At 66.7% G+C, this 55,445-nt stretch carries 56 protein-coding genes and 2 pseudogenes (2 of these 58 only partly in view); 22 read left to right on the forward strand and 36 right to left on the reverse strand.

Annotation, left to right across the window (positions count from 1 at the left end):
- From C7R54_RS11550 to petA, 3 genes are all read right to left on the reverse strand, one after another.
- On the reverse strand, positions 1 to 820 hold the 5' portion of the coding sequence (locus C7R54_RS11550; RefSeq protein ID WP_240039491.1) for a cytochrome c1. 35 nt of this gene lie to the left of the window's left edge; the window shows 820 of its 855 coding nt (coding positions 1-820); its start codon is at positions 818 to 820; the stop codon falls past the left edge of the window.
- Positions 821 to 840: 20 nt separating this feature from the next.
- Complete coding sequence (locus C7R54_RS11555; protein ID WP_129150596.1) at positions 841 to 2,229, reverse strand: cytochrome b; 1,389 nt, start codon at positions 2,227 to 2,229, stop codon at positions 841 to 843.
- 78 nt (positions 2,230 to 2,307) lie between these two features.
- Positions 2,308 to 2,952, reverse strand: coding sequence for a ubiquinol-cytochrome c reductase iron-sulfur subunit (gene petA, locus C7R54_RS11560; protein ID WP_129150597.1), 645 nt, complete (start codon positions 2,950 to 2,952; stop codon positions 2,308 to 2,310).
- A gap of 157 nt (positions 2,953 to 3,109) precedes the next feature.
- Between petA and mscL the strand changes: the two genes are divergently transcribed.
- On the forward strand, positions 3,110 to 3,595 hold the full coding sequence (gene mscL, locus C7R54_RS11565) for a large conductance mechanosensitive channel protein MscL (protein ID WP_129150598.1): 486 nt from the start codon (positions 3,110 to 3,112) through the stop codon (positions 3,593 to 3,595).
- A gap of 86 nt (positions 3,596 to 3,681) precedes the next feature.
- Here mscL and C7R54_RS11570 read toward each other — a convergent pair whose 3' ends face one another.
- On the reverse strand, positions 3,682 to 4,458 hold the full coding sequence (locus C7R54_RS11570) for a Nif3-like dinuclear metal center hexameric protein (RefSeq protein ID WP_129150599.1): 777 nt from the start codon (positions 4,456 to 4,458) through the stop codon (positions 3,682 to 3,684).
- Between the two features lie 19 nt (positions 4,459 to 4,477).
- Between C7R54_RS11570 and C7R54_RS11575 the strand changes: the two genes are divergently transcribed.
- The gene (locus C7R54_RS11575; protein WP_129150600.1) at positions 4,478 to 5,641 is read left to right on the forward strand and encodes a S1C family serine protease; all 1,164 of its coding nucleotides are present in this window, start codon (positions 4,478 to 4,480) and stop codon (positions 5,639 to 5,641) included.
- Here C7R54_RS11575 and C7R54_RS11580 read toward each other — a convergent pair.
- The 27 genes from C7R54_RS11580 to C7R54_RS11710 all read right to left on the reverse strand — a co-directional run bounded on the left by C7R54_RS11580 (position 5,607) and on the right by C7R54_RS11710 (position 30,167).
- Entirely contained in the window at positions 5,607 to 6,104 is a 498-nt protein-coding gene (locus tag C7R54_RS11580; RefSeq protein ID WP_129150601.1) for a helix-turn-helix domain-containing protein, read from the reverse strand. The genes C7R54_RS11575 and C7R54_RS11580 overlap by 35 nt on opposite strands.
- A 133-nt stretch (positions 6,105 to 6,237) precedes the next feature.
- Positions 6,238 to 6,981 (reverse strand): twin-arginine translocase subunit TatC, encoded by a 744-nt coding sequence (gene tatC / locus C7R54_RS11585; protein ID WP_377814717.1) that lies wholly within the window; start codon positions 6,979 to 6,981, stop codon positions 6,238 to 6,240.
- Between the two features lie 44 nt (positions 6,982 to 7,025).
- Complete coding sequence (tatB, locus tag C7R54_RS29485; RefSeq protein ID WP_129150603.1) at positions 7,026 to 7,751, reverse strand: Sec-independent protein translocase protein TatB; 726 nt, start codon at positions 7,749 to 7,751, stop codon at positions 7,026 to 7,028.
- Positions 7,752 to 7,826: 75 nt separating this feature from the next.
- Positions 7,827 to 8,057 carry a Sec-independent protein translocase subunit TatA gene (gene tatA, locus C7R54_RS11595; protein ID WP_129150604.1) on the reverse strand — a complete coding sequence of 77 codons (231 nt, stop codon included), beginning with the start codon at positions 8,055 to 8,057 and terminating at the stop codon, positions 7,827 to 7,829.
- A 16-nt stretch (positions 8,058 to 8,073) separates the two neighbouring features.
- Positions 8,074 to 8,442, reverse strand: a complete 369-nt coding sequence (locus C7R54_RS11600) for a histidine triad nucleotide-binding protein (RefSeq protein ID WP_129150605.1) — start codon at positions 8,440 to 8,442, stop codon at positions 8,074 to 8,076.
- A 37-nt stretch (positions 8,443 to 8,479) separates the two neighbouring features.
- Positions 8,480 to 8,824, reverse strand: coding sequence for a phosphoribosyl-ATP diphosphatase (locus C7R54_RS11605; protein WP_129150606.1), 345 nt, complete (start codon positions 8,822 to 8,824; stop codon positions 8,480 to 8,482).
- A complete protein-coding gene (gene hisI / locus C7R54_RS11610) occupies positions 8,821 to 9,225 on the reverse strand; it encodes a phosphoribosyl-AMP cyclohydrolase (protein WP_129151030.1) in 405 nt (134 codons plus the stop codon). The genes C7R54_RS11605 and hisI overlap by 4 nt, the downstream gene beginning before the upstream one ends.
- Entirely contained in the window at positions 9,225 to 10,043 is an 819-nt protein-coding gene (gene hisF / locus C7R54_RS11615; RefSeq protein WP_129150607.1) for an imidazole glycerol phosphate synthase subunit HisF, read from the reverse strand. The genes hisI and hisF overlap by 1 nt, the downstream gene beginning before the upstream one ends.
- Entirely contained in the window at positions 10,040 to 10,783 is a 744-nt protein-coding gene (gene hisA, locus C7R54_RS11620; RefSeq protein WP_129150608.1) for a 1-(5-phosphoribosyl)-5-[(5-phosphoribosylamino)methylideneamino]imidazole-4-carboxamide isomerase, read from the reverse strand. The genes hisF and hisA overlap by 4 nt, the downstream gene beginning before the upstream one ends.
- 90 nt (positions 10,784 to 10,873) lie before the next feature.
- A complete protein-coding gene (hisH, locus tag C7R54_RS11625) occupies positions 10,874 to 11,545 on the reverse strand; it encodes an imidazole glycerol phosphate synthase subunit HisH (RefSeq protein WP_129150609.1) in 672 nt (223 codons plus the stop codon).
- Positions 11,546 to 11,567: 22 nt separating this feature from the next.
- Positions 11,568 to 12,155 carry an imidazoleglycerol-phosphate dehydratase HisB gene (gene hisB / locus C7R54_RS11630; RefSeq protein ID WP_129150610.1) on the reverse strand — a complete coding sequence of 196 codons (588 nt, stop codon included), beginning with the start codon at positions 12,153 to 12,155 and terminating at the stop codon, positions 11,568 to 11,570.
- A 45-nt stretch (positions 12,156 to 12,200) separates the two neighbouring features.
- On the reverse strand, positions 12,201 to 13,328 hold the full coding sequence (gene hisC, locus C7R54_RS11635) for a histidinol-phosphate transaminase (RefSeq protein WP_129150611.1): 1,128 nt from the start codon (positions 13,326 to 13,328) through the stop codon (positions 12,201 to 12,203).
- On the reverse strand, positions 13,325 to 14,629 hold the full coding sequence (gene hisD, locus C7R54_RS11640; RefSeq protein ID WP_129150612.1) for a histidinol dehydrogenase: 1,305 nt from the start codon (positions 14,627 to 14,629) through the stop codon (positions 13,325 to 13,327). The genes hisC and hisD overlap by 4 nt, the downstream gene beginning before the upstream one ends.
- A gap of 57 nt (positions 14,630 to 14,686) precedes the next feature.
- Positions 14,687 to 15,379 carry an ATP phosphoribosyltransferase gene (gene hisG, locus C7R54_RS11645; RefSeq protein WP_129150613.1) on the reverse strand — a complete coding sequence of 231 codons (693 nt, stop codon included), beginning with the start codon at positions 15,377 to 15,379 and terminating at the stop codon, positions 14,687 to 14,689.
- Positions 15,380 to 15,448: 69 nt separating this feature from the next.
- Complete coding sequence (locus C7R54_RS11650; protein WP_094851005.1) at positions 15,449 to 15,691, reverse strand: BolA family protein; 243 nt, start codon at positions 15,689 to 15,691, stop codon at positions 15,449 to 15,451.
- Between the two features lie 5 nt (positions 15,692 to 15,696).
- Positions 15,697 to 16,509 (reverse strand): ABC transporter permease, encoded by an 813-nt coding sequence (locus C7R54_RS11655; RefSeq protein WP_129150614.1) that lies wholly within the window; start codon positions 16,507 to 16,509, stop codon positions 15,697 to 15,699.
- On the reverse strand, positions 16,506 to 17,330 hold the full coding sequence (locus tag C7R54_RS11660; RefSeq protein WP_192903643.1) for an ABC transporter ATP-binding protein: 825 nt from the start codon (positions 17,328 to 17,330) through the stop codon (positions 16,506 to 16,508). The genes C7R54_RS11655 and C7R54_RS11660 overlap by 4 nt, the downstream gene beginning before the upstream one ends.
- 136 nt (positions 17,331 to 17,466) lie before the next feature.
- A complete protein-coding gene (locus tag C7R54_RS11665; protein WP_129150616.1) occupies positions 17,467 to 18,096 on the reverse strand; it encodes an MlaC/ttg2D family ABC transporter substrate-binding protein in 630 nt (209 codons plus the stop codon).
- Positions 18,097 to 18,158: 62 nt separating this feature from the next.
- A complete protein-coding gene (locus tag C7R54_RS11670) occupies positions 18,159 to 19,001 on the reverse strand; it encodes an MlaA family lipoprotein (RefSeq protein WP_129150617.1) in 843 nt (280 codons plus the stop codon).
- A gap of 69 nt (positions 19,002 to 19,070) precedes the next feature.
- Positions 19,071 to 19,565, reverse strand: coding sequence for an outer membrane lipid asymmetry maintenance protein MlaD (gene mlaD / locus C7R54_RS11675; protein WP_129150618.1), 495 nt, complete (start codon positions 19,563 to 19,565; stop codon positions 19,071 to 19,073).
- Between the two features lie 70 nt (positions 19,566 to 19,635).
- Positions 19,636 to 20,439: a lipid asymmetry maintenance ABC transporter permease subunit MlaE gene (gene mlaE, locus C7R54_RS11680; protein WP_129150619.1), complete on the reverse strand. Its 804-nt coding sequence runs from the start codon at positions 20,437 to 20,439 to the stop codon at positions 19,636 to 19,638.
- Positions 20,436 to 21,272, reverse strand: a complete 837-nt coding sequence (locus tag C7R54_RS11685) for an ABC transporter ATP-binding protein (RefSeq protein WP_129150620.1) — start codon at positions 21,270 to 21,272, stop codon at positions 20,436 to 20,438. Before C7R54_RS11685 ends, mlaE begins: the two co-directional genes overlap by 4 nt.
- 350 nt (positions 21,273 to 21,622) lie before the next feature.
- The gene (locus C7R54_RS11690) at positions 21,623 to 22,147 is read right to left on the reverse strand and encodes a chromate transporter (RefSeq protein ID WP_129151031.1); all 525 of its coding nucleotides are present in this window, start codon (positions 22,145 to 22,147) and stop codon (positions 21,623 to 21,625) included.
- Complete coding sequence (locus C7R54_RS11695) at positions 22,147 to 22,752, reverse strand: chromate transporter (protein ID WP_129150621.1); 606 nt, start codon at positions 22,750 to 22,752, stop codon at positions 22,147 to 22,149. Before C7R54_RS11695 ends, C7R54_RS11690 begins: the two co-directional genes overlap by 1 nt.
- A 176-nt stretch (positions 22,753 to 22,928) precedes the next feature.
- Positions 22,929 to 24,392: a glutamate synthase subunit beta gene (locus tag C7R54_RS11700; protein WP_129150622.1), complete on the reverse strand. Its 1,464-nt coding sequence runs from the start codon at positions 24,390 to 24,392 to the stop codon at positions 22,929 to 22,931.
- 58 nt (positions 24,393 to 24,450) lie between these two features.
- Positions 24,451 to 29,187: a glutamate synthase-related protein gene (locus C7R54_RS11705; protein WP_129150623.1), complete on the reverse strand. Its 4,737-nt coding sequence runs from the start codon at positions 29,185 to 29,187 to the stop codon at positions 24,451 to 24,453.
- A gap of 257 nt (positions 29,188 to 29,444) precedes the next feature.
- Entirely contained in the window at positions 29,445 to 30,167 is a 723-nt protein-coding gene (locus C7R54_RS11710) for a hypothetical protein (RefSeq protein ID WP_129150624.1), read from the reverse strand.
- A gap of 382 nt (positions 30,168 to 30,549) precedes the next feature.
- Between C7R54_RS11710 and fghA the strand changes: the two genes are divergently transcribed.
- The 3 genes from fghA to rpoH all read left to right on the forward strand — a co-directional run bounded on the left by fghA (position 30,550) and on the right by rpoH (position 33,463).
- Complete coding sequence (gene fghA, locus C7R54_RS11715) at positions 30,550 to 31,401, forward strand: S-formylglutathione hydrolase (protein WP_129150625.1); 852 nt, start codon at positions 30,550 to 30,552, stop codon at positions 31,399 to 31,401.
- Positions 31,402 to 31,685: 284 nt separating this feature from the next.
- On the forward strand, positions 31,686 to 32,372 hold the full coding sequence (locus C7R54_RS11720) for a hypothetical protein (RefSeq protein WP_377814649.1): 687 nt from the start codon (positions 31,686 to 31,688) through the stop codon (positions 32,370 to 32,372).
- A gap of 206 nt (positions 32,373 to 32,578) precedes the next feature.
- A complete protein-coding gene (rpoH, locus tag C7R54_RS11725; protein ID WP_129150626.1) occupies positions 32,579 to 33,463 on the forward strand; it encodes an RNA polymerase sigma factor RpoH in 885 nt (294 codons plus the stop codon).
- Positions 33,464 to 33,748: 285 nt separating this feature from the next.
- Here the strand turns inward: rpoH and C7R54_RS11730 are convergent, their stop codons facing one another.
- Entirely contained in the window at positions 33,749 to 34,615 is an 867-nt protein-coding gene (locus tag C7R54_RS11730) for a phosphodiesterase (RefSeq protein WP_240039492.1), read from the reverse strand.
- A 216-nt stretch (positions 34,616 to 34,831) separates the two neighbouring features.
- Between C7R54_RS11730 and C7R54_RS11735 the strand changes: the two genes are divergently transcribed.
- Positions 34,832 to 37,360 carry a cation:proton antiporter gene (locus C7R54_RS11735; protein WP_129150627.1) on the forward strand — a complete coding sequence of 843 codons (2,529 nt, stop codon included), beginning with the start codon at positions 34,832 to 34,834 and terminating at the stop codon, positions 37,358 to 37,360.
- A 10-nt stretch (positions 37,361 to 37,370) separates the two neighbouring features.
- Here the strand turns inward: C7R54_RS11735 and C7R54_RS11740 are convergent, their stop codons facing one another.
- Entirely contained in the window at positions 37,371 to 38,225 is an 855-nt protein-coding gene (locus C7R54_RS11740; protein WP_129151034.1) for an NUDIX hydrolase, read from the reverse strand.
- A gap of 290 nt (positions 38,226 to 38,515) precedes the next feature.
- Between C7R54_RS11740 and coxB the strand changes: the two genes are divergently transcribed.
- From coxB to C7R54_RS11760, 5 genes are all read left to right on the forward strand, one after another.
- Entirely contained in the window at positions 38,516 to 39,676 is a 1,161-nt protein-coding gene (gene coxB / locus C7R54_RS11745) for a cytochrome c oxidase subunit II (RefSeq protein WP_129150628.1), read from the forward strand.
- Positions 39,677 to 39,775: 99 nt separating this feature from the next.
- Positions 39,776 to 41,377 (forward strand): cytochrome c oxidase subunit I, encoded by a 1,602-nt coding sequence (ctaD, locus tag C7R54_RS11750; protein WP_129150629.1) that lies wholly within the window; start codon positions 39,776 to 39,778, stop codon positions 41,375 to 41,377.
- A gap of 3 nt (positions 41,378 to 41,380) precedes the next feature.
- On the forward strand, positions 41,381 to 41,512 hold the full coding sequence (locus tag C7R54_RS29220; protein WP_240039493.1) for a cytochrome oxidase small assembly protein: 132 nt from the start codon (positions 41,381 to 41,383) through the stop codon (positions 41,510 to 41,512).
- Between the two features lie 24 nt (positions 41,513 to 41,536).
- Positions 41,537 to 41,770 (forward strand): DUF2970 domain-containing protein, encoded by a 234-nt coding sequence (locus tag C7R54_RS11755; protein WP_129150630.1) that lies wholly within the window; start codon positions 41,537 to 41,539, stop codon positions 41,768 to 41,770.
- A gap of 35 nt (positions 41,771 to 41,805) precedes the next feature.
- Positions 41,806 to 42,681, forward strand: a complete 876-nt coding sequence (locus C7R54_RS11760) for a cytochrome c oxidase subunit 3 (RefSeq protein WP_129150631.1) — start codon at positions 41,806 to 41,808, stop codon at positions 42,679 to 42,681.
- A 158-nt stretch (positions 42,682 to 42,839) separates the two neighbouring features.
- On the opposite strand, the gene C7R54_RS11765 is transcribed toward C7R54_RS11760, so the two are convergent.
- Positions 42,840 to 43,040: a twin transmembrane helix small protein gene (locus C7R54_RS11765; protein ID WP_129150632.1), complete on the reverse strand. Its 201-nt coding sequence runs from the start codon at positions 43,038 to 43,040 to the stop codon at positions 42,840 to 42,842.
- A 53-nt stretch (positions 43,041 to 43,093) separates the two neighbouring features.
- Here C7R54_RS11765 and C7R54_RS11770 point away from each other — a divergent pair, with 53 nt between their 5' ends.
- From C7R54_RS11770 to C7R54_RS11790, 5 genes are all read left to right on the forward strand, one after another.
- Complete coding sequence (locus C7R54_RS11770) at positions 43,094 to 43,885, forward strand: SURF1 family protein (protein ID WP_129150633.1); 792 nt, start codon at positions 43,094 to 43,096, stop codon at positions 43,883 to 43,885.
- A gap of 69 nt (positions 43,886 to 43,954) precedes the next feature.
- The gene (locus C7R54_RS11775; protein WP_129150634.1) at positions 43,955 to 44,596 is read left to right on the forward strand and encodes an SCO family protein; all 642 of its coding nucleotides are present in this window, start codon (positions 43,955 to 43,957) and stop codon (positions 44,594 to 44,596) included.
- Between the two features lie 52 nt (positions 44,597 to 44,648).
- Positions 44,649 to 45,662, forward strand: a complete 1,014-nt coding sequence (locus C7R54_RS11780; RefSeq protein ID WP_129151035.1) for a COX15/CtaA family protein — start codon at positions 44,649 to 44,651, stop codon at positions 45,660 to 45,662.
- 116 nt (positions 45,663 to 45,778) lie between these two features.
- Positions 45,779 to 46,675 (forward strand): heme o synthase, encoded by an 897-nt coding sequence (cyoE, locus tag C7R54_RS11785; RefSeq protein WP_129150635.1) that lies wholly within the window; start codon positions 45,779 to 45,781, stop codon positions 46,673 to 46,675.
- A 78-nt stretch (positions 46,676 to 46,753) separates the two neighbouring features.
- Positions 46,754 to 47,353, forward strand: a complete 600-nt coding sequence (locus C7R54_RS11790; protein WP_129150636.1) for an SCO family protein — start codon at positions 46,754 to 46,756, stop codon at positions 47,351 to 47,353.
- A gap of 76 nt (positions 47,354 to 47,429) precedes the next feature.
- On the opposite strand, the pseudogene C7R54_RS11795 reads toward C7R54_RS11790, so the two are convergent.
- Positions 47,430 to 47,648: pseudogene (locus C7R54_RS11795) on the reverse strand (DUF3717 domain-containing protein); the annotation flags it as partial.
- Positions 47,649 to 47,825: 177 nt separating this feature from the next.
- Between C7R54_RS11795 and C7R54_RS11800 the strand changes: the two are divergent.
- The 6 genes and pseudogenes from C7R54_RS11800 (at position 47,826) to C7R54_RS11825 (ending at position 55,323) form a co-directional block, all read left to right on the forward strand.
- Positions 47,826 to 48,572, forward strand: coding sequence for a glycine zipper 2TM domain-containing protein (locus C7R54_RS11800; protein WP_129150638.1), 747 nt, complete (start codon positions 47,826 to 47,828; stop codon positions 48,570 to 48,572).
- Between the two features lie 68 nt (positions 48,573 to 48,640).
- Positions 48,641 to 49,279: pseudogene (locus C7R54_RS11805) on the forward strand (PhaM family polyhydroxyalkanoate granule multifunctional regulatory protein); the annotation flags it as partial.
- A 636-nt stretch (positions 49,280 to 49,915) separates the two neighbouring features.
- Entirely contained in the window at positions 49,916 to 51,289 is a 1,374-nt protein-coding gene (gene glmU / locus C7R54_RS11810; protein WP_129150639.1) for a bifunctional UDP-N-acetylglucosamine diphosphorylase/glucosamine-1-phosphate N-acetyltransferase GlmU, read from the forward strand.
- On the forward strand, positions 51,286 to 52,710 hold the full coding sequence (locus C7R54_RS11815) for an MFS transporter (protein ID WP_129150640.1): 1,425 nt from the start codon (positions 51,286 to 51,288) through the stop codon (positions 52,708 to 52,710). Before glmU ends, C7R54_RS11815 begins: the two co-directional genes overlap by 4 nt.
- A gap of 208 nt (positions 52,711 to 52,918) precedes the next feature.
- A complete protein-coding gene (locus tag C7R54_RS11820) occupies positions 52,919 to 54,241 on the forward strand; it encodes a UDP-glucose dehydrogenase family protein (protein ID WP_129150641.1) in 1,323 nt (440 codons plus the stop codon).
- Positions 54,238 to 55,323, forward strand: coding sequence for a glycosyltransferase (locus tag C7R54_RS11825; RefSeq protein WP_129150642.1), 1,086 nt, complete (start codon positions 54,238 to 54,240; stop codon positions 55,321 to 55,323). The genes C7R54_RS11820 and C7R54_RS11825 overlap by 4 nt, the downstream gene beginning before the upstream one ends.
- Before the next feature lie 72 nt (positions 55,324 to 55,395).
- Here the strand turns inward: C7R54_RS11825 and C7R54_RS11830 are convergent, their stop codons facing one another.
- Positions 55,396 to 55,445: the 3' portion of an Lrp/AsnC family transcriptional regulator gene (locus C7R54_RS11830; RefSeq protein WP_129150643.1), read on the reverse strand. It continues 445 nt past the right edge of the window; 50 of the gene's 495 nt are visible here — the last part of the coding sequence; the start codon falls outside the window, past its right edge; the stop codon is at positions 55,396 to 55,398.

A 55,445-nucleotide genomic window follows, 5' to 3' on the forward strand; every position in this document is an offset into this window, starting at 1 on the left:
GCATGGCCACGACCAGGAAAAGACCCAGGAAGAGCAATACCCAAACGCCCAGTTCCTTGCGGAATTGGGCGACGGGCTCCGCCATCCAGGTCAGGAATGCACTGAGGTCGGCAACGTCATTGTCGAACTGGGCCGTAAGGGCCGGGTTCAAGGTCTTGAACGTCGCGTTGAAGCTTTCACTGCCATGGAAATGCTCAACCGCCTCTTTCTTGACGGTGGCATAACCCTGCGCATCATAAACGGTGGTCGTGCGCTCCCAGCTGGGTTCGCCCTCCTTGCCTTCGACTTCGTGCATGGCCACCGTCGTCAACTCACGCGGCCCCTGGCGTTCCCAGAGCACGTGCGGCATGCTCACGTTAGGGTACACCAGGTTATTCCAACCGGTCGGCCGGTTGGTATCGCGGTAGAAAGAACGCAGATAGGTGTAAATATAATCGGTTCCGGGCGCGCCTGCAGTCTGGGACTTGGCCCGGGCGATCACCGACAGGTCCGGCGGGACCGTGCCGAACCACTTTTTGGCGTCCTTGGACGGCATGGCGACGGTCATCATGTCGCCCACTTTCTCGCCCGTGAACATCAGGTTTTTCGTGATTTGCTCGTCGGACAGCCCGATATCGCGCAACTTGTTGTAGCGCATCGAGCTGGCGGCGTGGCAGTTCAGGCAATAGTTGACGAAGAGTTTGGCCCCATTTTGCAGGGCGGCCATGTCATTCGCACGTTCCGGCGCCCGGTCCAGGGGATATCCACCTTCTGCCGCCAGCGCGGCGGTACACGCGAGCATCAGCGCCGCGGCACCCATCAGCTTCTTGATCATGATCATTCCGTTTCAGGTCCTGGGGCTTAGTGGGCATGAAAGACGACGCGGTCGGGCACGGGCTTGAAAGTGCCCAGGCGGCTCCAGACCGGCATCAACAGGAAAAATGCCAGGTAATAGAGCGTCCCGATCTGCGATGTCAGGTTCAGCGCCGGCGAAGGCGGCTGGGTGCCGACGTAGCCGAGGACCACGAAATTGATCATGAAAATCGCGTAGAGCACCTTGTGCCAGCCCGGCCGGTAGCGGATCGACTTGACCGGCGAATGGTCCAGCCAGGGCAGGAAGAACAGGATGACCACGGTGCCGCCCATCGCCACCACGCCCCAGAACTTGGCGTCCAGGGCGCGCAGCAGCACGGCGATGACCAGCAGGATGATCGGCACCACCAGGCGCCACAGCCCCTTGAGATTGCCCTTGATGAACAGGGCCAGGGCGCCGAGCACCGCGGCGCCGGACAAGACCCAGGTGAAGTCGTCGGTGGTGGCGCGCAACATCGAATAGAAGGGCGTGAAATACCACACCGGGGCGATGTGCGGCGGCGTTTTCAGCGAGTCCGCGGGGATGAAGTTGTTGTACTCGAGGAAGTAGCCGCCCATCTCCGGGCCGAAGAACACGATGGCGGCGAAGACGATCAGGAAGCCCGCCACGCCGACGATGTCATGCACCGTGTAGTACGGATGGAAAGGCACGCCGTCCAGCGGTCGTCCGTAGCGGTCCTTCGGGCCTTGCTTGATTTCCACCCCATCCGGGTTGTTGGACCCGACTTCGTGCAGCGCTACCAGGTGCGCCGCGACCAGGCCCACCAGCACCAGCGGAATGGCGATGACGTGGAATGCGAAGAAGCGGTTGAGCGTGGCGTCGGACACGACATAGTCGCCGCGGATGAAGATGGCCAGGTCCGGTCCGATGAAGGGAATGGCGGAAAACAGGTTCACGATCACCTGTGCGCCCCAGTAGGACATCTGGCCCCACGGCAGCAGGTAGCCGAAGAAGGCCTCGCCCATCAGGCACAGGAAAATCGCCACGCCGAAGATCCAGACCAGTTCGCGCGGCTTGCGGTACGAGCCGTAGAACAGGCCGCGCAGCATGTGCAGGTAGACCACCACGAAGAACATCGACGCGCCGGTCGAGTGCATGTAGCGGATCAGCCAGCCGCCGGGGACTTCCCGCATGATGTATTCGACGGACTGGAACGCGCGCTCCGCGTCCGGCTTGTAGTGCATCACCAGGAAGATGCCGGTGGTGATCTGGATCACCAGCACCAGCAGCGCCAGGGAGCCGAAGAAATACCAGAAATTGAAATTCTTCGGTGCGTAGTACTCGGAAAGATGTGCCTTCCAGGTCGAGGTCGCCGGAAAGCGCCTGTCCACCCAACCCAGCAAACCTGTAGTCTCGACGTGTTTCTCGCCAGCCATGAAGCAGCTCCTTTGCTATACGTGGCGTATCTGATTCTTTTGCGCGCAGGTCCGCCCCCGCGGCGTGGGGCGGGGATCCTAGGCCTTGTTGTCTTCGTCGACGCCGATGATGATGCGGGCGTCGCTCAAATACTGATACGGAGGAACTTCGAGGTTGTCCGGCGCGGGCTTGTTCTTGAAGACGCGGCCGGCGAGGTCGAAGGTGGAGCCGTGGCAGGGGCAGAGGAATCCGCCCTCCCAGTTGGCGGGCATGCCGCTGGAACCACCCTTTTCGAAGTGGGCGGTCGGCGAACAGCCCAGATGCGTGCAGATGCCGACGCAGACGAACAGCTCGGGCTTGCGCGAGCGGTACTCGTTCTCGGCATACTTGGGCGTGAAGCCCGGACGCTTGGACTCCGGATCGGCGACCAGGGGGTCGTTGGCCTTGAGGCCGTCGAGCTGCTCTTTCGAGCGATGAATGATCCAGACTGGCTTCCCGCGCCATTCGACCGTGATCATCTGGCCGACGGGAATGTCGCCTACGTTGACTTCAACGGGCGCGCCGGCCGCGCGGGCCTTGGCGGAGGGGGCAAATGTACTTACAAAGGGCACGGCGGTTGCGACGCCCGCAACGCCACCCAGAGCACAGGCTGTTGTTACCCAAAAACGTCTTGATGGGTCCGGCGGCAAGTTGGTGGGTACTGCGCCTTCGTCATCTCCATGCACCATCGTGTTCTGACTCATCTTCCATCCTTGTTATGCGACCGCGGCCCGTTGGGCAACGGTGTGTAGCATCCCCCCTTAGAAGGGGTGTGGATATTTGGCTGGCCATTTGTAACAATGTAGCAACCGCGTATTATAGCCTCAGCCCAATCAAGGGCGTACCCGCACAGGAGCAGATATGAGCAAAGCGACTGGATTTCTCAAGGACTTCCGCAACTTCGCCGTCAAGGGCAATGCCGTCGACCTGGCCGTCGGTGTCATCATAGGCGCCGCTTTCGGCAAGATCGTTGACTCCCTGGTGAAAGACATCGTGATGCCGGTGGTCAATTTCATCCTGGGCGGATCGGTGGACTTCTCCAACAAGTTCATCGTCCTGCACATGCCCGAAGGCTACAACGGTCCGATGACGTATGCCGAAATCCTGAAGGCCGGCGGCAATGTCTTCGCATGGGGCAACTTCGTCACCATCCTGATCAACTTCATCCTGCTGGCTTTCATCATCTTCCTGATGGTCAAGGCCATTGCCCGCGCGCGTTCCACCCTGGATGCCGCGCCGGCCGGTGCGACGCTGGACCAGAAGCTGCTGACGGAAATCCGCGACCTGCTCCAGTCGCAGCAAGCACAGCAAACGCAGCAGCAGCCGCCGCGCGCGCCGGGCGCGTGACGGGACGGTATCGGAACGTGCGCGGCATGGCGGCGCCATGCCGCGCACAGCCCTTGCGGGATGGGCCGGACCTGCTCCGGGCGCGCCTACACGGGATTGTCGATATCGACGAAGTCCACGCGGATGCCGAATTCGCGGGCCACGGCCTCGCCCACCGCCTGCACGCCATAGCGCTCGGTGGCATGGTGGCCGGCGCTGATGAAGGTGGTGCCCGTCTCCCGCGCCGTGTGCACGCAGGATTCCGAGATCTCCCCGGTGATGTAGACCTGCGCGCCGGCATCCAGGGCTTCCGTGTACATGCCCTGCGCGCCGCCGGTGCACCAGGCGACGCGACCCACCGGCTGCTCCGGATCGCCGATCACTTGCGGCGCGCGCTGCAAGCGGTCCGCGATGCGGGCCGACAGTTCTCCGACCGTAGCGATACCCGGTGCGCCGCCCAGCCAGACCAGGTTGTCGCGTCCGCAGGTGCGCGGCACGCCATTGGCGTCCACCTCCGGCGCCAGGCCCAGCACACGCGCCAACTGCGCGTTGTTGCCCAGCCGCGGATGCGCGTCCAGCGGCAGGTGGTAGGCGAAAAGGTTCAGGTCGTGCGCCAGCGTCAACGCCAGCCGTGTGCGGCGCGGGCCGCGCACGCGCGCATCCTCGTTGCGCCAGAACCAGCCGTGGTGTACCAGCAACGCATCGGCGCCGCGTTCGATCGCGACGCGCAGCAAGGCTTCGGTCGCTGTGACTCCAGCGATAATATGGCCCACCGATGCCTTGCCTTCCACTTGCAACCCGTTGGGGGCGTAGTCCTTGAAACGCGCCGGTTGCAGCGTCTGGTCCAGCCAAGCCGCCAGTTCGTGGGTGTCAATTCTCTTCATAGCCTTGCCTTGTAGGATCATGCGTCGACTCTGGCTGATATTCGCCCAGGCCGTCACGGTCAGTCTTGCCATTCTATTCGTGGTCTCGGTCTTGCGACCCGACTGGGTGAGCCTGGGCGGCCGTGGCGCGCCCGCGACGCTGGCGACGGAGCCACCGGCCATGGCGCCCGCGCCGGCACGGCCCGTGACCCTGCCGTCCTTTGCCGGAGCCGTGGCGCGGGCGGCGCCCGCGGTGGTCAATGTGTATACGGCCAAGCATGTCGACGTGCCGCTGATTCCCCTGCCCAGCGATCCGGTCCTGCGCGATCTGCTGGGGCAATTGCCCGGCGCCGCGCGGCGGCATGAATCGACCAGCCTGGGGTCGGGCGTCATCGTGCGCGCCGGCTACGTGCTGACGAACTACCACGTGGTGGAAGCCGCCGATGCCATCGAGGTGGCGCTGGCCGATGGCCGCGAAACCGCCGCGCAGGTAGTGGGCGCGGATCCCGAAACCGACCTGGCGGTGCTCAAGCTGCCCGCGCAGTTCGGCGAAACGCCGGTGGCCACGCTGGGGTCGGACGGAGGGCTGAAGGTCGGCGATATCGTGCTGGCCATCGGCAATCCCTTTGGCGTGGGGCAGACGACCACGCAGGGCATCGTGTCGGCGCTGGGGCGCAACCGCCTGGGCTTGAATACCTACGAGAATTTCATCCAGACGGACGCCGCCATCAATCCCGGCAACTCCGGAGGCGCCCTGATCGATGCCGCGGGCAACGTGGTGGGCATCAATACCGCGATCTACTCGCAGTCGGGCGGTTCGCTGGGGATAGGCTTTGCCGTTCCCATCGATACGGCGCGCTCGGTCATGGACGAGATCATCCGCACCGGCCAGGTCAAGCGCGGCTGGCTGGGCGTGGAGCCGCAGGACCTGACGCCGGAGCTGGCGCGCGCCTTCCGGCTGGCCAGCAACAGCGGCGTGATCATCGCGGGCGTGATGCGCGACGGGCCGGCGGGACGCGGGGGCCTGCGGGTGGGCGATATCGTGCGCAGCATCGACGGTAATGAAGTGCAGAACACGACGTCCATGCTGGCCATGATCGCCTTGCTGCCGCCTGGCCAGGAAGTGATCGTGACCGTGTTGCGCAATGGCCGCATGGTGAACCTGAAGGTCAAGATAGGCGTGCGGCCCCAGCGGTCGAGGTAGACGGCAGGCGCCCTTGGGCGACCAGTCGCACCACCGCGATGATCTTGCGCCGTTCCGCGGCGGTCAAGGTGGCCATCAGGCGCTTCATTTCCGCGACGTCGTCCTCGCCATGCGATATCGGCCGCGGCGTCCACGGTTGCCGGCGTCCCTGGGGTTTCCCCAGCTGGTCTCCGCGTTGTTCCCCGTGTGGTTCCCCCTCCTGCCCCTGCGGCCCTTCCGATGCCTGGGCGCGGGCCAGCCCCCGCAGCCGCGCCGCCGGTCCATCGCCATGCAGCCATTCCGGATTCACGGACAGCGCGCGCGCCAGCCGGGCCACGGTAGCAATGGACGGCAGGTAGCCGGGCCGGTTGGCCAATATCCGATGGATGGAGGTTTGTGGCACACCGGACAAGCGCGCCAAATGCCGCTGGCTGCGTATGCCGCGCCAACGCATCAATGAGGAAAGGCGGTCAGCGATGTTCATGCGCCTACTGTACGGACGCGCACCGCAGCCTACAAGTGTGAAACGGTCTGGTTTTTGCGTCCGCGTTCGGACGCGGGGGTAGGAATCGTCCGAAGCTTCAGCCGGGTCTTCAGTCGGGCCTTCGGTTGGACCTTCAGTCCTTCTCCACCAGCGCGTTCTCGCGGTCCGTCATGGCATTCTTGTTGGGCTGCACCATGCGCGCGCAGATCAGGCCCAGCTCGAACAGCAGGCATAGCGGCACCGCCAGCAGGAACTGGCTGACGACGTCGGGCGGCGTCACCACGGCGGCGATGACGAACGCACCCACCACGACATAGCCGCGCGCGCTGCTCAGCTTCTTGACGTCGACGACGCCGAAACGCACCAGCAGCACCACGATCACCGGGACTTCGAAGGTGATGCCGAAGGCCAGGAACATGGTCATCACGAAGCCCAGGTAGGCTTCGATGTCCGGCGCCGTCGTGATCGAGTTCGGCGCGATGTGGGCGATGAAGTGGAAGATAGTGTGGAAGACGACGAAGTAGCAGAAAGCCATGCCGGCGAGGAACAGCACCGTGGTCGAGACGATCAGCGGCAGCGCCAGGCGCTTTTCGTGCTTGTACAGGCCGGGGGCGACGAAGGCCCAGGCCTGCCAGAGCACCACGGGCAGGGCGATGACGAAAGCCGCCATCATCGTGACCTTCAGCGGCACCATGAAGGGCGTGATCACGCCGATGGCGATCATGTGCGTGCCTTCCGGCAGCGATGCCAGCATCGGGCGCGCCAGCAGGTCGTAGATCTTCGCGGTGCCCGGGTACAGGAAGAGCGCGACGAAGACGACCAGCACCGCGAGCACCGCGCGTATCAGGCGCGCGCGCAGCTCGATCAGGTGGGACATGAAGCTGTCTTCCTGCCCTTCTTCTTCGTGGGGGACTTCCTGGCTCACGTGGGCGTACCGGTAGGCGGTTGAGTGGGCGTCGCCGGCTTCGCCGGCGCGGGGATGGAGGGCGCCGGGACGCCATGCAGCACCGCCTCGGCGTTGGCTTCGGGGTTGGCGCCGGGAGTGACCTCGGACCTGGCCGGCGGGGGCGTGCCAGCGGGCGTCGCCGCGTCCGTGGTGGCCGGGGCAGTGGCCGGCGCTGCCGCGGGTTCGGTGGTAGATGCGGCGGTAGATGCAGTGGTAGATGCGGCGGCGGGCGAGGCAGTCGATGCAGCGGCCGGGTTCGCAGGGGCCGCCGGGTCGACGCTACCGGTCGTATCGACACTACCGGGGGCCGTATCGGCGGGACCGGCCGCGTCCGCCTTATGGACCAGCAGCCCGTCTTCGTCCACCACGGGCGTCGACAGAGACAGCGCACCGCTGGCGGCCTTGGCGGCGTCGTCCAGCTCCTGGCGCAGCGCCTGGGCCGGCTCGCGCAGCGACTCCGTGGTGTCGCGCCCGGATGTCTGCACGGCCTGCGCCGCGTTCTCCATCTCGCTCTTGAACTTGCGCAGCTCGTCGAGTTCGATCTCGCGACGGATGTCGCTCTTGACGTCGTTGACGTAGCGCTGCGCGCGACCCAGCAGATGGCCGACCGTGCGGGCGACCTTGGGCAGGCGTTCGGGGCCGATGACGATCAGCGCGATGACGCCGATCACCACCAGCTCCCCCATACTCATATCAAACATGCGACGGCCGTAGAGGGAAAAGGCGCCCGCCGGCGGCCGCATGGCGGCCAGCCGCGCAGGGCGCGGGCTGCGGGATCAGGAGTGGGTTTTTTCCTTGGCCTGGACGTCGATGGTATCGCCGCCGACACGCTGCTGCACCGGAGGCTCGGCGTCGGCGCGGTCGCCGCTGGCGTCCTTCATGCCTTCCTTGAAGCCCTTGACGGCCCCGCCCAGGTCGCCGCCGATGTTGCGCAGCTTCTTAGTGCCAAAAATCATCGCCACGACGACGAGGACGATCAACCAATGCCAAATGCTGAGACTGCCCATGACGGTTCTCCGTAATTCAAGCGTTCGGGGCTGCGCGGCCCGCCCAGGGCCGCGAACCGCCAATTATGTGGAAATGCAGATGCGGGACTTCCTGCCCGCCCTCGGCGCCGGAATTGACGACGATGCGGAACCCGCCTTGTGGGCCAGGATTGCAGCCGTTCTCGGCCGCCAATCGGGGTGCCATTGCCATCATTCTACCCAACCAGCCGGCGTCCTCGGGCGTGACATCCTGCATGGACGCGATGTGGCGGCGTGGGATGAGCAGCAGATGCACCGGCGCGGCGGGATTGATGTCATGGAAGGCGACGAAGTCGTCGTCCTCGTAGACCTTCTTGGCCGGGATTTCGCCACGGCCGATCTTGCAGAAGATACAGTTTTCGCTCATGTGCCCTCGATACGGTATGGCGGCCCCGGAACGTCCGTCAGGACGCCGGCCGGCTGGCCTTTTCGACCAGGCCGGACAGGCCTTCGCGGCGGCCCAGTTCGGCCAGCACGTCTTCGGGCCGCAGATTGTAATGAGTCAACGCGACAAGGCAATGAAACCACAGGTCGGCGGTTTCGCTGACGATGCGTTCCGGCACCCCGTCCTTGGCCGCCATGACCAGTTCGGTGGCTTCCTCGCCGATTTTCTTGAGGAAGGCGTCCGGGCCCCGCGAGAGCAGCTTGGCCACGTAGGACGAGGCCGGGTCGCCGCCGTTCCGCGGGCGGCGGCTCTCCAGGGTGTCGGCGATGCGCGCCAGCACGTCGGCGCTTGCGGGGGCGTTCATTTGTAAATCAGCTCCGGGTCCTTCAGGACGGGATCCACGGTGGTCCAGGTGGCGTCCGCGCCCTGGCCGTCCAGGCGGCGGAAAAAGCAGCTGGCACGGCCGGTGTGGCAGGCGATGCCGCCCTGCTGCTCTACCTTGAGCAGCACGACGTCGCCGTCGCAGTCCAGGCGCAGTTCCCGGACCAGCTGGGCGTGGCCGGACTCCTCGCCCTTGCGCCACAGGCGCTTGCGCGAGCGCGACCAATAAACCGCGCGGCCGGTGGCGGCGGTTTCGGCCAGGGATTCGCGATTCATCCAGGCCACCATCAGGATCTGGCCGTTGGCGGCATCCTGGGCAATGGCGGGTATCAGGCCGTTATCGTCGAATTCGACGTCGGCCAGCCAGGCGGGAGAGTTATCCATCATGCGTCCAATCGTACCGCAATGCCTTGATCGGCCATGAAACGTTTGCATTCGCCCACGGTGTGCTCGCCGTAGTGGAAAATGCTGGCGGCCAGCACGGCGCTGGCGCGGCCGGTGGTGACGCCGTCGGCCAGGTGCTGCAACGTCCCCACGCCGCCCGAGGCGATCACCGGGACGGGCACGGCGTCGGACACGGCGCGGGTCAGCGCCAGGTCGAAGCCGGACTTGGTGCCGTCGCGGTCCATGCTGGTCAGCAGGATTTCCCCGGCGCCGTATTGCGCCATGCGGCGGGCCCACTGCACGGCATCGATGCCGGTGGCCTTGCGGCCGCCGTGGGTAAAGACTTCCCAGCGGTCTTCCTCGCCGGGTGCCGAGACGCGGCGCGCGTCGATGGCCACCACGATGCATTGCGACCCGTGGTAGTCCGACGCCGCGCGCACCAGTTCCGGATTGGCCACGGCCGCGCTGTTGATGCTGATCTTGTCGGCGCCGGCGTTGAGCAGGCGCTGGATGTCCGAGACCTGGCGCACGCCGCCGCCCACGGTCAGCGGGATGAAGACCTGCGAGGCCACCTGCTCGATGATGGGCAGGATGAGGTCGCGGCCGTCGCTGGTCGCGGTGATGTCCAGGAAGGTGAGCTCGTCGGCGCCCTGCTCGTCATAACGACGGGCGATTTCGACGGGATCGCCCGCGTCGATCAGGTTGACGAAGTTCACGCCCTTGACCACGCGCCCGGCGGTCACGTCCAGGCAGGGAATGATGCGTCGCGTCAAGGCGTTGTCGCCGGTGAGCGAGGCGCTGCTTGCGTTGGCTGTCATTGCTTGCCCAGTTCGTCGGCGCGCGTCTGGGCGGCCTGGAAGTCGAGCGCGCCTTCGTAGATGCTGCGGCCCAGGATGGCGCCTTCGACGCCCTCTTCTTCCACGGCGCACAGGGCTTCGATGTCCTGGATGCCGGCGATGCCGCCCGACGCGTAGATGGGGATGCGCACATGCTGCGCCAGGCGCACCGTGGCATCCACGTTCACGCCGGACAGCATGCCGTCGCGGCCGATGTCGGTGTAGATGATGGCTTCGCAGCCGTAGTCCTCGAACTTGCTGGCCAGGTCCAGGACGTCGTGGCGCGTCAGCTTGCTCCAGCCGTCGGTCGCGACCTTGCCGTCGCGCGCGTCCAGGCCGACGATGATGCTGCCCGGGAAGGCGCCGCATGCATCGTGCAGGAAGCCAGGGTTCTTGACCGCGGCGGTGCCGATGATGACGTAGGAAATCCCGTTGTCGAGATAGCGCTCGATGGTGTCGAGGTCGCGGATGCCGCCCCCGATCTGCACCGGGATTTCATCGCCGACCGCATCGACGATGGCCTTGATGACGGCCTCGTTGCGCGGTTTGCCGGCGACCGCGCCGTTCAGGTCGACCAGATGCAGGCGCCGCGCGCCCTGGTCCAGCCAATGCGTGGCCATGGCGGCGGGGTCTTCGGAGAACACCGTTGCATCGTCCAGGTCGCCCTGGCGCAGGCGGACGCAGCGCCCGTCTTTAAGGTCGATGGCGGGGATCAGCAGCATGATAGATAGCGCGTAAGAATTTTCGTTGGTCGGAACAGAATGGGCCTGGTCGGTCAGGCAATGGCGCCGCCGGTGAGGGCGTTCAGGCAATCAAGGGCGCCAGTCTACAAAATTGCGATACATCCGCAATCCATATTCGGCGCTCTTTTCGGGGTGGAACTGCACCGCGAAAATGTTAGCCGTGGCCACCGCGCAGGTAAAGGAACCGCCGTAATCGCTTTCCCCAACGATAATCGAGGGGTCGGCGGGGACGGCGTAATAACTATGCACGAAATAGAAGTGCGCATGGTCCGGAATCCCTGCCCAGATGGGATGAGATCGCGACTGCCGGACTTGGTTCCAGCCCATGTGGGGCACTTTCAGCAATTCCTGCTGCGGCAGCGCCGGATGTTCTTCGTAGGCGCCGACGGGCGCCGCGTACTGCGGGCCGCTGAAACGGTGGACCACGCCGGGGAAAATGCCCAGGCAGATGGTCGGGCCTTCCTCGCTGGTGTCGAACAGCATTTGCTCGCCCACGCAAACGGCCAGCAGCGGCTTGTTGCGCGCCGCGCGCATGACGGCTTCGCGCAGGCCCGATTCGTTGAGCGTGCGCATGCAGTCGGCCATGGCGCCCTGGCCAGGGAACACGACGCGATCGGCCGCGTCGATGTCGGCGGCCTGGTTGCAGATACGGATGTCGGCGTCCGGCGCGGCGTGCGCGAGGGCGCGCGCCACGGAGTGGAAGTTGCCCATGCCGTAGTCGACGATAGCGATGGAAGTCACGAAGGTATGCCCGATAGCCAGGTTACAGAACGCCCTTGGTGGACGGCACCACGCCCTGGCTGCGCGGGTCGCGCTCGATCGCCATGCGCAGCGCGCGGCCACAGGCCTTGAAAATCGTCTCGCACTGGTGATGCGCGTTCTTGCCGCGCAGGTTGTCCACATGCAGGCTGATCAACGCATGGTTGACCAGTCCCTGGAAGAACTCCCGCGTGAGGTCGACGTCGAACTTGCCGATGCGGGCCCGCGTGAACGGGACGTGGAATTCCAGGCCGGGACGGCCGGAGAAGTCCACCACCACGCGCGACAGGGCTTCATCCAGCGGCACGTAGGCATGGCCGTAGCGCATGATGCCCTTCTTGTCGCCGATGGCGGCCGCGATGGCCTGGCCCAGCGTAATGCCGACGTCTTCCACCGTATGGTGGTCGTCGATATGGAGGTCGCCTTCGGCCTTGATTTCCAGGTCGATCAGCCCATGGCGGGCGATCTGGTCCAGCATGTGATCGAGGAAAGGCACGCCCGTGTCGATACTCTGCTGGCCGGTGCCATCCAGGTTGAGCACCACGCGGATACGCGTTTCATTGGTGTTGCGGGTGATTTCAGCGGTACGCATGGAGTACTCGTAAAGAACGTTCGTCGTATTGGCGGGCGGGACGGGTCACGCGGCGGAGGCGCCTGGCGTGGCCTGACCCAGGATTTCCCGCAAGGCCGCCAGCAGCGCCGCGTTTTCCGCGGGGGCGCCGATGGAGATGCGCAGGCAATTCTTGAGCAGGGGATCGCCGTCACCGAATGCACGTACCCATATTTTGCGCGATTTCAGCGCCTGATGCACGGCATCCGCCCCTAACTCCCCCGAAAACCGTACCAACAGGAAGTTGGCGGAGGACGGATGGACCGTCGTGCCCGGCAGGTCGGCCAGGGCCCGGGCCAGCGGTTCGCGGTCGGCGCGCAGCCTCGCCGCCTGCTCATCCAGCACGTCCTTGTGGCGCAGCACCGCCAACATGACGGCCTGTGTCAGCACGTCCACGTTGTAGGGCGGGCGCACTTTGTCGAACTCGCCTATCCAGGCGGGCGGGCCGGCCAGGTAGCCGAAGCGCAGGCCGGCCAGGCCCAGCTTGGACACGGTGCGCATCACGACCGCATTGGGCAGCTCGGCCGCGCGCGGCATCCAGGTGTGGTCGGCGAACGGCTGGTAGGCCTCGTCGATGACCACCAGCCCGGGTGCCGCGTCGAGTATGGCCTGCACGTCCGCGGCCGGCCACAGGCCGCCCGTGGGATTGTTGGGCAGGGCCAGGAAAATGACCTTGGGTCGATGCGCAGCGATGGCCGCCAGCATGGCGGGCAGGTCCAGCTCCAGGTCGGCGGTCAGGGGAACGCCCACGGGGCGTGCATGGTTGTAGCGTGCCGCCATCTCGAAGATGACGAAGGACGGCGCCGGCGCCAGGACCACGTCGCCCGGCTCGCAGCAGGTTTGCACGATCAGGTGTATCAGCTCGTCGGACCCATTGCCGAACAGCAGCGCGGCGTCCGCCGGGATGCCGAAAGCCTGCCGCACCGCCTGGTGCAGCGCCGCGCCGTCGCCGGGGTAGCGGCTCAGCGCCGTGGCCCGCACGGCCGCGGCGATGTCATCGCGCACCGCGTCCGGCAGGTCGTAGGGGTTCTCCATGGCGTCGAGCTTGATGCCGCCTTCGGCATGGCCGACGGGATAGGCGGCCAGGGCCTGAATGTCGCGGCGCACGGTGGCCGCGGCCGAAGCCCGGGAGGGGCCGCGCGGGTCGTTGTTCATGGCTTGTCGAGCCGGTATTCGGCGCTGCCGGCGTGCGCTTGCAGCCCTTCGCCATACGCCAGTTCGGCGGCGATGCGGCCCAGCGTCTGGGCGCCCTGCCGCGAAACCTGGATCAGGCTGGAACGCTTCTGGAAGTCATAGACGCCCAACGGCGACGAAAAGCGCGCGGTGCGCGACGTCGGCAGTACGTGGTTGGGGCCGGCGCAATAGTCGCCCAGCGATTCCGAGCTGTAGCGGCCCATGAAGATGGCGCCGGCGTGGCGGATGCGGTCGGCCCATTTTTCCGGGTCCGCCGTGGAGATTTCCAGGTGCTCCGGCGCGATGTCGTTGGCGATGGCGCAGGCTTCGTCCAGGTCGCGCACCAGGATGAGGGCGCCCCGGTTGGCCAGGCTGGTGCGCAGGATGTCGGCGCGCGGCATGGTCGGCAGCAGGCGGTCGATGGCGGCGGCCACCTGGTCCAGGTAGACGGCGTCCGGGCATAGCAGGATGGCCTGGGCCAGCTCGTCGTGCTCGGCCTGCGAGAACAGGTCCATGGCGATCCAGTCCGCCGGCGTCTGGCCGTCGCAGATGATGAGGATTTCGCTGGGGCCGGCGATCATGTCGATGCCCACCGTGCCGTAGACGCGGCGCTTGGCGGCGGCCACGTAGGCGTTGCCGGGGCCGACGATCTTGTCGACCGCCGGAATGACCGCCGTGCCATAGGCCAGCGCGCCCACGGCCTGGGCACCGCCGATGGCGTAGGCGCGGTCGACGCCGGCGATGGCGGCCGCGGCGAGCACCATGGGGTTGCGCACGCCGTCCGGCGTCGGCGTGACCATGATCAGTTCGGGCACGCCGGCGACCTTGGCGGGAATCGCGTTCATCAGCACCGACGACGGATACGCCGCCTTGCCGCCCGGTACATAGAGGCCCACCCGGTCCAGCGGGGTGATCTTCTGGCCCAGCACGGTGCCGTCGGCTTCGGTATAGGTCCAGGTCTCGCCACGCTGGCGCTCATGGTAGGCACGCACGCGGCCCGCGGCGGCTTCCAGGGCCTGGCGCTGGGCGGCCGGCAGGGACGCCAGGGCGGCATGCCAGCTGTCCTTGGGAATCTCCAGGGCGGCCATGCTGTCAGCCTGCACACGGTCGAAGCGGCGGGTGTATTCCAGCACGGCATCGTCGCCGCGCGTCCGCACGGCATGGAGGATGTCGGCGGCGGCGCGGTCGATCGATTCGTCCTGCGTAGCCTCGAAGGCCAGCAGGTTGCGCAAGGCGGTGGCGAAGCCCGGGTCGCGGGCGTCAAGGCGGTTGATCAGTGCCATGGTTCTATCCCATGCCAGGACCGGCCGGCAGGCGCGCTCCTGGCTTAAAAGAAATCATCATGCCATACGCGGCGCGCTGGCCCGCTGGAAGGCATCGAGCAGCGGCTGCAGGCGGTCGCCGCGCGTCTTCAACGCGGCCTGGTTGACCACGAGGCGCGAGGAAATATGCATGATGTCCTCGACCGCGACCAGGTTGTTGGCGCGCAGGGTGCCGCCCGAGGACACCAGGTCGACAATGGCGTCGGCCAGGCCCACCAGGGGCGCCAGCTCCATGGATCCGTACAGCTTGATCAGGTCCACGTGCATGCCCTTGGCGGCGAAGTGCTCGCGCGCCGCCGTCACGTACTTGGTGGCCACCCGCAGGCGCGCGCCCTGGTGGACGGCCTTCTGGTAGTCGAAGCCGGTGGGCACGGCCACGCACAGGCGGCACTTGGCGATGTTCAGGTCGATGGGCTGGTACAGGCCGCCGGGGTGCTCGGCGGAATGCTCGATCAGCACGTCCTTGCCGGCGATGCCCAGGTCGGCGGCGCCGTATTGCACATAGGTCGGCACATCCGACGCGCGCACGATGATCAGGCGCAGGCCGGGATCGCTGGTCGGGATGATCAGCTTGCGGGAATTCTCGGGATTCTCCGTGACCTCGATGCCGGCCTCGGCCAGCAGCGGCAGGGTTTCCTCGAAAATGCGGCCCTTGGAAAGGGCGAGCGTCAGCGGCGCGTCCAGGCGGCCGTTCTGGGTGGTGGAGCTCATGCGGTTTCCTTGCCGTATCGGGTCTTTATCGGGGGCGTCGCGCAAGGCGCAAGGCGCACGGCGCGCGCATCAGCGCCCTGCCTCGTATTCCGCCGGGGTCAGGGTGCGCATGGAAAGGGCGTGGATTTCCGCCTTCATGCGATCGCCCAGGGCGGCGTACACCAACTGATGGCGGGCGATGGGGCGCTTGCCCTCGAAGGCCGCGCTGACGATGACGGCGTCGAAATGCGATCCGTCGCCTTGCACGTCGATATGCTCACAGGACAGGCCGTCGAGTATGTATTGTCGGACTTGTTCGGGAGTGGGAAGCATGATCTTCAATTCCGGAGTTTGTAGCCGCTGGCCAGCAGGCGTATCGCATAGCCGGCCAGCGCCAGGAACACGATGCCCACCACCGCCAGGCTGCGCCAGGGCGACACGTCGGAAACCGAGAAGAAGCCGTAGCGGAAACCGTCGATGGTGTAGAAGAGCGGGTTCCAGTGCGAAACGCCCTGCCAGAAGGCCGGTAGCGTATGGATGGAGTAGAACACGCCGGACAGGAAGGTTGCCGGCATGATGAGGAAGTTCTGGAAGGCCGCCAACTGGTCGAATTTCTCCGAATACAGGCCGGCCACCAGGCCCAGGCTGCCCATGATGCCGCATGCGAGGACGGCGAAGGCCAGCACCCAGAGCGGATGCTGCGGATGCAGCGGGATGAAGAACAGCGCCACCGCCCAGACACACAGGCCCACCGCGATGCCGCGCACGATGGCGGCGAGCACGTAGGCCAGGAACAGGTCCCGGTACGACAGCGGCGGCAGCAGGATGAAGACCAGGTTGCCGGTGATGCGGCTCTGGATCAGGGACGACGAGGGATTGGCGAAGGCATTCTGCAGCATGCTCATCATCATCAGGCCCGGGATCAGGAACGACGTGTACGGCACCGTGCCGTACACCTGCACCTTGTCCTGCAGGACCTGCGCGAAGACCACCAGGTACAGCAAGGCGGTGATGACGGGCGCGGCGATGGTCTGGAAGCTGACCTTCCAGAAGCGCATCAGCTCCTTGCGCAGCAGCGTGGGGAAGCCGGAGCCGGCGTTCAGGTCGGGGGCCACCAGGGGCAGCGCGCGCGGTTCGATGGGCGGGGTCACGACACCACCTCCGTCAGGCGGCTGTCTTCATCCCGCTTGTCCGCGTATTGCCCGTCCTCGCCGTGCATGATGCGCACGAAGGCATCTTCCAGGTCGACGCCGCCGACACGGGCCAGCAAGGCCTGCGTGGTGTCCAGGGCGACGATGCGGCCGCCCTTGAGCATGGCGATGCGGTTGCACAGCGTTTCCGCTTCTTCCAGGTAATGCGTCGTCAACATGATGGTGTGGCCGGCCTTGTTCAGGCGCACGATGAACTCCCACAGCGTGCGACGCAAGTCGACGTCCACGCCGGCGGTGGGTTCGTCCAGCACGATGACCGGCGGGCGATGCACCAGCGCCTGGGCCACCAGCACACGCCGTTTCATGCCGCCCGAAAGCGCGCGCATATTGTTGTCGGCCTTGTCGGCCAGGCCCAGGTTGAAGAGGATTTCGTCGATCCAGTCGTCGTTGCGGCGCAGGCCGAAGTAGCCCGACTGGATGCGCAGGGTTTCGCGCACCGTGAAGAAGGGATCGTAGACCAGTTCCTGGGGCACGACGCCGAGCGAGCGGCGGGCGACACGGTAGTCGCTGACCACGTCGTGGCCACAGACGCTGGCGCGGCCGCTGGTGGCGCGCGCGAGGCCCGCCAGGATGGAAATCAGGGTGGTCTTGCCCGCGCCATTGGGGCCAAGCAGGCCAAAGAATTCACCATGCTCGATGGTCAGGCTGACATCGCGCAGGGCCTGGAAACCTGGTTTGGACGGCTTGCCCAGCCATTTTTTCCACCCGGGGCTGCGCGGGGCGTAGATTTTCGAGACGTTTTCGAGACAAACGGCGGACATGGGACGACCAGGGGGCCCGTAAAAGAGCGAATCCCGCATTATACGGTCGCCGCCATCCCGATACCCCGACGGTGCGCGAGGACATCCCGACCCCGCCGGCCATGGGAGGCGGACGGGGCGCGGAGATGTGGCCCTTTTATTTATTGCGCTGGTTCAGCGCCTTGATCAGGCCGTCGATACCGTTCTGGTTGATTTCCTGCGCGAACTGGTTGCGGTAGTTCTGGATGAGCCAGATGTTTTCCACATTCAGGTCATAGATCTTCCACCCGCTGGCGGTCTTTTCCAGGCGGTAGTCGACACCGGTGTTCTGGCCGTTGGATTGGCTGATCACGGTGCGCACGACCAGGTCGTCGGCCTTGGGATCGCCGCGGAAAGGCAAGGTCTTGGTGGCGGTCTGGTTGTCCACGCGGGTCAGGGCGCCGGCGTACGTGCGCACCAGCGTGCCGCGGAAGGCCTCGGCCAGGGCTTTTTGCTGCTCCGGCGTGGCCTGGCGCCAGTAGCGGCCAGCGCTCAGGCGGGTGGTCTTCTCGAAATCGACATAAGGCAGGATGTGCTGCGTCACCACCTGGTTGACGCGCGCCACATCGCCCGGCTTCACGCCGCCGCCGGCCTTCAGGGCGTTGAGCGTCTCGTCGGCGACATCCTGCACGAACTTGTCAGGCGCGCCCTGGCCGTCCGGGGCCGCGCGCGCCACGTGGACGGCGCCCAGGCCGAGCAGGCCCACCAGGGCCAGGCGTTGCAACAGCGAAATTACGGGGAACCGCATGGGGACTCCTTCTGGATAGGGATGGCGGCGGCACGCGGCAAGCCCCGTGCCACCGCGGAGATTCAGCGTTTGGCCGGCGCGACGGTGCCCGACTGGTTGGCGCCCGGCGCGGGCACCGTGGGCGCCGCTGCCGGCGCCTTGGCGTTGGCGTCGGACGCGTCATCGTCGTTGTAGTTGGGCAGTTCGTCCTGCGCCTTCTGGCCCAGCACCATGGCGTTGCGGCGTTGCAGATAGGCGTCGCGCACGAAACTGTAGGGATCCAGGGCGATACGGTCGACCGTGTCGGTGGCGTCCAGCAGGCTGGCACGGCGGTCGACGATCTGCAGGCCGTAGAGCGAGTTGCGCACGCGCACGTTGTCGATGGCGCCTACGCTGGTGTAGGTGTTGCCGACGAAATCGCCCGCCAGGCCGGCGCCGTCGCGCACCGTGCTGGGGCCCCAGAACGGCAGCACCAGGTACGGGCCCTGGCCGAAGCCCCAGACGCCCAGGGTGGTGCCGAAGTCGTTGGGAATGCGCGGCTGGCCGTTGGCGGTGGCGACGTCGATACATCCGCCCACGCCCAGGGTGGTGTTGAAGAGGACGCGGCCCACCGTGTTGATGGCGTCAAGGCCGCGGCCCTGCAACATGCTGTTGGCGGCGGCCCAGATGTCGGCCACGTTGTTGAACATGTTGTGGACGCAGGTGCGCACCGGTTGCGGCGTCACGTAGGTATAGCCCACGGAGATGGGACGCAGGAAGTTGCGGTCCACCGCGTCGTTGAACGAATAGACGCCGCGGTTGAAGCCTTCCCAGGGGTCGCGCGGGTCGGGGTTCTGCACGGACGCGCAGCCTGCCAGGGCCAGGCCGGCCGCGGCCAGCGAGGCGACGCGCAAGAAACCGGTCCGGGAAAAGGTGGGAGTGTTCATATTGTTGCTTTATATCCAGGCTTCTCGAAGAAGACGCCGCGTCGGGGACGGCTGGCGCCACGGAAGTGCTCAATTCTTGGGGGCTGCGTCCCCGGCCGGCGCGGAGCCCTGCTTTTCGGCCGTTCCATAGAGGAATTGGCTGATCAGGTTCTCCAGCACGACAGCGCTCTGTGTATAGCGGATTTTGCCGCCGTCGGCAAAATTATCCTCTTCCGTCCCTGCCGTGACACCAACATATTGCTCCCCCAGCAGGCCGGAGGTCAGGATGGCGACCGAGGAATCCTTGGGGAACTGGTAGCGGCTGTCCAGCTGCAGGGTGACGACGGCCTGGAAGGTCTTGTCGTCGAATGAAATCCTGGAGACACGGCCCACCACGACGCCGGCGCTCTTGACCGCCGCCCTTTCCTTCAGGCCGCCGATGTTGTCGAAGTTGGCGCTGAGGCTATAGGTGGGCGCCAGGGAGAATGAGCTGAGGTTGCCGGCGCGCAGCGCCAGGAACACCAGGGCGGCGGCTCCCAGCAGCACGAACAGGCCTACCCAGAAATCGGTTTTTTCGCGTGACATAAGTATCCGTGTCAGGAGTGCGTATCAGTATCAACGGGGTTGAGTCTTTGCATCGTATGCGCCGGCCGGGTCAATTGCCGAACATCAACGCGGTCAGCAGGAAGTCCATGGCCAGCACGGCGAGCGATCCCACCACCACGGTGCGGGTGGTGGCCCGCGCAACGCCTTCCGGCGTCGGCCTGGCCTGCCAGCCCTCGTGGAGCGCCACCAGGGTGACCGTGATGCCGAACACCACGCTCTTGAGCACGCCGTTGGCCACGTCGCTCCATACGTCCACGCCGCTTTGCATCTGCGACCAGAAAGCGCCGGCGTCCACGCCGATGAGCATCACGCCGACGGCCCAGCCGCCCATGATGCCCACCATGGAAAATACCGCGGCCAGCACCGGCATGGCGATAATGCCGCCCCACAGGCGAGGCACCAGCACCCGGCGCATGGGGTCGACCGCCATGACCTCCATGGCCGACAGTTGTTCGCCGGCCTTCATCAGGCCGATTTCCGCGGTCAGCGACGTGCCCGCGCGGCCGGCGAACAGCAAGGCAGTGACGACGGGGCCCAGTTCGCGCACCAGCGACAAGGCCACCAGCAGGCCCAGCGATTCCTCGGAGCCGTAGCGGCGCAGCGTGTAGTAGCCCTGCAGTCCCAGCACGAAGCCGACGAACATGCCGGAAACGGCGATGATCAGCAGCGAATAGTTGCCGATGAAATGGACTTGCTGCGAAACCAGTCGGGGCCGGCGCAGCGCGATGCCGCTGCGGGCGAGCAGCGCCAGGAAGAAACGGGTGAAGAACCCAAGGCCGTTGATCGTGCCGCGCACCCAGCCGCCCAGGCGGGAAAGGGGATTGCGCCGGCCCGTCTTGCTGCTGTCCGTCATGGCTTGTTCCCCTCCTGGCGCGCCAGCCAGCGCGTGAAGGCCGGGGTTTCGGGATAGTGGAAGGCGACCGGACCGTCGGGCGCCCCATCGAGGAACTGGCGCACGTAGGGGTCCTGCGAGGCGTTCAGCTCCTGGGGCGTGCCGGCGGCCGCCTGGCGGCCCTGGCCCACCAGGTAGACCCGGTCGGCGATGGCGAACGATTCCTGCACGTCGTGCGTGATCAGCACCGACGCGCAACCCAGGCGGTCGGCCAGGTCGCGTATCAGGCGGGCGGTGATGCCCATGGAAATCGGATCCAGTCCGGCGAAGGGCTCGTCGTAGAGAATGAGCTCGGGCTCCAGCACGACGGCGCGCGCCAGGGCTACGCGCCGCGCCATGCCACCGGAAATCTCCGCGACTTTCAGGTGCGCTGCCGCGCGCAGGCCCACGGCCTGGAGCTTGTCCAGCACGCGCTCGGTGATCTCGGCCTCGTCCAGGCGCGTGTGTTCGCGCAGCGGGAACGCGACGTTCTCGAAGACGTTGAGGTCGGTGAAGAGCGCGCCCTGCTGGAACAGCACGCCCATGCGCTTGCGCAGGTCCTGCAACTGTTCCGGCGTGGCCTGGGCCAAGTCCTGCCCGAAGGCGCGGACCGTGCCGGCGCGGGCCAGCAGTTGGCCGGTGGCGGCACGCAGCATGGTGGTCTTGCCCGAGCCCGAACCGCCCATGACGGCCACCACCTGTCCCGGCGCCACCGTCAGGGTGATGCCGCTAAGAACGGTGAATTCGCCATATCCCAGGGAAACATCGTCGAATTGCAGCGCAGCGTCAGTATGGTTGTCAGAGAGATCGGGCATAAAGGTGGAGGCTGTGGACGGACGCATTCCGTCCCCCGAAACTGGACCGCACATTGTATCGCTTGAGCAGGCGAGCCGCTCTCGGACCTCTCAGCGGTCCGGCGGCGGGGACATGCGGCAGGCGCGGACGCGCCGGCGCGGGTGGCAGCCATTAAACTCCAGCCCCCGTCGCAAACGTCATCCAATTACGCACAAATCCTGTGATATTTAGCGAATTTGGATGAGCAGGCGCTACGGCCGGGCCCTTTGCCGCCGCGTATTTCGTAGTCGTGAAGACAGGCGATAGCGGGATTTGACGGGGTATTCGAGAAGAAAAGCCGATGTAGGCGGACAATAGAGCCGGCGGGGTGTCAGCGCAATACCACAGAGAAGACGATGGCACCCGCGCCCATCAGTAGGAAAGGGCTGACACGCGTATACATGAGCATCAGCGTCGCCACCGCGGCGACGCCCCAGGCCCAGGGCCCGCCCTCGGCGGCGCGCAGGATGGTGCAGGACGCTGCCAGGATCATGCCGGCCGCCACGGGCGCCAGGCCGTGTTCGATGGCGCGCGTCCAGAGGCTGTGCTTGTAGCGCGACCATACCCGTGCCAGGCCATACACCAGCAGGCTGCTGGGCACGAAGATGGCGAAGGACGCCACGAGGGCGCCCAGCAATCCGGCAACTTGCCACCCAACCAGGGTGACAAGCAGGGAGCCGGGCCCCGGCGTGACCCGCGACAGGGCGAACAGGTCCAGGAACTGGGTGTCGTTCATCCAGCCGTAGGCGACGACGGCCTGGCGGTGGATGTCGGCCACGACGCTCTGGCCGCCCCCCACCGTCAGGAAGGACAAGGGCGCGAACACCCCGAAAAGGTCGAGCAGGCGGCCAGGCATCACGAACCCGCCCGCGTGCGTTGTTCCTGGCGCAGGCGCAGCCAGGCGAGCAGTACGGACAGCGGCGCCACGGCGCCGACGACCCATAACAGGGGCCACTGCGCCAGGAAGATACCGCCGAACGTAATCACCATGATGACGATGGGCGCGGCGCCCACCGCGGCGCGGTACGCCGCGCGCAGTCCCATTTGCAGCGACAGGCCGACGGCCGCGGCGGCTACGCCCGCCAACACGCGGTGCACCGCGGGCGCATGGGCGACCTCGCCGAATCCGGCGGCCAGCACGATGGCCACCACCATCGCCGGCAATACCATGCCCAGGGCCGCGACGCCGGCGCCGCGGCTGCCGCGCAGCTGATAGCCGATCCAGATGGCCAGGTTCACCACGTTGACGCCGGGAAAAGCCTGGGCCAGCGACAGGCCGCTAAGAAATTGGTGTTCCGACAGCCAGTGGCGCCGCTGCACGAACTCGCGCAGCATCCAGCCGCTGAGGCCGCCGCCGAAGCTGGTCAGGCCGATCTTGCTGAACGCCAGGAAGATCTGCCCCAGGGTGGGCGGCGCGGTGAGTTCGACCGGCGGCGTGGAGACGGTGGCGGGGGATCGCACTGGGACACCCGGTAATGGAAAGAGGACCGGCCTGGTGGGCCAGCGCACGGACAGGCGCCGATCTTACCTAAACGCAGTTGTCTTATGACTTAATTGTCTTGGGGCGGCCAACGCAAAAAGAAAAACCGCCGGACACGGTGTCCGGCGGTCGGATGGTCGGGCCGTGTCGGCCAGGCTTAGCGCGGCAGGTCGCTGTCGCCCATCAGGAAGGCATCGACCGACCGGGCGCACTGGCGGCCTTCGCGGATGGCCCAGACCACCAGCGATTGACCCCGGCGCATGTCGCCCGCGGCGAAGACCTTGTCCACGCTGGTGCGATAGTCGTCCGTGTTGGCGCGGACGTTGCCGCGGCCGTCGCGGTCGACGCCGAACGCGTCCAGCACCTTCTGGACCGGCGACACGAATCCCATGGCCAGCAGCACCAGGTCGGCCTTCATTTCGAATTCCGAGCCCTCGACTTCCTGCATCTTCATCTGGCCGGTGGCTTCGTCCTTGACCCACTCGACACGCGCGGCCACCAGCTTCTTGACCACGCCATTCTCGCCTTGCAGCGATTTGGTGGTGACGGCCCAGTCGCGGTCGCAGCCTTCCTCATGCGAGGACGACGTACGCAGCTTGACCGGCCAATAGGGCCAGGTCATCGGCTTGTTTTCCGACTCGGGCGGTTGCGGCAGCAGTTCGAACTGGGTGACCGACGCGGCGCCGTGGCGGTTGCTGGTGCCTACGCAATCCGACCCGGTGTCGCCGCCGCCGATGACGATGACGTGCTTGCCCTTGGCCAGGGTCTGGCCGGTCAGGCGATCGCCCGCCACGGCCTTGTTCTGCTGGCGCAGGAAATCCATGGCGAAGTAGACCCCTTGCAGGTCGCGGCCGGGCACCGGCAGGTCCCGCGGCGTTTCCGAGCCGCCGGTCATCACCACGGCGTCGAATTCTTCCTTCAGCGAGGACGGGGTACGGGTCGTCAGGCCGTCGGCCGCATCGGCGGCGTCGCCGATGTACGTCGACGGGCAGAATTCCACGCCTTCGGCTTCCATCTGGGAAATGCGGCGATCGATCTGCGACTTCTCCAGCTTGAAGTCGGGGATGCCATAGCGCAGCAGGCCGCCGATGCGATCGCTCTTTTCAAAGACCGTCACGGCGTGGCCGGCGCGCGCCAGCTGCTGGGCGCAAGCCAGTCCGGCCGGACCCGAGCCGACGACGGCGACCTTCTTGCCGGTCTTGCGCGACGGCGGCTGCGGCGCCACCCAGCCTTCTTCCCAGCCCTTGTCGATGATGGCGTGCTCGATCGACTTGATGCCCACCGCGTCGTTGTTGATGTTCAACGTACAGGCGGCTTCGCAGGGCGCCGGGCAGATGCGGCCGGTGAACTCGGGGAAGTTGTTGGTGGAGTGCAGCACATCCAGCGCCTTGCGCCATTGCTGCCGGTACACCAGGTCGTTCCAGTCCGGGATGATGTTGTTGACGGGGCAGCCGTTGTTGCAGAACGGAATGCCGCAGTCCATGCAGCGCGCCGCCTGCTGCCTGGACTGGTCGTCGTCCAGGCGCAGCACGAACTCGCGCCAGTTCTTCAGGCGCGCGGCGGGCGCGGCGTAGGCTTCATTCAGGCGCTGGAATTCCAGAAAGCCGGTGATTTTTCCCATGGTGGTGCTAAGTCCTATACCTGTTGGCGTTGCGGGCGGCTCGTGTGTCGCATGTGTCTCAGGCGGCCATCTTTTGCGGGTTGGCCGCGCGCCACATTTCACCCAGCGCACGCTTGTAGTCAGTCGGCATGACCTTGACGAACTTCCCGCGCGAAGCTTCCCAGTCGCCCAGGATTTCGCGGGCGCGGAAGCTGCCGGTGTAGCGGAAGTGTTCTTCCACCAGGCGACGCAGGATGGTTTCGTCGGTCTGGCGCTCATGGCCACGCTGCGCGCTGTGCCAGACGTCGATGTTGTTCAGCGCTTCCTGCTCGCTATGCGGCAGCACGCTGTCCAGCTCGACCATGGACAGGTTGCAACGGTGGCGGAAGCTGCGGTCCGGATCCCACACGTAGGCCACGCCGCCCGACATGCCCGCGGCAAAGTTGCGGCCGGTGTTGCCCAGCACGACCACGGTGCCGCCGGTCATGTACTCGCAGCCGTGGTCGCCGGTGCCTTCCACCACCGCGGCGGCGCCGGAGTTGCGCACCGCGAAGCGCTCGCCGGCCACGCCGTTGAAGAACGCCTCGCCCGACAGCGCGCCGTACATGACGGTGTTGCCGACGATGATGTGGTCCGGGCCGAAGCCGCGGAAGTCGTTGGGCGAACGCACGATGATGCGGCCGCCCGACAGGCCCTTGCCGACATAGTCGTTGCCTTCGCCGACCAGGTCCATCGTGATGCCGTGCGCCAGGAAGGCGCCGAAGCTCTGGCCCGCGGTGCCGTTGCACTGGATATGGATGGTGTCGTCCGGCAGGCCTTCATGGCCATAGCGCGCCGCGACCGCGCCCGACAGCATCGCGCCGATGGTGCGGTTGCGGTTGCGTACCGGAACGATGAAGGACACTTTCTCGCCGCGCTCGATGGCAGGGCGGCTGCGTTCGATCAACTGGTGGTCCAGGGCGCCGGCCAGGCCGTGATCCTGTTCTTCGACCTGGCGCACCGGGCCGTCCGTGGACGGCTGGTAGAACACACGGCTGAAGTCCAGGCCGCTGGCCTTCCAGTGGTCCAGGCCGGCGCGGGTGTCCAGCAGGTCGGCGCGGCCGATCAGCTCGTCGAAGCGGCGGATGCCCAGTTGGGCCATGATTTCGCGCACTTCCTCGGCGATGAAGAAGAAGTAGTTGACGACGTGCTCGGGCTTGCCCTGGAACTTGGCGCGCAGCACCGGGTCCTGGGTGGCCACGCCCACCGGGCAGGTGTTCAGGTGGCACTTGCGCATCATGATGCAGCCTTCCACGACCAGCGGCGCGGTGGCGAAACCGAATTCGTCGGCGCCCAGCAGCGCGCCGATGACGACGTCGCGGCCGGTCTTCATCTGGCCGTCGGCCTGCACGCGGATGCGGCTGCGCAGGCGGTTCAGCACCAGCGTCTGCTGGGTTTCGGCCAGGCCCAGTTCCCACGGCGTGCCGACCTGCTTGATCGACGACACCGGCGAAGCGCCCGTGCCGCCGTCATGGCCGGCGATGACCACATGGTCGGCCTTGGCCTTGGCGACGCCGGCGGCCACGGTGCCCACGCCCACCTCGGAGACCAGCTTGACCGAGATCGACGCCTTGCTGTTCACGTTCTTCAGGTCGTGGATCAGCTGGGCCAGGTCCTCGATCGAATAGATGTCGTGGTGCGGCGGGGGCGAAATCAGGCCCACGCCCGGCACCGAGTAGCGCAGCTTGGCGATGTAGTCCGACACCTTGTGGCCGGGCAACTGGCCGCCTTCGCCGGGCTTGGCGCCCTGGGCCATCTTGATCTGGATCTGGTCGGCGCTGCTCAGGTATTCGGCGCTGACGCCGAAGCGGCCCGAGGCCACCTGCTTGATCTTGGAGCGCAGCGAGTCGCCGGCCGCGAGCGGCACGTCGGCTTCGATGCGGTCCTTGCCCAGGATGCTGGCCAGCGTGTCGCCGTCCTTGACGATGCTCTTGCCGCCGTTGCGCATTTCGCCGCGATAGCGCAACTCGTCCTCGCCGCCTTCGCCGGTGTTGGACTTGCCGCCGATGCGGTTCATCGCCACCGCCAGCACCGAGTGGGCTTCGGTGGAGATCGAGCCCAGCGACATGGCGCCGGTGGCGAAGCGCTTGACGATGTCCTTGGCCGGTTCGACTTCGTCCAGCGAGATGGCGCGGGTGGGGTCGAAACGGAACTCGAACAGGCCGCGCAGCGTCATGTGGCGGCGGCTCTGGTCGTTGATGATCTGCGCGTATTCCTTGTAGGTCCGGTAGTTGTTGGCACGCGTGGCGTGCTGCAGCTTGGCGATGGAATCCGGCGTCCACATGTGCTCTTCGCCGCGCACGCGGTAGGCGTATTCGCCGCCCGCGTCCAGGTCGCCAGCCAGCACCGGATCGCTGCTGAAGGCGGCGCGATGCAGGCGCAGGGCCTCCTCGGCGACCTCAAATATGCCGATGCCCTCGACCGTGCTGGACGTACCGGTGAAGTACTTGTTGACCAGGGCCGATTGCAGGCCGACGGCTTCGAAAATCTGCGCGCCGGTATAGGACATGTAGGTCGAGATGCCCATCTTGGACATGACCTTGTTCAGGCCCTTGCCGATGGCCTTGATGAAATTCTTGACGGCCTTTTCCGGATCCGCCATCTGCTCCAGCGCTTCCAGCGCCAGGTAGGGGTGGATGGCCTCGGCGCCGTAGCCGCCCAGCAGGGCGAAATGGTGCACTTCGCGCGCCGAGCCGGTTTCCACCACCAGGCCGGTATTGGTGCGCAGGCCGGCGCGGATCAGGTGCTGGTGCACCGCCGACGTGGCCAGCAGGGCCGGAATGGCCACGCGGTCGTTGTCGACCAGGCGGTCGGACACGATCAGGATGTTGAACCCGCTGCGCACCGCGTCGACGGCGCGCGCGCACAGGGCCGCCACGCGGGCTTCGATGCCCTCGCGGCCCCAGGCGGCGGGATAGGTGATGTCCAGTTCCTGACTGCGGAATTTCTTGCCGGTCACCTGTTCGATGTCGCGGATCTGCGCCATGGCGGCGCTGTCCAGCACCGGCTGCGACACTTCCAGGCGCAGCGGCGGGTTGACGTTGTTGATGTCAAGCAGGTTGGGCTTGGGGCCGATGAAGGACACCAGCGACATCACCATCTGTTCGCGGATGGGGTCGATGGGCGGGTTGGTGACCTGGGCGAACAGTTGGCGGAAATAGCTGTAGAAGGTCTTGGGGCGGTTCGACAGGACGGCCAGCGGCGCGTCGTTGCCCATGGAGCCGACGGCTTCCTCGCCGGTGGTGGCCATGGGTTCCAGAATGAACTTGTAGTCTTCCTGGGTCCAGCCGAAGGCCTGCTGGCGATCGAGCAGGGACGACGCCGAGCGTTCGGGCGTGGCAACGGCCTTGGGCGCCGGCAGCGATTCAAGCTTCACGCGCAGGCGTTCGATCCACTGGCGGTACGGCCGGGCGTTCGACAACTGGGACTTGATTTCGGCGTCGTCGATGATGCGACCCTGTTCCAGGTCGATCAGGAACATCTTGCCGGGTTGCAAGCGCCATTTCTTGACGATGCGGTTTTCCGGGATGGGGAGGGTGCCGGATTCCGAGGCCAGGATCACCATGTCGTCATCGGTGACCAGGTAGCGCGCCGGACGCAGGCCGTTGCGGTCCAGGGTGGCGCCGATCTGGCGGCCGTCGGTGAAGGCCACCGCGGCGGGGCCGTCCCAGGGCTCCATCATGGCGGCGTGGTATTCGTAGAAGGCGCGCCGGCTCTCGTCCATCTGCGTGTGCTGCTCCCAGGCTTCCGGGATCATCATCATCATGGCGTGCGCCAGGGAGTAGCCGGAATTGACCAGCAGTTCCAGGCAGTTGTCGAACGTCGCGGTATCCGACTGGCCTTCGTAGACGATGGGGTAGAGCTTGGGCAGGTCGTCGCCCAGCACCGCCGACTGCATCATGCCTTCGCGGGCGCGCAGCCAGTTGAAGTTGCCCTTGACCGTGTTGATTTCGCCGTTGTGGGCGATCATGCGGTACGGGTGGGCCAGCGGCCAGGCGGGGAAGGTATTGGTCGAGAAGCGCTGGTGCACCAGCGCCACCGCCGAGATCGTGCGGGTGTCCGCCAGGTCGCGGTAGTAGCGGCCGACCTGGTCGGCCAGCAGCAGGCCCTTGTAGACCACGGTGCGCACCGAGGCGGAGGGCACGAAATATTCCTTGCCGTGCGCCAGGCGCATGTTCTGGATGGCGTGGCTGGCGGTCTTGCGGATGACGTAGAGCTTGCGTTCCAACGCGTCCGGCACCATGACGTCGGCGCCGCGGCCGATGAACAATTGGCGGATCACGGGTTCCAGGCCACGCACGGCGGGCGACATGGGCATGTCCACGTCCACCGGCACGTCGCGCCAACCCAGCACGACCTGGCCTTCGGCGCGCACCGCGCGCTCGAGCTCCTGTTCACAGGCCAGGCGCGAAGCGGTTTCCTTGGGCAGGAAGACCATGGCCACGCCGTATTCGCCGGGCGGCGGCAGCGCCACGCCTTGCTGGGCCATTTCCTCGCGATACAGCGCGTCGGGAATCTGGATCAGGATGCCAGCGCCGTCGCCCATCAGCTTGTCCGCGCCCACCGCGCCCCGGTGATCCAGGTTCTCCAGGATCTTGAGGCCTTGCTGGATGATGGCGTGGCTCTTGCGCCCCTTGATGTGGGCGACGAAACCCACGCCGCAGGCGTCATGTTCGTTGTTCGGGTGATACAGGCCCTGCGGCGCGGGCATGCCGATGCGCGAGGCGTCGATGGGCTGTTCCGGCGGACAGGAGGGGGAGGTCAAGGATACGGACATGTCGCGCTCCGGGAGTGGGGCTGCTGAAAATAGAAATCTACGGGCGCAATGTTGCAGCGCAAGCCGCGACGATACTGCGGTGCAGCGTGGGCAGCAAGGAGAATAAATGGGGTATGTCCCTATTATATTATTTGCAATATTTAATCTTCGTTAAACGGGGACGTACTAAATATGAAGGAATGGCGACCCTGCGGAGGCATGCAATAAAAAACCGGGACGGACCCGGTTTTATCGCGCTGCGTCGTGGTGACGGTGTCTCAGGGTGTTTCCGTGGGCACCGGCACGGGCTCGACCGGTTTCTTGCGGGGGCGTCCGCGTTGGCCGGGCGTGACGCGGCGGCTGGCGGTGTGGGAAAGGGATGCGATGAAGGACGGACCCCCCAGCGCCCACTGGCCTTGCACGGCCTGGTCTATGCGCTGGATCTGTTCCTGGGACAAGCCTTCCTGCAGGCGCTGGCGGTAGTTCGCCTGCCGATCGAACGGGGTATTGCCACAGGACCAGTAGTCCGCGTGGTCCGACATCCAGCTGGCCTGGGTGGCGGCGGTGCCGGTATGGCCGGCCGCGGAAGACCAGGGCCAGAGTTCGGCGTCGTGGGTGGCGCCGCTGCGCACGGGATAGGTTTCCAGCCAGACCAGCGCGGGCAGCACCCAGGCGCCGGGTTCGACCAGCGCCGATCGGTAGCGGCCCGCGAAAACGCGGCCGCCGCGCAGGCGCGCCGCCAGGTTGCGGCCCAGCGTTTGCATCAGGCGGGGCAGTCCCTCCCCATCGACGGGCGTGGCCAGCAGCAGTATCCGGTCGCTGGCCAGCACCCATCCGTGCAGCGCGACGCGGTTGCGCGTAGCGGTCTCGCCGAGCCAGGTGGCGACCTGGTTCAGGGTGTCCGCCGGCGCGGGCTGCGACGGGGCGGCCAGCGGGTGGATGAAGTTGGCGAGGACCAGTTGAGGCAGTCCGGGGGCGTACAGTCGGGGCAGGCGTGCCATAGGGTCTCAGGTCTTGAGCATGCGGTGCGCAAAAGAGCGCGCTGGCAATAAATGGTACCGCGTAAACGCCGCCGTGCAATACCAAGTACATCCTAGATTACCCGACTCCCTGCCGTTGCGGCACCCCTTCCGGTCCTGGCGGCGGGGCTGGCCGGCACTTGGCCGAGGTGTCGTCCCGCTGACGTGAGCCCTGCCGCGTTAAGATTTCAGCTCTTGGCCAGGCGGCAGGTGCTGCGCTTCACCGAGGTCGCGGCCCTCCTGCCGTCCGGCGCAGCCATCCACGGCCCGCCCCAGGGCGGTCCTCCGGGGCAGTCCCCGCGGCGGCTGTCTGGGGATGCCCGTGCCTGTCCCGACGCCCCGCCTCACCCTACAGGAGTTTTCCATGGCTGGTCTGGAGCTGATTTCCCAGCATCGCTGCTTCGGCGGCTGGCAGCGCTATTTTCGCCACGACTCGGCCGAGATCGGCCTGCCCATGCGGTTTTCCGTCTTCGTGCCGCCCCAGGCGGAAAAGGCTCGCGTGCCGGTCCTGTTCTACCTGGCCGGCCTGACCTGCACCGAAGAAACCTTCATGATCAAGGGCGGCGCCCAACGGCTGGCGGCCGAGCTGGGCCTGATGCTGGTCGCGCCGGACACCAGTCCGCGCGGCGCGGGCATCGCGGGCGAGGACGACAACTGGGATTTCGGTACGGGCGCCGGTTTCTACCTGGACGCCACCCAGGCGCCGTGGCGCGCCAACTACCGCATGTACAGCTATGTGACGGAAGAACTGCATGGCCTGGTCACTGGCGAGTTGCCGGGGGATGCCGGACGCCTGGGCATCTTCGGCCACTCGATGGGCGGGCATGGCGCCTTGGTGCTGGCCTTGCGCAATCCCGCCAAATTCCGCTCGGTATCGGCGTTCGCGCCGGTGGCCGCGCCCAGCCAGTGTCCGTGGGGGCACAAGGCCTTCGGCAACTACCTGGGGCCGGACCGGGAGGCCTGGGCGGCCTATGACGCCACCGAACTGATGCGCAAGGCGCGGGCGCCCTTTCCCGGCGGCATCCTGGTGGACCAGGGCATGGCCGACGGCTTTCTGGCGGAGCAACTCCATCCGGAGGCGTTCGAGGCCGCCTGCGCCCAAGCACGCCAGCCCCTGGACCTGCGCCGGCACGAGGGCTACGACCATGGCTACTACTTCATCTCCACCTTCATGGAAGATCACCTGCGCTTCCACGCGCAGCGTTTGCTGGCCTGACGGGCCAACGTGGCACGAGGAGCCGCCTCAGGCGCATGGCAGCGCTTCGGGGACGCATGGCGGAGCTTCGGGGCACCGGCCCTACAAGAACTTTTACAAAAGAATCCCATCCCATCGGGGGCACCGCGGAGCCGGCTTTGCCGGTCCGAAGGTGCCGCCCCTTGAGGGGGGCGCGCGGAGCGCGCTGGGGTGGGCCTTTCCGGAGCGCGCTGGGGTGGACCCTTCCCCGCAGCTTGACGGGGTCGATATACTGAAACTGTCGAAAGCTTCAACGGGGTAGCCGTTTGGCCGTAGCTCCTTTTCTCTGGGTCATCTGTCCGGCCGTCGTGGCCCTGCTGGTTGGGGCCGGCCTGTTTCTCGGGCGTGGCGGCCCGCGGGATGCGACTGGCCGCAAGCAGTTCCGCTTGCGCCCGGTCCGTCGCCTGGTTGGGCTGCTGATCCTGGCATTGGCGGCGGCCTGCGGCCTGTTGGGCGGGTCCCTTTACCAGTTCCACCGCCTGACGACGGACCAGCCGGTCGCCACGGTGCAGTTGGAACAGCAGGGCGAGCGCCAGTTCATGGCTACCGCCCAGTTGGAAGGGGAAAGCCGACCCCGCCAGTATCAGCTGCGCGGCGACCAGTGGCAGATCGATGCGCGCGTATTGCGTTGGGAACTGCCGGCCTTGCTGGCGGGGGTGCCGCCCCTCTACCGCATGGAGCGCCTCTCGGGGCGCTATGACGACCCCGTCGCCGAGCAGGCGCAGCCGCGCACGGTCTACCCGCTGGGCGACGCAAGGACGCCGGACCTGGGGATGCTCAAGCATCGCTTCCCCAACTGGCTGCCTTTCGTCGATGTGCAGTTCGGCAGTGGGGCGTACATGCCGATGTTCGATGGCGCTCGCTACCGGGTGTTCCTCGATCCGCGTGGCGCCCTGTTCGTACGGCCGGACGACACGGCCACGGCGGACGGCCTGAAGCAGCGCGGTTGGTAGGCCGGGAAGTCGCGGCCGCCCCGGGGCCCCGCCGTCCGACGGATGAGCATGTCCCGCAGCGATTCCCCTATTTACTGATATGGATAAGGGGCTTGCAGTGCTTAGGCGGGAACTATGGACATAATGCTGATGTCCAATTAGCACTCCCGCACTTCGAGTGCTAAGATCAGGTCCACTCTTTTAAGGTTTCCTGGAGAAAACTCACCATGAAACAAGCAAATTCCTCGTTGACCGTGTCCGGAAACGCGCTGGCCCTGGCGATCGCCAACCCTGGCTCGCTCGGCACGATCGACGCGTACATTTCCACGGTCAACCGCCTGCCGGTACTGACGGCGGAGCAGGAAACGTCGCTCGGCCGCCGCCTGCGCGATCACGACGACCTGGGCGCCGCTCGCGAACTGGTGTTGTCGCACCTGCGCCTGGTGGTCTCGGTGGCGCGCCAGTACCTGGGTTATGGCCTGCCGCATGCCGACCTGATCCAGGAAGGCAATGTCGGCCTGATGAAGGCGGTCAAGCGTTTCGATCCGGAGCGCGGCGTGCGCCTGGTGTCCTTCGCCGTGCACTGGATCAAGGCCGAAATCCACGAGTACATCGTGAAGAACTGGCGCCTGGTCAAGGTGGCCACGACCAAGGCCCAGCGCAAGCTGTTCTTCAACCTGCGCAGCATGCGCCCGGACGGCAAGACGCTGGACAGCCACCAGGTCGATGACATCGCCCGCGAACTGAACGTGCGCCGCGAGGACGTCAGCGAGATGGAAGTGCGGATGTCGGGCCGCGAACTCTCGCTGGAAAGCCAGGATGAGGACGACGACAGCTATGCGCCCATCGCCTACCTGTCCGACGAAGGCCGGCAGGAGCCCACCCGCGTGCTGGAGCGCAAGGCGCGCGAGCAGATGCAGGGCGAAGGCCTGAATGGCGCGCTGGACAAGCTGGACGAACGTTCCCGCCGCATCATCCAGGCGCGTTGGCTGCAGGATGACGGCGGCGCCACGCTGCACGAGTTGGCCGACGAATTCGGCGTCTCGGCGGAGCGCATCCGCCAGATCGAGGCGGCGGCGCTGAAGAAAATGCGCGGCTCCTTGGCGGCGTAAAGTATTGATACAAATCGCCGGGAAAAAACATAATCCCGGCGAAACTAAATCACTGTCGAGGTACCTAACCAATTCGGACTGCCTGCTGATCGCAATGCCAGCAGCGCGGTCCTCACCTGTCTCGGCTTCTCCTCTTTCCCCTCCCCTATGAGACGGGTGGTTTACGGGGCACCCTTGCGGTGCCCCGTTTTTTATTTCCGTCGCCGCTCCCGCCCCCGCCGCGCGCCTATCCTCGTTCCAGTCCCCGCGCCCGGCCGCCCATATCATCGCCGGACGGTTCGCGTTTCAGGCCGCCTGGTCCGCTTCCATCTGCGCCCATCCTTGCAGCATCGCTTCCCACGCGCGGGCATCCAGGCGCCGCACGCCGGTGGCCAGCGAGCCGTCCGGGTACAGCTTCAGCCAGCGATAGCCCGGCGCGCTGGCGTCCAGCCGATGGCGGCCGTCGCGGATGGTGAACTGAAAGCAGGTGGATGGGGTCGCCAGCAGCCGCATGTTGCCGCGCCGCCGGTCGAATTCCTGATGCACATGGCCCCAGAGCAGGACGCGGATATTGCGCCACCGGCCCAGGTGGCGGAACAATTCGGTGGCGTTGTCCAGCATCATCGTGTCGTGCCAGTCCGGCGTCATGGGGACCGCGTTGTGGTGCAGGGCCACCAGCACCGGCCGCGGGCCCGCGCCAGCGGCGGCGGTGTCCAACAGCTCCAGCTGATGGCGGTCCAGGTGGCCGGCATTGGACCCGGCCACCGTGGAGTCCAGCGCGATCACCCGCCAGGCGCCGACGTCGCTCACCGGCTTGGTCCAGTGGCCCAGGGCGCGCGCCAGGACGGTGGGAGCGTCATGATTGCCGGGCAGGCAGCGCACCGGCAGGCCCAGTTCGCCGACGATGCGGGCAAAACGGCGATAGGCGGATTCGCTGCCGTCCTGGGACAGGTCGCCGGTCGCCAGCAGCAGGTCGGCATCGCCGTGCTCGCGGCGCGCCTGGTCGATGACGGCGCGCAGGCTGGCTTCGGTATCGACGCCCAGCATCAGCGTGGCGTCCGCGCAAAGGTGGGCATCGCTCAAGTGGATCAGCAGGACGGGACGGTCGGCGTGCGCCGGGGACGACGGCCGGGACGCAAGGCCGGTATGCGCGGGAGGGGGGACAGGGGGCAAGGGCGGCTCCGGCAACTCTACACAGGTGGCGCGACAGCGCGCGCCGGACTTCACCTTAGCGAAATTCGGACGCCCGCGGCATCCTCCGTCCGCCTATTCGCGTAACGAAAAGTGCTTTCCAATTCCCGTGATTGCATGAGGCGAAAGGCGGAGGTGCGGCAAAGTCCGCTATTCTCTCTACGGTCAACGGGATAGAGCGCTGCGGGATAGAACAATATGGATGTGGGCTTACTGGTTTTCGGGCTGGCGGCGTTGCTGACGCTGGTGTGCTTCATGCCGCCGCTGGCGGGTCGGCTGAAGCTGCCCTACTCGGTGCTGCTGGCCATCGTCGGCTGCCTGCTGGGCATCGGCGTGCACGTGCACGGCTGGGCGCCCCCGGTGCTGGCCGACATGCTGGACTCGATCGAGAAATTCGAGATCTCGTCGGAAACTTTCCTTACCGTTTTTCTTCCCGTCCTGCTCTTCGAGACCGCCCTGTCGATGAACGTGCGGCGCCTGCTGGACGATATCGGGCCCATCCTGATGATGGCCATCGTGGCGGTCCTGGTCTGCACGGTGGTGGTGGGCTATGCCCTGCATGTGCTCTCACCCTATGGCTTGGTGGCCTGCCTGCTGCTGGGCGCCATCGTCGCTACCACCGACCCCGCGGCGGTGGTCAGCATCTTCCGCGACTTGGGCGCGCCCAAGCGCCTGACCACGCTGGTCGAGGGCGAGAGCCTGTTCAACGACGCCGCGTCGATCGCCTTGTATTCGGTGCTGGTCGGCATCATGACCGGGCAGAGCAAATTGTCGGTCGGCAACGTCTTCACCGATTTCGTCGTCCATTTCATCGGCGGCGGACTGGCCGGCTACGCCATGGGTCGCCTGGCCTGCGTCCTGTTCGCCTGGCTGCGGGGATTCCCGGCGGCGGAAATCACGTTGACCCTCACCCTGGCCTACCTCACCTTCTACGTGTCCGAGCATTACCTGGGCGTGTCCGGCGTGGTCGGCACCGTGATCGCGGGACTGGTGGTGGGATCGACAGGCCGCACGCGCATGGCGCCGACCACGTTCGAATACCTCACCAGCGCGTGGGCGCAGTTCGGCTTCTGGGCCAATTCGCTGATCTTCCTGTTCGCCGCCATGCTGATCCCGCGGATCATGGAGCAGGCGACGGGCGCCGACATGTGGCTGATCATCGTGCTGTTCTTCGCCACCCTGCTGGCGCGGGCCATCGTGGTGTTCGGCATGCTGCCCTTGCTCAAGCTGACCCGGCTGCGCACGCGCGTAAGCCGCGCCTACAAGACGGTGATGCTGTGGGGCGGCCTGCGTGGCGCCGTCTCGCTGGCCCTGGCGCTGGCGGTGACCGAGCGCCAGGACGTGCCGGAAGCAGCGCGCCAGTTCGTCGCGGTGGCCACCACCGGCTTCGTGCTGCTGACGCTGTTCGTCAACGGCATCAGCCTGCGGCCTTTGATGCGGCTGCTGCGGCTGAACGAGCTGTCCCAGATGGAACGCACCATCCGCAACCAGGCCGTGATGGTGGCGCTGGAGGACTTGCAGGACAAGACCGAGGAGGTGGCCAGCGCCGACCACATCGGGCCGGAAGTGCGCGAGCGCATACGCACGGTCTTCGACGCCAGCCTGCAGGAAGTGCGCGACGGCGACGTCAGCCGCATGTCGCTGGACGCGCGGGTGTCGGTGGGGCTGGCCATCCTGGCGCAGCGCGAAGAGGAAATGTTCTTCGACGTGCTGAAGGCGCAGATCGTCGATTGGCGGCTGGCGGAGTCCCTGCTGGCGCGGTCGGAGCGGCTGGAGGATGCCGTCCGCGCGGGGGGCCTGGCCGGCTTCGAGAACGGCATCGCGGCCGATGTGCGCTATTCCAGGGGATTCCGCGTGGCGCTGCGGATGCACTACCTGTTCGGCTTCCAGCGCTGGCTGGCGTCGGAACTGGGACAGCGGTTCGCCGCCCTGATGTGCAAGCGCACCGTGGCGCAACGGCTGATCGCCTTCGCGGGCCAGCAGATCAAGCCGCTGCTGGGGGAAGAAACGGCCGACGTGCTGGTGCGGGCGCACCAGCGGCGCCTGGATGCCATCGAGAACGCCTTGCAGGCGCTCAACCTGCAATATCCGTCCTACGCGCTCTGGCTGCAGGAAAGCTACCTGGGCCGCGTCGCGCGGCAGCTGGAGCGCATGCGCTACCGCGAGATGCTGGGCCAGTCGCTGATCAGCGGCGAGGTCTATGCCGACCTGGTGCAGAAGCTGGAGTCGCGCTGGGCCCACATCGACCGCCATCCGCCGCTGGACATCGAGATGAGCGCCACCGAGCTGGTCAAGCGCGTGCCCCTGTTCGAAAAGCTCAGCGCCGATTCCCTGCGCGCCATCTGCAAGCTGCTCAAGCCGCGGCTGGCGCTGCCGGACCAGCCTGTCCTGGGGCGCGGCCGCAACGTGGACGAAATGTGCTTCGTCGCCTCGGGCGCGGTAACGGTGCATCTGCCGGACCACACCACGGTGGAACTGGGCAGCGGCGAGTTCTTCGGCGAGCTGGCCCTGCTGGGCGAGCAGGTCATGATGCCCGAGGTGACATCGCTGGGCTACAGCAAGCTGCTGATGATGTCGGCGCGCGATTTCCGCGCCCTGCTGGCACGCGATCCGACGCTGCGTGAAGGCATAGAGACCGTGGCGCGCCAGCGGATGCGGGCCATCGAGGTGTGGCGGCAGTTTTCGTCGGTGAATACGCCGGCGCCGCCGACCCAGCCGCAGTCCTAGCCAGAGCTGTTCAGTCCTGGGCGCGGTGCTGGCCCGCCGGCTGGACGGGGGCGCCACCGGCCAGTTCGTCGGCGATGACCAGCGCGGCTTCCAGCGTGAACTCACCGGCCGCCACCATGGCCAGGGCGCGCGCGGCGTCGACCGTGGCGATCTGCATGACCTCGCCGTCCCGGTTGGACGGCCGCACATGCGCCGGCAGCACGCAGCGGCTGACCAGCAAGTCTTCCACCTGGTAGCCCTCGGGCAGGCGCCGCCGCATGCGCAGGATCGTGCGCATGGGCTCGCGCCCCTGGATGTCGGGCGCGTCCAGCCCCGCTTCCTCGTCGCATTCCCGGACCAGCGCCAGGTCCAGGTCCTCGCCGCTGCCGGCCAGGCCGCCCACCAGCGTGTCCCACATGCCGGGATCGGTGGACTTGCTCAAGGCCCGGCGCGCGATCCACAGGCGGCCGTCGGGCGTCCAGGCGTTCAGGTGCACGGCGCGGGTCAGCAAGCCCAGCGGGCGCACCGCGGCGCGCTCGATGGCGCCGACCGGGCGGCCCGTCTGGTCCAGCACGTCCAGCAATTCGTCGCGCCAGCCGCGCAGGCAATTGGCCTCGCGCAGCGCCTGCGCGACCCGGGCCAGCAGCATGTCCAGGGCAGCGCCCGGCGCCAGCTCCGAACCCAGCCTGAGGGCGTCGTTTTCTACCGTTACCCCCGGTAGATGGCGCAGTGCATCACAGGCCGCCAGGGTGGCCAGGCCACAGGGCAGGCCGGCCACGAACACGGGGCGCGACAGCTCGGGCGCGGGTTCCACCGCGCGCTCGTGCAGCAAGGCATATAGCGCGCTTGCCCGGGCCGCCAGCGCGGGCGTACGCGCGGCGTCCATGGCGGGGGCGGCGGTAGGGACGGCGGCGTCCTGGGGCGGGGCTGGGATGGATTTTTGCTGCATGGCGGCGATTCTAGTGCAGGGCGGGGTGGCGTGCGGGCGGGGTAGCCCGCAATTACATGAGGTGACGTGTCCGTTATAATCCGGCGGTTTCTTTGTGATTCGAGCTGGATCGAGGGGATGGCAGTTCGCCCCGAGAATCCGCCAACCAATAATTACGCGTTTCCGTGTCTTTCCACGGTGTAACCGCGGTTGGGTAGGGCCTTCGCGTACATGCATAAAGGGTCAGCATGAAGAAGTGGTGGAGAGGGATACCCGGCGCCTGTGCCATGCTGGTAGGCGGCGCGGCTCGGGCGCAGGTCAAGGATATGCCTGGAGGACCGAAGGTCGATCAGTTGAATCTGCATGAAGGTGTCACGCAGATTGCGCATGATGTGATGTGGTTGCATTGGATGATGCTCACCATCTGTGTGGTGATCTTCATCGGTGTTTTCGGTGTGATGTTTTATTCCATCTGGGCGCACCGCAAGTCGCGCGGCGTCGAGCCCGCCACTTTCCACGAGCACGTGGGCGTCGAAATCGCCTGGACGGTCATCCCGTTCTTCATCGTGATCGCCATGGCGCTGCCCGCCACCAAGGCCGTGGTCGCCATGAAGGATACGTCCAGCCCGGACGTGACCATCAAGGTCACCGGCTATCAGTGGAAATGGGGCTACGAGTACCTCGATGGCGCCGCCAACGGCGTCAAGTTCTACTCCAACCTGTCCACGCCGCGGGCGCAAATCGAAAACCGCGAACCCAAGGGCGAGTTCTACCTGATGGAAGTCGACAACCCGATGGTGGTGCCGGTCAACCAGAAGGTGCGCGTGATCACCACGGCGGTGGACGTCATCCACTCCTGGATGGTTCCGGACTTCGGCGTCAAGCAGGACGCCATCCCCGGCTTCCTGCGCGATACCTGGTTCCGCGCCGAGAAGGTCGGCACCTATCGCGGCCAGTGCGCGGAACTCTGTGGCAAGGACCACGCCTTCATGCCCATCGTGGTGACGGTGCTGTCCAAGGAAGACTACGCCAAGTGGGCGGACGATCAGAAGAAGAAGATGGCCGCGCAGGCGGACGACCCCAACAAGGACTGGTCCGAAGCCGAGCTGATCGCGCGCGGCGAGAAGGTGTTCGGCGCGAACTGCGTGGTCTGTCACCAGGCCAACGGCAAGGGCGTACCGGGGTCTTTCCCGGCCCTTGACGGCGACCATATCGTCCTTGGGCCCAAGGCGGAGCAGATCAAGACGGTGTTGCTGGGTCACCCCGGAACGGCGATGCCCGCCTTCGGTGGCCAGTTGAACGACGTGGAAATCGCTTCGGTGATCACCTACACGCGCCATGCCTGGGACAACAAGGGCAAGGGCCAGGATCCGACCGTCAAGCCGGCCGACGTCAAGGGGGCGCGCTAAGCGCGCCGGATGCGGCGGCCAGCGGGCCGCCGCGCTAGCAACGAGCATATAACCCGGTCCCGCCAGAAGGGGCCGGCGCCAAGCGGCAAGGAGTCCATCATGAGCAGCGTCACTGTCGACCACGTCTCGCCGGGCCACGGTCACGATGACCATCACCACGCCATCCCCACGGGCTGGCGGCGCTGGTTGTTCGCCACCAATCACAAAGATATCGGGACGATGTATCTCATCTTCTCGTTCGTCATGCTGCTGGAGGGCGGCACGCTGGCCCTGTTGCTGCGCACGGAGCTGTTCGAGCCGGGGCTGCAATTCTTCCGGCCCGAGCTGTTCAACCAGTTCACCACCATGCACGGCCTGGTGATGGTGTTCGGCGCCATCATGCCGGCCTTCGTCGGGTTCGCCAACTGGATGATCCCGTTGCAGATCGGCGCATCGGACATGGCCTTCGCGCGGATGAACAATTTCAGCTTCTGGCTGCTGCCGATGGCGGCGCTGCTGCTGACGTCGTCCTTCTTCGTGCCCGGGGGCGCCACGGCCGCCGGCTGGACCCTGTACGCGCCCCTCTCGCTGCAGATGGGACCGGGCATGGACATGGCGATCTTCGCGCTGCACATCATGGGCGCGTCGTCCATCATGGGCGCCATCAACGTCATCGTGACCATCCTGAACATGCGCGCGCCCGGCATGACGCTGATGAAGATGCCGCTGTTCTGCTGGACCTGGCTCATCACCGCCTTCCTGCTGATCGCCGTGATGCCCGTGCTGGCCGCCGCCATCACCATGGTGCTGACCGACCGCCACTTCGGCACCGGCTTCTTCAATGCGGCCGCCGGTGGCGATCCGGTGCTGTACCAGCACGTGTTCTGGTTCTTCGGGCACCCCGAGGTCTACATCATGATCCTGCCGGCGTTCGGCATCGTGTCGGCGGTGGTGCCGGCCTTTGCCCGCAAGCGCCTGTTCGGCTACGCCTCGATGGTCTACGCGACCGCCGCGATCGCGGTGCTGTCCTTCATCGTCTGGGCGCACCACATGTTCACCACGGGCATGCCGGTGACCGGCCAGCTTTACTTCATGTACGCCACCATGCTGATCTCCATCCCCACCGGGGTGAAGGTGTTCAACTGGGTGGCGACCATGTGGCGCGGCTCCATGACGTTCGAAACGCCCATGCTGTTCGCCATCGGCTTCATCTTCGTGTTCACCATCGGCGGTTTCACCGGGCTGATCCTGTCGGTGGCGCCGATCGACATCCAGGTGCAGGATACGTACTACGTGGTGGCGCACTTCCACTACGTGCTGGTGGCCGGATCCTTGTTCGGCCTGTTCTCCGGGGCCTATTACTGGGTGCCCAAGTGGACCGGCTACATGTACAACGAGAAGCTAGGCAAGTTCCACTTCTGGATGACGCTGATCTCGTTCAACGTCACCTTCTTCCCCATGCACTTCCTGGGGCTGGCGGGCATGCCGCGCCGTTACGCCGACTACGCCGCGCAGTTCACCACCTTCCACCAGATCGCCACCATCGGCGCCTTCTGGTTCGGCCTGTCGCAGCTGATCTTCCTGGTGGCCATCCTGCGCTGCTTCGCCGGCAAGGGCGAGCGCGCGGCGGCCAAGCCGTGGGAAGGCGCCGAAGGCCTGGAGTGGACGGTGCCGTCGCCCGCGCCCTTCCATACCTTCGCGGAACCGCCCGAGGTCAAGTAAGCCATGACGCCTGAACAACGCCGTCGCAACAAGACCGTGGGACTGGCCCTGCTGGCCGTCGTGCTGGTGATTTTCGTCTGGGCGCTGTTCAAGGGAAGCAGCCTCTTCACGCCCCTCGCCCGGGGCGGGATTTGAGCGCTGCGCGGGCGGAGGACGGCCATGGACGATGACAAGACAAGCGCGGGGCAGGCCACGCAACGCAAGTTGTCCTTCCTTCAGACCTTGAAGGCCGTGGCCTGGGGCATGCTGGGCATCCGCAAGGGCGCCGGTTATCGCGAGGATACGGCCCGGCTCAATCCGGTCCACCTGGTGATCGCGGCCCTGCTGGCGGGCGCGCTGTTTGTCGTCGTACTGATATCCATCGTGCGCTGGGCAGTCGCCAGCCTCAGTTGAACAAGTATTCGAACATCCGTACCTGGGAGAACACCATGAGTGCAGGTCACTCGGTTGAAGCGAAAAGTGCGCCCTATTACTACGTGCCAGCGGACTCCGGCCATCCGGTGCGTTGCGCGGTGGCCTTGCTGGTCACCGCCGTGGGCGCGGCGGCCTGGATCAACGGCGCCGGCCTGGGCAAATGGATGGTGCTGGTCGGCATCCTCGGCGTGATCGCCGTGCTGTACTACTGGTTCGGCGACGCCATCGGCGAATCGGAAGGCGGCCTGAACAGCAAGCGGGTGGACGTGTCCTACCGCTGGGGCATGAGCTGGTTCATCTTCTCGGAAGTCATGTTCTTCGCCGGCTTCTTCGGCGCGTTGTGGTACGTGCGCACCATCTCCACGCCGTGGCTGGGCGACCTCGACCACAAGCTGCTGCTATGGCCGGACTTCTCCGCCGTGTGGCCCAACTTCGGCCCGGCCGGCGTGGTGGAGCACTTCCAGACGGTGGGTCCGTTCTGGCTGCCCACCATCAACACGGCCCTGCTGCTGAGTTCCGGCGTCACGCTGACCATCGCCCACCATGCCTTGCGCGAGAACCATCGGGGCAAGACGATATTCTGGCTGGCGTGCACCATCATCCTGGGCTTCATCTTCGTCGCCTGCCAGGCCACGGAATACCACCATGCCTATACCGAACTGAACCTGAAGTTCAGCTCGGGCGCCTATGGGTCCTTGTTCTTCATGCTCACCGGCTTCCACGGCTTTCACGTGATCATGGGCGCGACCATGCTCACCGTCATGCTGGTGCGCCTGCTGCGCGGCCATTTCACGGCCGACCATCACTTCGGCTTCGAAGGCGCCGCCTGGTATTGGCACTTCGTCGATGTGGTGTGGCTGGGGCTGTATTTGTTCGTGTACTGGATGTAGGCCGGCGGGGGGAATTGAACCCCCGTCCGTATAGGGAACGGGGACGGGGGCGCGGCGACTGGACGCGCGGGTGCCGCGCGTTGTCGAGGCCGTCCGGCGCTCCGGCGATCACGCCTTGCGGCGAGTCCTGCCGGGGCGGGAACCTCGTGGCCGGCGCCCTATCTAATCCCCGTGCTTTGAATCCAACCCAGCTGGTTGGCCAGCAGCACGAACAGGAACAAGGCCACCGAGAGGCCGATGCGCACCGTCAGCGCATTGACCGTACGATTGGTCGTTCCCTTGTCCTTCATCAGGTAGACCAGGGCCGACCCCAGGCTGACCAGGATGCCGATGAAAGCGACGACGACAAGTACGCGCATGGCAGTCTCCGCGGGCGCGGACGCCCCGAATGAAATAATCGTTGTAGATATACATGGTACGTCCTCACAGCACCGCACGCACGTTGGCCGCCCTGCTCCTGCTGGCCGCGGCCGTCGTCGTGCTGGTTTCGCTGGGCCGCTGGCAGCTGCGCCGCGCCGATGAGCGGCGCGCCATCCTCGCGGCCATCGAGCGGGGCCGTTCGCAACCGCCGCTGATGCTGGCGGCCGATACGCCGCCCACGGACCTGCAGCCCTGGCGGCCGGCGCAGGCCAACGGACACTACCGCGACGATCTCACGGTGGTGCTCGACAATCGCAACCGCGAGGGCCGTCCCGGCTACTGGATCGCCACGCCCCTATTGCTGGAAGGCAGCACACCGGCAACGGCGGTGCTGGTGCTGCGCGGGTGGATGGCGCGCGCCCAGCCAGGCCAGCCGCCGGCCGTCGCGCCGCCGGCCCCGCCCGGCATCCAGCACGTGACGGGCGAACTTGCCGAGCGCGTGCCGCGCCTGTTCGAACTTTGGCATTTCGGCGGGGCCGCCATGGATGCGCTGCCCCAGCGCCTGCCGGCCGCCGACGGCAAGCCGCCCACCGTGCAGAACCTGGACCTGGCCGAGTACGGCCGCGCCAGCGGCTTTCGCTTGCTGCCCGTGGTGCTGGAGCAAAGCGACGCCGATGAGGACGTGCTCAAGCATGATTGGCCGCAGCCGTCCGTCGATTTCAACCAGAACCAGGGATATGCGCTGCAATGGTTCGGCTTCGCGAGCATCGCCGGCATTGCTTTCCTGGTGGTGGCGTGGCGCGCATGGCGAAGGCGGTCCGGCGGGGACCCGGGCAACCGTTAAACTGATGGCCGGCCGGTCCCGACGGGGCAGCGCCGGTACACGAAAAAGACAGGAATCCTGCTTGTGACGATGACCTCTACGACTGCTGGCGATACGCACCCGCCTGCGCGCCGGCGCAGCGCGCTGACCGTGCTGATCGTCTTTCTCGTGTCGCTGGCGCCCGTGGTCGCCGCCGTGGTCTTCTACCTGAATCCCCAATGGTGGCCACGCGATGGCAGCAACTACGGCGCCCTTATCGAACCGCAGCGCGATCTGCCCGGTCCCGGGCAGTTGCCGCTGGCCACGCTGGACGGACAGCCTTACGACCTGCGCCAATTGCGCGGCAAGTGGCTGCTGATGACCGCCGACGGCGGCGCCTGCCCGGACTCCTGCGCGCGCAAGCTGTTTATCATCCGCAATACCCACGCCAGCCAGGGGAAGAATGTGGACCGCGTGGCGCGTGTCTGGTTCATCACGGATGACGCGCCGGTGCCGAGCAAGGTGCTGGACGCCTACGTGGGCACGGTCATGGTGCGGGCGCGGCCGGAGCAGTTGGCGGCTTTCCTGCTGGAGGCCGGCGCGGACCCCGCAACGGCGTCCGGGGCCCTGGCGGGGCCGATGTGGCTGGTCGACCCGCTGGGCCACCTGATGCTGCGGTTCCCGCCTGACGCCGATCCCGTCAAGGTGCGGAGCGACCTCAGCAAGCTGATCTACAACTCGCGCATAGGCTAGCATGCCGACCGCGCCGCAACTCCAAGTGACCGCCGCAGTGAATGTCTCCGGCCTGGACGCCATCGTCCTCCGTTATCGCAACCTGGTTTTCTTTACCTGGTTCCTGACCCTGGACCTGATCATGTTCGGGGCCTTCGTGCGCCTGACCGATTCGGGGCTGGGCTGTCCCGACTGGCCTGGCTGCTATGGCAGCGCCTCGCCCCTCGGGTCGCTGGCCGATATCCATCAGGCCAACCAGGCCATGCCGTTCGGGGCGGTGTCGCTGTCCAAGGCCTGGATCGAGATGATCCACCGCTATGCGGGGTCGCTGCTGGGCATGCTGATCATCGCCATCGTGTACATGGCGTTCCGCTATCGGGGCCGCCTGGGGCGGTCGCCCTTGCTCGCGGTGGCCGCGCTGGTCATCGTGTGCGTGCAAGGCGCCTTCGGCGCCTGGACCGTGACCCACCAGCTCATGCCCGCGGTCGTGACGGCCCACCTGGTGTTCGGCATGCTTACCCTCACCATGATGACCTGGCTGGCGGCGCGCGAGCGTCCGTACCAGGCGCTGGCGGCGTCGGCGGCGCGCTGGCGCGGATGGATGACCGGCGGCTTGCTGCTGCTGTTCATCCAGATCACGCTGGGCGGGTGGGTGAGCACCAACTACGCCGCCCTGGCGTGCATGGACTTTCCCATGTGCCAGGGACATTGGGTGCCGCCCATGGACTTCGCGGGTGGCTTTTCGGTCTTCCGTGCCCTGGGTGAACTGCCGTCGGGCGAAATGATTTCGCAGTACGCCCTGACCGCCATCCACTGGGTGCACCGGAATTTCGCGTTCGTGGTTTTCCTCTACATGGGCCTGCTCGCCTGGCGCATGCGGGCCGAACCGGGCCTGCGCGGGCCGGCCACGCTGGTGCTGGCCCTGCTGGCGGCGCAACTGCTGACCGGCCTGACCACCATTTTCTTCGAATGGCCCTTGTTGATCGCCGTCCTGCATAACGGTGGCGCCGCCGGCCTGGTCCTGGCCGCGGTCACGCTGCGCGTGCGCCTGGCGACCGCCGGCCGGGCCGCCTTGCGCAGCGTATGAAGCGGCGCGGGCCGCCGTTTCGCGCCACGCTGGGACAATTTGTCCAATGTAAACAGGCTCTTGCCCCCGTCCCCGACACCCGCGACGGCGCGGAGCGGAGTTAGAATAACGCCACCATGACCAGCCTTGCCGCCACAGACCAGGGATTGCTCCGCCAATACCTGGTGCTCACCAAACCCCGCGTTACCCAGCTCGCCGTCTTCTGTGCCGTGATCGGCATGTTCCTGGCGACGCCCGGCTTGCCCGATCTGAAGCGCGTGGTCTTCGCCACCCTCGGCATCTGGCTGCTTGCCGCGGCTGCGTTCGCCATCAACTGCCTGATCGAGCAGGAAGTCGACGCACGCATGCTGCGCACCGCCAGGCGTCCGACCGCGCGCGGCACCATCCTGCCGCAGCAGGTGCTGATGCTGTCCGGTTTGCTGGGGGGCGCCGGCATGCTGGTGCTGTACAACCTGGTCAATCCGCTGACCATGTGGCTGACCTTCGCCACGTTCGTCGGCTACGCCATCATCTACACCGTCATTCTGAAGCCCCGCACGCCGCAGAACATCGTCATCGGCGGCCTGTCGGGCGCCATGCCGCCCGCGCTGGGCTGGGCCGCCGTCGCCAATGCGGTGCCGGCCGAGGCCTGGGCGCTGGTGCTGATCATCTTCATCTGGACGCCGCCGCACTTCTGGGCCCTGGCCTTGTATCGCAGCAAGGACTACGAAAAGGCCGGGCTGCCGATGCTTCCCATCACGCACGGTCCCGAATACACCCGCCTGCAGATCCTGTTGTACAGCTGCGCCCTGCTGGCCTGCACGCTCATTCCCTATGCGTTGCGCATGAGCGGCCTGCTCTATCTGGTCGCCGCGCTGGTGCTGGGCGGCGTCTTCCTGCGCTATGCCTGGCGGCTGTACCGCGACTACAGCGATGCCCTGTCGCGGTCGATGTTCCGCTACTCCATCCTGTACCTGGCGCTGTTGTTCGGCGCCCTGTTGATCGATCACTGGCTCGGCCTGCTGCTGACCTGAGCGGCGGCGTCACGCGGCCACGGGGTGCCATGCCTCCGGGCCTCGCGCCCCGGCCGGGGCCTTACCGGAGACTTCCCCATGTCCATCGTTCCCGCCCGCCGCGTCGCATTGCGCGCTCTTGGTGGCGTCGCCCTGCTTGCTGCCCTGGCGGCCTGCAAGGATCGTCCCGCCTTCAAGGGCAGCAGCATCGCGGGCACGCACCTGGGCAAGGACGTGGCGATGGTCGACCAGGACGGCAAGCCGCGCGCGATGGGCGATTTCGCCGGCAAGGTGGTGGTGGCTTTCTTCGGCTACACGCATTGCCCGGACGTCTGCCCCACATCGCTGGCCGAGCTGGCCCAGGTCATGCAGGCGCTGGGTGCCGACGCCGCGCGCGTGCAGGTGGTGATGATCACCGTCGATCCCGAGCGCGATACGCCCGAGGTGATGAAGCAGTACGTCACCACCTTCAATCCCGGCTTCGTCGGTCTGACCGGCAGCGTGGCGCAGTTGAAGGCGGCGGCCTCTTCATTCAAGGCCTACTACGCCAAGGTGCCCACCAAGGACGGCTCGGACTACAGCATGGACCACAGCGCCGCCTTCTACCTGCTGGACCAGAAGGGCGAGGCCCAAGTCCTGGTCAACAACAATGCGGGCGTGGACGCGCTGGTGCACGACATCAAGCTTTTGTTGGCTTGATCGCTGGATTGATCGCTGAGTTTGTCGCCGGATTGGTCGTGGGATTGGTCGCCGCGGCCGGCGGTCCCGGCTGGACGGCATCCAGCCAGGCGGCATAGGCCTGGCGTCCCGCTTCATCCAGGCTGGCGGCGCGAAGCTCGCGCGCGCCCGTGTATATCAGCAGCGCATAAGGCGTCGCCAGGGCAGCGGCCTCGCGCCCCAGGCGCGCTTCCTCGCCGGTCGACGGCGAACGGGACCGCCAGTAATTGATGGCCTGCTCAAGCTGCGTGATCGAGATCGGCGTGCTATCGTCCATCAAGCCATTCTCCCAGTAGAACCCAGGTCGCATGGACGGCCATCAGAGTCTGGTCACAGCTGTTTCCGACATTCATGAATGGCCTTGCAACTCTTGCAAACGGTCACCTTGCTCATGGGTTGTAAGCGTATACCGATGCTATACATCCGCCATGGACGGCTTTGCAAGGAAAATGACATGAATACCGCCCCTACCCAATCAGAATCGCGCCGCGGCCTGCATCCGCTGGTGGCCACCGCGGCTGTCTGCGTCATCGTACTGTGCGGCGTGGCCGTCGCCGCCATCGGCGGCTGGCTGCCGACGTCGAGCGGCAGGCAGGATGACGCCAACCAGGCGGCCGTGGCGCAAAACGATCCCGCCAACGCGAACCTGGCGCCCTTGCCGGCACAGGCCCAGCAGGGCGTCATGCCGCCGCAGCAGGGCGTTGCGCCGCCCCAGCAAGGCGCGGCGCGCCAGGCGCCGGCCACGGCGCAATCCAATGCGGCGCAACCCCGTGTGGCGCAATCCAGCGTCCCGCCGCGGAACACGCCGCAGCAGCAGGGCGTGCCGCCCGCCGCCCAGAACGACGCGGCCCAGTGCCCGCAATGCGGCACCGTCGTGTCGATGGGCCAAGTGCAGGTCCCGGTGCAGGATACCAGCAACCACATCGTCGGCACGGTCGCCGGCGGCGTGGTGGGCGGCGTCGTTGGCAACCAGTTCGGCGGTGGTGGCGGCAAGACGGCCTTGACGGTGCTGGGCGCCGTGGGCGGCGCTTTGGCAGGCAGGGAAATCGAGCGTAATATGAACCAGAAAACCGTGACGCGTTATCAGTTGGTTGCCCGCACCAATGATGGCCGCACACACACTTTCCGCAGTGATACGCCGTTCCAATATTCGACGGGCCAAGCCATACGCGTGGAAAACAACCAGCTGCTGCCGCGATGAGCGGCGGTATCGGGCCGCGCGGCGAACCTCCGAACGCGCGGGACGGTCAGGCCCCACGAGAGAGACTGATGACCGACCCGCATAGCAACCCCTTCATCCTCCCCGGCCTGGGGCAGTCCGGCGACGCGGCCGGCAATCCCTTGCTCGCCAGCATGGAAATGATGCGTAAAGCCTGGGCCGGCTTGATGGGACCGGGCGGCCTGGCGCAAGTCATGCCGATGACGCCGCCGCTGAACCTGGAGGACCTCGATCGCCGCATCGCGGAACTGCGCACCGTGGAAAGCTGGCTGCGGCTGAACCTCTCCATGCTGGGCAGCACGATACAAGGCCTGGAAGTGCAGCGCTCCACCATCAATACGCTGCGCTCTTTCGTTGATAGCGTCAGCAGCCAGGCCGCCGCCGGCGCGCAATGGGGCGATGCTTCGCCGCTGGAAGTGGTGCTGGGCCTGAAGCCGGCGGGGCAGACCGCGCGACCGGCCGCCGGTGCGGCGCCTGGCGCGTCCGCCGCGGCGGCTGGCGGACAAGGTCCGAGGTCGGCGTACGGCGCCGCGCCCGTTCGCGCCCCCGAGGCCGAGGGAGCCGAAGGCGCGGACGAGGACGATCCTTACGACGAAACCGATGAAGAGCCGCCGGAAGATAACGCGGCGGGCAACGCGTCGCCGACCGGTGCGGCGGGCGGCGGACAGGCCGCGCCTGACGCTGCCGCCACCCCTGGCGTGGGTGCGGTGCCTGCCTTCCTGGGCGGCGCGGCGCAATCCGCGTCGGAAGCCTGGTGGAACCTGCTGCAGCAGCAGTTCGGCCAATTGGCCGCGGCGACGGCGGCTTCCATGCCGGGTGGGATGCAAGGCATGGGCGCCGCCACGCGCGGTGCGGAATCCACGTCGTCCACGGGCGCCGGTGCCGGCCAGTCCGTGACGAAGAAGGCGGCGCCTGCCCCGAAGCCGGCCGGCAAGTCCGGCGGCGGCAAGGCCGCCAAGGCCGACCCCAAGGCCGGCGCGGCCAGGACGGCGGGCGCGCAGCCGGGCGGGGCCAGGACGCCCGCCAAGCCGCGTGGTGGCAGCAAGGCCGCCAGCGTCAGTTCGACGCGGCCCCATGCCATCGCCAAGGCCCCGGTCGCCAAGCCTCCCGTTGCCAAGGGTGCGGGCAAGCCGTCACCGGCCGCCCGTCCCGCCGCGAAGAAGCCCTTGTCCAAGACCACGACCGACGGCACCCCTCGCAACGCAGTCCGTGTTGCAGGATCGCGCCGTCCGCTCTCGTAAAATGCCACCCCGTCCGGGCCGCTCGATGGCCCTTCTCCCGCTCCGCCGCTTGCCGCGCGGGGCGCTATTGCGAAGTTTTTCCCTATGCTGAACATCGTCATTCTGGCCGCCGGCCTAGGCAAGCGCATGCAATCCGACCTGCCCAAGGTCTTGCATACCCTGGCCGGCCGGCCCATGCTCGATCATGTCCTGCACAGCGCCCGCCGCTTGCAGCCGGCCCGCATCGTCATCGTGGTCGGTCACGGCGCGGACCGCGTGCGCGCCGCCTATGCCGGCCAGGAGGACCTGCATTTCGCCCTTCAACAGCCCCAGCATGGCACCGGCCATGCCGTGGCGCAGGCCGCGCCGCTGCTGCTGGAAGGCGATGCGGACGACGCCACGCTGGTGCTTTACGGCGACGTGCCGCTGGTCCAGCCGGAGACCTTGCGCCGCCTTCTGGAAGCGCGCGGCCGCGGCATGGCGGTGCTGACCGAGACCTTGGCCGACCCCACGGGCTACGGCCGCATCGTGCGCGACGCGCGGGGGCAGGTCACGCGCATCGTCGAACACAAGGACGCCACCGAGCAGGAACGCGCCATCCGCGAGGTCAATACCGGCATCATTGCCGCGCCTACGGGCCGCTTGAAGGACTGGTTGACCCGCATCGACAACAACAATGCCCAGGGCGAGTACTACCTGACCGACGCCGTCGGGCTGGCCGTGGCCGATGACGTGCCGGTCGGCGCCGCGCAGCCGGCCGCCGCCTGGGAGACCCTGGGCGTCAACAGCCGCGTGCAACAGGCCGAGCTGGAACGGATCTGGCAGCGCGAACAGGCGCGCCGCCTGCTGGAGGCCGGCGTCACGCTGGCGGATCCCGCCCGTTTCGACCTGCGCGGCAGCATGACCGTGGGCCGCGACGTCTACATCGACGTCGGCTGCGTGTTCGAGGGCCGTGTCGAACTGGCCGATGGCGTGCGCATCGGGCCGCATTGCGTGTTGCGCGACGTCAAGCTGGGCGCGGGCACGCAGGTCGAGGCCTACAGCCACCTGCAGCAGGCCCAGGTGGGCGCGCAGGCGCGCATCGGGCCTTATGCGCGGCTGCGCCCGGGCGCCGAACTGCACGACCGGGCCCATATCGGCAACTTCGTCGAAGTGAAGAATGCCGTGATCGGGGTCGACAGCAAGGCCAATCACCTGACCTATATCGGCGATGCCGACATCGGCGCGCGCGTGAACGTCGGGGCGGGTACGATCACCTGCAACTACGATGGCGTGAACAAGCATCGCACCATCATCGAGGACGACGTCTTCGTCGGGTCCGATACGCAGCTCGTCGCACCGGTGCGCGTGGGCCGCGGCGCCACCTTGGGCGCCGGCACCACGCTCACGCGCGACGCGCCCGCCGAACAATTGACCATCTCGCGCGCGCGCCAGGCTTCCGTGCCCGGCTGGACCCGGCCGACCAAGAAGAAACCATGAAGGACACCCCCGCTTCTCCGGCCGGTCCGGCGCCTGGCGCCGCCGCCGGCGGTCCTGCCGCGTCCAAGGGCGCCGCCCAGGACGGGCTGCCCACCCCGCGCCGCTATTGGGCGGCCAGCGTGGTGATGCTGGGCATCAGCCTGTCGGTGCTGGACAGCACCATCGCCAACGTCGCCCTGCCCACGATTTCCCATGACCTTGGCGTGGATCCCGCGGACTCCGTATGGATCGTCAACGCCTACAGCGTGGCGCTGGTGGTCATGCTGCTGCCCCTGTCGTCGCTGGCCGAGCGCGTGGGCTTTCGCCGCATGTTCGCCATGGGGCTGGGGCTGTTCACCGTGGCGTCGCTGGGTTGCGCCATGGCCAATTCGCTGATGACGTTGACGCTGGCCCGCATCTTCCAGGGCGTGGGCGCGGCGTCGCTGATGTGCATGTTCGGCGGTCTCGTCCGCCATATCTATCCCCATTCCAAGCTGGGGCGCGGTATCAGCCTGAATGCCACGACGGTGGCCGTGATGTCGGTGCTGGGGCCGACGATAGGGTCGGCCATCCTGTCGGTGGCCGCCTGGCCGTGGATCTTCGCGGTCAACGTGCCGCTGGGCATACTGGGCATGTTCTGGCTACGCTTCCTGCCCGACGTGCCGCGCACCAATACGCGCTTCGATGCCATCAGCGCCCTGTTGAACATGTTGACGCTGGGTGTCTTCATCATCGGCGTCGACAAGCTGGTGGCGGACCCGGTCAAGGGCGTGGGGTTGATCGCCATCTCCACCGTGGCGGGGTATTTCCTGGTCCGGCGCGCCACGAAGCAGACCGCTCCCCTGGCGCCGGTGGACCTGTTGCGCATCCAGCCCATCGCCTACGCCGTGGCGGCGTCCGCCTGCACGTTCGCGGCGCAGATGGCGTCCTATGTCGCCCTGCCGTTTTTCTTCCAGTCGGTGCTGGAGCGCCCGCCCTTGCAGGTGGGCATGCTGATGGCGGCCTGGCCCGTCGGCACGGCCGTTGTCGCGCCGCTGGCGGGCCGCATGTCGGACCGCTACTCGGCGGCCACGCTCAGCGGCATCGGCGCCGCGGTCATGGTGCTGGGGCTGGTGGGCATGACGCTGCTGCCGCACGACGTGGGCAACACCACCATCATGGTGGTCATGTTCGCCTGCGGCCTGGGTTTCGGTTTTTTCCAGACGCCGAACAACCGGTCGATGATCGGATCGGCGCCGCGCTCGCGCAGCGGCGCCATCGGCGGCCTGCAGGCTACCACCCGGGTCTTTGGCCAAAGCTGCGGCACCGCCTTGGTGGCGACCGCCTTCGGCCTGACGACCGCGCATGGCCCGTCGCTGGCCTTGATCCTGGGCGCCGTCTGCGCCGGCGCCGCGGTGCTGGTCAACACGGTACGTTTCAGGGCCGTGACGCCGGAGGCCTAGGCCAGGCGCCCGGCAAGGCCGGGCGACACCACGCACGACAGCCCCGCACGACAGCCCCGCACGACACTCGCGCGCGACGCCATGCGAACCCCCTGCCGCCCTGGCCCGGCCGCTTCCCGCTGCCGGGGCCGGGGCCGGGGGTGGGCCCTATAATCCCGTGCATCGGCCGCGTGACGAGTCACGCGCCATGTTTTCTAGGGCGAATGCGATGAAGATTACCGTGGTGGGTACGGGCTACGTGGGCCTGGTGTCGGGTGCCTGTCTGGCTGAAATGGGCAACGACGTCATGTGCCTGGACGTCAATAGCGCCAAGGTGGCCTTCCTGCGCGAAGGCGGCATTCCGATCTACGAGCCGGGCCTGGAAGACCTGGTCCGCCGCAACGTCCAGGCCGGGCGGCTGCACTTCACGGACGACGTCGCCGCCAGCGTGGCGCATGGCGACGTGCAGTTCATCGCCGTCGGCACCCCGCCGGGCGAGGATGGCTCGGCCGACCTGCAATACGTGCTGGCTGCCGCGCGCGGCATCGCGCGCCACATGACCGGTCGCAAGATCATCGTCGACAAGTCCACCGTGCCGGTGGGCACGGCGGACAAGGTGCGCGCCGCGGTCGCCGAAGTGCTGGCCGAGCGGGGCGTCGATCTGCCCTTCAGCGTCGCGTCCAATCCGGAATTCCTCAAGGAAGGCGCGGCCATCCATGATTTCATGAGCCCCGACCGCGTCGTCGTCGGCGCCGACGACGAGTACACCGTGGGCGTCATGCGACGGATTTACGAGCCCTTCCAGCGCACGCACGACCGCCTGATGGTGATGGACGTGCGTTCGGCGGAACTCACCAAGTACGCGGCCAACGCCATGCTGGCCACGCGCATCTCCTTCATGAACGAAATGGCCAACCTGGCCGAGGCCGTGGGCGCGGACATCGAGCAGGTGCGTCGCGGCATCGGCGCCGATCCACGCATCGGCTATCACTTTCTTTATCCCGGCGCGGGCTATGGCGGGTCCTGCTTCCCCAAGGACGTGCAGGCGCTGAGCCGCATGGCCGGCGAACACCAGCTGCCGATGCGGGTGATCGAGGCGGTGGAAGCGGCCAACGACGAACAGAAATTCCGCCTGGCGCGCAAGATCGTGCGCCGCTATGGCGAGGACCTGAGCGGCCGGTGTTTCGCCGTGTGGGGCCTGGCGTTCAAGCCCAACACCGACGATATGCGCGAGGCTCCCAGCCTGACCGTGATCGAGGAACTGACCCGGCGCGGCGCCACGATCCGCGCCTATGATCCGGTGGCCATGGACGAGGCCGCCAAGGTGTTGAAGCACAATCCGCGCGTGACCTTCGTGACCGATATGTACGACGCCCTGGAGGGCGCCGACGGCCTGGTGCTGGTCACGGAGTGGAAGGTCTTCCGCGCGCCCGATTTCGAGCGTGTGCGTGCGCTGTTGAAAACGCCCCTGGTTCTCGATGGCCGGAACCAGTACAACGCGGCGGACCTGAAGGCAGCGGGCTTCGAGTACGAGGGTATCGGCCGCGCATGAGAATCCTGCAACTGAATTTCGAGAAAGGCTGGCGCGGCGGGGAGCGGCAGACGCTCTACTGCATGATGGCCTTCCGGGATGCGGGGCATGACGTGGAGTTGCTTGCCCGTGCCGGCGCGCCGCTGGCACAGCGCGCCGTGGAGCAGGGGTTCAAGGTGCATGCCGTGTCCGGCGTGCCTGGGCAGATCGGTTTTCTTGCCAGGCGCGGCGGCCGCTACGACATCATTCATGCGCAGACCGCGAACACCGTGACGTGGGCCGTGCTGACCAAGCCTATCCATCGGCGTCCTGTGGTTTTCTCGCGGCGCACGTCCTTCGTGGTCAAGCCCAACGAGGAATGGAAGACCGGCTTCAAGTGGCGCCACGTCGACCTGTTCGTGGCGATCAGCGAGATGGCGGCGATCGAGCCGCGGCGGCTGGGCCTGGCGCCTGTGATCATCCGCAGCGCGGTGGCGCCCGCGCCGCCCGACGCGCAGAACCAGGCGCGGCTGGCGGCGGAGTTCAAGGTGCCGGGCAAGCGCGTCATCGCGACATCGGCCGCGCTGATACACGACAAGGACCCCTTGACCATGATACGGGCCGTGGCGGAACTGGCGCGGACACGGCTGGACTTCCTGTTCGTGCATTTTGGCGCCGGCGGCAACGAGGAAGCCCAGGCGCGTGCGCTGGTGGCCGAGCTGGGCCTGCAGGACGTCTACCTGTTTGCCGGGTTCCGCAAGGGCGTGGAGGATTTCTATCCCTGCATGGACGTCTTCGCCATGACGTCGCGCGAAGAGGCGCTGGGCAGCAGCGTGTTCGATGCGTTCCTGCAGCGCGTGCCGGTGGTGTCGACGGACGCCGGCGGCCTGAAGGAAAGCCTGGCCGACGGGCGCGGCATCCTGTGCGCGGTGGAGGATTACCGAGCGATGGCGCAAGGCATGGCGACCCTGCTGGATGATGACGTCATGCGCCGCGCCGTGACCGAGCGCGCCTATGACTACGTGCGCGTCGAGCACGATGTGGCCACGATGGGCCATCGCTACCTGGAGCAGTTCGAGCGCCTGCTGCGCGAGCGGGGCGAGGCCGCGCGGCTGGCGCACTGACGGCGCTTGCGCCATGGCGCGGGTGCGGGCCAGGATGCCCCACGCCCGGGCAGGCGCCGCGCACCGGATGGCCTACGGTTCCCTCGGCGTCACCGCCACCCGTGTTTCGAATTTCGACCGAT

This window comes from Achromobacter aloeverae (genome assembly GCF_004121055.1).
Classification (GTDB): Bacteria; Pseudomonadota; Gammaproteobacteria; order Burkholderiales; family Burkholderiaceae_B; genus Bordetella_C; species Bordetella_C aloeverae.

Excerpts from the sequence above, each read along its gene's own strand:
- mlaD (WP_129150618.1), bottom strand. The coding sequence starts at position 19,565 with ATGTCACGCGAAAAAACCGATTTCTGGGTAGGCCTGTTCGTGCTGCTG.
- hisA (WP_129150608.1), bottom strand. The coding sequence starts at position 10,783 with ATGCTGCTGATCCCCGCCATCGACCTTAAAGACGGGCGCTGCGTCCGC.
- C7R54_RS11775 (WP_129150634.1), top strand. The coding sequence starts at position 43,955 with ATGACCTCTACGACTGCTGGCGATACGCACCCGCCTGCGCGCCGGCGC.
- C7R54_RS11555 (WP_129150596.1), bottom strand. The coding sequence starts at position 2,229 with ATGGCTGGCGAGAAACACGTCGAGACTACAGGTTTGCTGGGTTGGGTG.
- C7R54_RS11735 (WP_129150627.1), top strand. The coding sequence starts at position 34,832 with ATGGATGTGGGCTTACTGGTTTTCGGGCTGGCGGCGTTGCTGACGCTG.
- C7R54_RS11690 (WP_129151031.1), bottom strand. The coding sequence starts at position 22,147 with ATGCCTGGCCGCCTGCTCGACCTTTTCGGGGTGTTCGCGCCCTTGTCC.
- C7R54_RS11605 (WP_129150606.1), bottom strand. The coding sequence starts at position 8,824 with ATGAACGCCCCCGCAAGCGCCGACGTGCTGGCGCGCATCGCCGACACC.
- hisB (WP_129150610.1), bottom strand. The coding sequence starts at position 12,155 with ATGCGTACCGCTGAAATCACCCGCAACACCAATGAAACGCGTATCCGC.
- C7R54_RS11825 (WP_129150642.1), top strand. The coding sequence starts at position 54,238 with ATGAGAATCCTGCAACTGAATTTCGAGAAAGGCTGGCGCGGCGGGGAG.
- C7R54_RS11705 (WP_129150623.1), bottom strand. The coding sequence starts at position 29,187 with ATGTCCGTATCCTTGACCTCCCCCTCCTGTCCGCCGGAACAGCCCATC.
- glmU (WP_129150639.1), top strand. The coding sequence starts at position 49,916 with ATGCTGAACATCGTCATTCTGGCCGCCGGCCTAGGCAAGCGCATGCAA.
- C7R54_RS11685 (WP_129150620.1), bottom strand. The coding sequence starts at position 21,272 with ATGCCCGATCTCTCTGACAACCATACTGACGCTGCGCTGCAATTCGAC.
- C7R54_RS11650 (WP_094851005.1), bottom strand. The coding sequence starts at position 15,691 with ATGCTTCCCACTCCCGAACAAGTCCGACAATACATACTCGACGGCCTG.
- rpoH (WP_129150626.1), top strand. The coding sequence starts at position 32,579 with ATGAAACAAGCAAATTCCTCGTTGACCGTGTCCGGAAACGCGCTGGCC.
- C7R54_RS11660 (WP_192903643.1), bottom strand. The coding sequence starts at position 17,330 with ATGTCCGCCGTTTGTCTCGAAAACGTCTCGAAAATCTACGCCCCGCGC.
- C7R54_RS11770 (WP_129150633.1), top strand. The coding sequence starts at position 43,094 with ATGGTACGTCCTCACAGCACCGCACGCACGTTGGCCGCCCTGCTCCTG.
- C7R54_RS11790 (WP_129150636.1), top strand. The coding sequence starts at position 46,754 with ATGTCCATCGTTCCCGCCCGCCGCGTCGCATTGCGCGCTCTTGGTGGC.
- C7R54_RS11820 (WP_129150641.1), top strand. The coding sequence starts at position 52,919 with ATGAAGATTACCGTGGTGGGTACGGGCTACGTGGGCCTGGTGTCGGGT.
- coxB (WP_129150628.1), top strand. The coding sequence starts at position 38,516 with ATGAAGAAGTGGTGGAGAGGGATACCCGGCGCCTGTGCCATGCTGGTA.
- C7R54_RS11570 (WP_129150599.1), bottom strand. The coding sequence starts at position 4,458 with ATGAAGAGAATTGACACCCACGAACTGGCGGCTTGGCTGGACCAGACG.
- hisC (WP_129150611.1), bottom strand. The coding sequence starts at position 13,328 with ATGAACAACGACCCGCGCGGCCCCTCCCGGGCTTCGGCCGCGGCCACC.
- C7R54_RS11710 (WP_129150624.1), bottom strand. The coding sequence starts at position 30,167 with ATGGCACGCCTGCCCCGACTGTACGCCCCCGGACTGCCTCAACTGGTC.
- C7R54_RS11575 (WP_129150600.1), top strand. The coding sequence starts at position 4,478 with ATGCGTCGACTCTGGCTGATATTCGCCCAGGCCGTCACGGTCAGTCTT.
- tatB (WP_129150603.1), bottom strand. The coding sequence starts at position 7,751 with ATGTTTGATATGAGTATGGGGGAGCTGGTGGTGATCGGCGTCATCGCG.
- C7R54_RS11665 (WP_129150616.1), bottom strand. The coding sequence starts at position 18,096 with ATGCGGTTCCCCGTAATTTCGCTGTTGCAACGCCTGGCCCTGGTGGGC.
- C7R54_RS11670 (WP_129150617.1), bottom strand. The coding sequence starts at position 19,001 with ATGAACACTCCCACCTTTTCCCGGACCGGTTTCTTGCGCGTCGCCTCG.
- mscL (WP_129150598.1), top strand. The coding sequence starts at position 3,110 with ATGAGCAAAGCGACTGGATTTCTCAAGGACTTCCGCAACTTCGCCGTC.
- C7R54_RS11580 (WP_129150601.1), bottom strand. The coding sequence starts at position 6,104 with ATGAACATCGCTGACCGCCTTTCCTCATTGATGCGTTGGCGCGGCATA.
- hisG (WP_129150613.1), bottom strand. The coding sequence starts at position 15,379 with ATGAGCTCCACCACCCAGAACGGCCGCCTGGACGCGCCGCTGACGCTC.
- petA (WP_129150597.1), bottom strand. The coding sequence starts at position 2,952 with ATGAGTCAGAACACGATGGTGCATGGAGATGACGAAGGCGCAGTACCC.
- ctaD (WP_129150629.1), top strand. The coding sequence starts at position 39,776 with ATGAGCAGCGTCACTGTCGACCACGTCTCGCCGGGCCACGGTCACGAT.
- fghA (WP_129150625.1), top strand. The coding sequence starts at position 30,550 with ATGGCTGGTCTGGAGCTGATTTCCCAGCATCGCTGCTTCGGCGGCTGG.
- C7R54_RS11815 (WP_129150640.1), top strand. The coding sequence starts at position 51,286 with ATGAAGGACACCCCCGCTTCTCCGGCCGGTCCGGCGCCTGGCGCCGCC.
- C7R54_RS11600 (WP_129150605.1), bottom strand. The coding sequence starts at position 8,442 with ATGAGCGAAAACTGTATCTTCTGCAAGATCGGCCGTGGCGAAATCCCG.
- C7R54_RS11760 (WP_129150631.1), top strand. The coding sequence starts at position 41,806 with ATGAGTGCAGGTCACTCGGTTGAAGCGAAAAGTGCGCCCTATTACTAC.
- C7R54_RS11700 (WP_129150622.1), bottom strand. The coding sequence starts at position 24,392 with ATGGGAAAAATCACCGGCTTTCTGGAATTCCAGCGCCTGAATGAAGCC.
- C7R54_RS29220 (WP_240039493.1), top strand. The coding sequence starts at position 41,381 with ATGACGCCTGAACAACGCCGTCGCAACAAGACCGTGGGACTGGCCCTG.
- mlaE (WP_129150619.1), bottom strand. The coding sequence starts at position 20,439 with ATGACGGACAGCAGCAAGACGGGCCGGCGCAATCCCCTTTCCCGCCTG.
- tatC (WP_377814717.1), bottom strand. The coding sequence starts at position 6,981 with ATGTCCCACCTGATCGAGCTGCGCGCGCGCCTGATACGCGCGGTGCTC.
- C7R54_RS11740 (WP_129151034.1), bottom strand. The coding sequence starts at position 38,225 with ATGGACGCCGCGCGTACGCCCGCGCTGGCGGCCCGGGCAAGCGCGCTA.
- C7R54_RS11800 (WP_129150638.1), top strand. The coding sequence starts at position 47,826 with ATGAATACCGCCCCTACCCAATCAGAATCGCGCCGCGGCCTGCATCCG.
- cyoE (WP_129150635.1), top strand. The coding sequence starts at position 45,779 with ATGACCAGCCTTGCCGCCACAGACCAGGGATTGCTCCGCCAATACCTG.
- C7R54_RS11765 (WP_129150632.1), bottom strand. The coding sequence starts at position 43,040 with ATGCGCGTACTTGTCGTCGTCGCTTTCATCGGCATCCTGGTCAGCCTG.
- C7R54_RS11755 (WP_129150630.1), top strand. The coding sequence starts at position 41,537 with ATGGACGATGACAAGACAAGCGCGGGGCAGGCCACGCAACGCAAGTTG.
- hisI (WP_129151030.1), bottom strand. The coding sequence starts at position 9,225 with ATGGATAACTCTCCCGCCTGGCTGGCCGACGTCGAATTCGACGATAAC.
- hisF (WP_129150607.1), bottom strand. The coding sequence starts at position 10,043 with ATGACAGCCAACGCAAGCAGCGCCTCGCTCACCGGCGACAACGCCTTG.
- hisD (WP_129150612.1), bottom strand. The coding sequence starts at position 14,629 with ATGGCACTGATCAACCGCCTTGACGCCCGCGACCCGGGCTTCGCCACC.
- tatA (WP_129150604.1), bottom strand. The coding sequence starts at position 8,057 with ATGGGCAGTCTCAGCATTTGGCATTGGTTGATCGTCCTCGTCGTCGTG.